We start from the raw sequence: 57,671 nt of genomic DNA, 5'->3' as shown, positions 1-57,671 counted from the left end.
AATTCTATCCCAGAAGTTTTAATATGGGAGTGCGGCGAGACGTCTATCAAGCCTTGGATGGTTTCTCTAAGATGCGTTTCGGCGAGGACATTGATTTCAGTATCCGCATCTTCAAGGCAGGATATACGTGCCGCCTGTTTCCCGGAGCATGGGTATATCACAAACGTCGGACGGACTTGAAGAAGTTCTTCAAACAAGTACATAACTCCGGCATTGCCCGTATCAATCTGTATAAAAAATATCCTGAATCGTTGAAGATAGTCCACTTGTTGCCGGCAGCATTCACATTGGGCTTGGTTATACTGTTGTCAGGTGTGCCTTTCTGCTTGTACAGTCTGATGCCTATCGTTGCCTATGCTCTGTTGGTCTGTGCGGATTCTACCATCCGAAATCGAAGTCTGCGCATCGGTATCTATTCCATTGCCGCTTCTTTTGTCCAACTTGTTGGCTATGGGACGGGCTTTTGGCTGGCTTGGTGGAATTGTTGCGTATTGGGAAGAGGAGAGTTTGAGGCTTTTAAGAGGAGCTTCTATAAATAGTCACAACAAAGGCGGCGGAGATAATAAGCATACGGTATGAATAAGCTGAATATCAATCAGTGGGCAGAAGAGGATCGCCCGCGGGAGAAAATGATGCAGAAAGGGGCGGAGGCTCTGAGTGACGCCGAACTGCTTGCCATACTTATCGGATCGGGCAATACGGAAGAGAGTGCCGTAGCTCTGATGCAGCGGGTACTTGCTGCCTGTGGCAATGACCTTAACCGGTTGAGTAAATGGGAAGTACATGACTTTTCCCGTTTCAAGGGTTTGGGGCTTGCCAAAAGCATCACCGTAATGGCAGCCCTTGAATTGGGTAAACGGCGTAAATTACAGGAGTGTTCCGAACGCGCCCTCATCTGTTCATCGGCAGATGTCTATGAGCTGTTCCATCCTTTGCTATGCGACCTTGCCACCGAGGAGTTTTGGGTATTGCTTCTGAATCAGACTTCCAAAGTGATAGACAAGGTGCGCATCAGTCGCGGAGGTATCGATCAAACGACTGCCGACGTACGAACCATCCTACGCGAAGCTTTGTTGCGGCGTGCCACACAGATTATCCTCATTCATAATCACCCTTCGGGCAGTACACGCCCCAGCATAGACGATAAACGCCTGACGGAACAAGTGAAAAAAGGCGCGCAGACCATGAACATACATCTGGCCGACCATGTAGTTGTTACGGATGGTCGCTATTACAGCTTCAGTGATGAGGGAATGTTGTAACCTCCGGCTTCTTTCAGCAGGGCTGCCTCTGACTTGTTATTGCTTTTACCTTTACCGTATCTAATGATACCTGAGTTCAGGACAAGAAGCAGGTCGATAACCTTACACGGATACTTGTGTTTTAAAGTAAAATTCCATTGGTTATCAGATGTTTACTTTTGCCCTGTCAGACACAAGTGTCTGACGGCTCAAACACCTGTGTCTGCCACGTCAGGAACTTGTGTCTGTCGGCTTGGACACTTGCGTCTGTCATGACAAAGGCTTGCAGCTGTCAAACAGAGAGGGCGCTTGACGTAAAAGGCTCTCTTCTCTTCTGCCTAACCATTGTAAACCGGTGCATTCAAGAAATATCTGACCGATAGGATGCAGCCCCTCATCTTTAAAAGAAGGAACCGCCTGTCCCGAATTCAGGTCTAATGATGTGTTATTAACCTTGTCGTAATCTCAGGCATTTGAAAAGCAGACCTGAAATCAACCTCTCAAACCTTTGCCGGGCGTCACGCTTTCAATTCCTTTTGTAGCCACACTTTCATCACCGGATCCGGGATGATAACGTGACGCTTCTCAATCTCTATAAGTTCTTTTTTAATCAATGCCCTCTTTACGGTACTGACATTTGCCGACGAACCAAGTTGATATTTCTGCAAAACCTCTTGTGTGGTAAACTCGCTATGGACGCCATCAATAATGGCCTTTAAGAAATTCATCTGATAAGTCGTAAGGCTCTCGGTCTGTTTTTCAAACAACGGTGTGTTTTGGTCAATAATATCCTGATATGCCATCTTGAAGTCCTGCTCTGTGGCCACTTTGTCCGTGTGCACCCATACCAACCATGCCAACTGCTGCACATACGAAGAATGGTTGTCCACTCTTTGACATATTTTTTCGGCCAATTCTTTTGAGATTTGTTTACCTGTAGCAGCAAAACGGCCACAGATGTAATCAATCCAATCTGAAGTTCCGATTTTGGGCAAATAAATAGCGTCGCCGAATTTATAAAACGGAAGGCTTCTTTTTTCAAAAAGCTCATTCATCAAGTGCTTCTTACTGCCGAACAAACAATAAGATACTGACTTTTGTAGTTGCCATACAGAACGTAACCGCTTCTGAAAAGTCTTCGAATCCTTGAATTCGGCAATCTGTTGGAATTCATCGATGCATACAACAATCTTACAACTTTTTTTTTGCGCTATCTTTTCGGGGAGTTGCAGAATCTCATCAATATCGTCGCTTTTGGGATTCATCTCAAGTGAAATGGAGAAATCCGTCATCGGATCAGTGCCTATTGATATTTTGGGGCTGATACGCGAAAGGAATAACTTGACATTTTCAAGCCACTCATCCAGCTTGGAAGATGTTTGTTTAAGAACGGCGGTCGCAAATGCGTCATAGAAATCTCTGTCGCTGCGACACGGGAATATATCAAGATACACAACCTTCAATTTGTCGGATTGTGCCAAGCGGCACGCTTTCTGCACTAAAGAAGTCTTACCCCAACGACGGGGAGAAATCAGCACCGTATTTATGCCGTGTTGAAAATTCAATAATAGACGTTCCGTTTCTTTCTTCCGATCGGTAAAATTATCGCCCGATGTTGCAATACCGAATATAAAAGGCTTATTCTCCATAAATCTTCAGATATTATTCTGATGTAAAGGTAAACAATATTTTTATTAGTAACAATGTTATTACTAATAAATTTGTTACAATGTGAATCTTAAAGACTGTCTTGGTCTTAGAATACTTTAGATTTGCACAATCATAATTATTTAGTATAAATCTTACTGTTGCGGTTTATATGTGTGCTTCGAAGCGCTTGATGAAAGTGTGGGCGAATGAGAAACCTACCAATGTCTGAGCGACAGTATCATTAAAAAACTTACCCAAGTCTGCGTTTGGGTGACGTAGACTTGGGTAAGATAAAGTGGATATGTTGACGTATCCTAAACGTATCGTCTGTTATTTTTTAGGCATCACGATTGTGATTGCACCCTCTGCATCGCCAAACGAACCGACTCCTGGTACGTAATAATTTGGAGAAAGGGTAACTATACCGTTTGCATACGTATTTGGCAACCCTCCCATTCTACCTTTGATAGGAGTTTTTCCTTGATAGTTGTATCCAATAGCAAATTCTTCGAAAGAAACTTTCTCTCCGTCTATAGTAAATATGAGGAAAGATGCCGGATTACTTCCTGTTTCTCCCAAAAGTTCAAAACCTTTATCATACGGTTTTACTACGCGGTAACGCTCGTAACCATCAGCTTTCTCGATGCTAACGTCGTAACCATGTGCTTTCGCATCTTCGAATGTCCATTGATCGGTGAATTGTCCTGTACCGAATACGCTCCAACTGAATGCGGCTTGCACTTTAATAGAAGCCTTGCTGGTGCATCCTGGTGTAGCGCCTGTTTCAGGGAATGCTATTGTAAAAGTTTCACTTTCACCTCCTTTAAGTTTACCGATTCCGATGTTTAGTGTTGCCGTATTCTGTCCGGCATCGAAATGTACGGTCTCACTCACTTCGCATTGAACTGCTGTTGAAGTTAGTTTGATGTCAGCGGCTTGTGCCACATTACCGCGATAAACTGTCAGGGTAGCATTCGGTTCTGCGTTCGACAAGGTGTATGCATATGCATTGGTAAGAAAAGTAACCGCTGCCTTATCACCTACGTTGTATATAGCTCCTTCATTGTCTGTGTCGCAGGAGGAGATGCATAACGGCAACAATGCCACGAGGACTATGATATATCTATTGATTGTTTTCATATCTTTATTGATAAATAGGTGTAATTACATTTTATCGTTTTTCTTCTTACGGTCTATCTCCCGTAGGATTCTGATCTTTCTTCTCGTCCATATTTTTATTACCATCGAATTCGGACTGTGGAATAGTCAATACCCATGCGTATGATTCAGAATCCTGAGTCTCCGTCTTTTCTATCAAAGCTGCCTTTGGCCATCCCATGGCTTCTGTACGCTTGAATCCTTGACGCAAACGACGAATATCATAAATGCGACCGTATTCTCCCCAAAGTTCAATTCGACGTTGTTTGATGATTTCTTCCAACAATGAATTGGTTTTTTCACTGGTCAATTTGCCCATTTCTGTTCCTGTCTTTTCGCATTTGTAATCAGCATCTCTGGTCTTAATCAGGCTTACCAGTGTTTCTTGTGCACTGGCATTGTCGCCAAGGCGGCATTCAGCTTCGGCTTTCATCAGATACATTTCTTCGACACGCATCCAAATATAATCTCCCATCCAATCTTTGGGATTGCCTTTGAACTTGAATTTCTCTTGTTGATAAGCAGCTGCCTTTTCGTCCGGATTCCACCATGCGCGGCGAATATCTTTAATGCTCATTTCTGCATAAAGTGCGCTATTTATCACCTTACGGGCACGCGCGCCGTATTTTCCGGCGGATGCGTCCATGTGTGTAAAGAAGCTTGCCCATTGACTACTTTGATCGGCTATAATTTCTGCTCCCCACATCACATTGCTCAAGCTTTGATCGTTCATGCCTTTCAAGATATCTTCAGGCTTTTGGATGTTGGCTTCGGTAGCCTCGATAGCGGTCGTAGCTGCAGTTTTCATTTTGTCCCATTTTTCCATAGTCATGGCAATACGGGCTTGCAGACCTAATGCCACTGCGTAGTCGATGTGACTGATATGTATTCGCTCTGTTCCTTTCAGCAACTCAACAGCCTTATCAATATCTGCTTCGATTTGTTCATACACTTTTGCTACAGTAGAACGAGGCTGTCCTTCTGTTTCGGGCAGAGTAGGCTCTGTATAGATTGGTAAGCCGGGATCTTGTTCGTGACCTTTATAAGTGCGTGCAAAGTTTTGGACCAGCATGAAGTATGAAAAAGCCCGTATGGCGTAAGCTTGCCCCATCACATTTTTGATTTTAGCGGATTCTCCTTGCATTGTAGATTCTGCGGCCAAAATGTAGTTGGCATTGGAAACTAATGTGTAATACGCATTCCATACGTCGTAAGAACGCCATGACTTGGACGTATAACGCGATTTTACATTATATATGCAGTCGTACCAGAACCAACCGCTGCCCTGAGCTTTCATTATATGATCCTCACCCATTACGTCTGCCATCAGTACGTGGTGGATGTACGAAGAAGCCTGATGGGTATTACCTCCTACAGACCAGCCAGTACTATACATGGCACGATAAATACCGTTTAAAGGAACCATCGCTTTATCGGCTGAACTCAGCAGCTCACTTCCTGACATTTGGGTGGAAGGAGCTGTATCAAGCATGTCATCGCTGCATGCGGTAAACATACAGCCTACCACTACAAGCGTCAATAAATAAATATATACTTTTTTCATTTTCTGATTTTTTTGAGATGTTAGAATTTGAACTCTACTCCGATAGAATAAGTCTTATTGGGAGTATAACTGTAATCCGTTCCTCCGGTAAAGTTATACTGCGGATCCATACCATCCAGATATGAGAACAACGCTAAGTTGTCTACCGAACCGTAAATGCGTGCCGACTGGAAACCCACTTTCTTCAGCCATGCCGAGGGGAATGTGTAGCCCACCGTCACATTCTTGATACTCAAATATGAAGCATTAACCAAAAAGCGATTAGTAGTAGTGTATCTGCCTCCGATTTCCATTCTCGGAACATCGGTGATATCACCAGGCTTTTGCCAGCGGCGCAAAGCGTGCTTGTTCCAGGTGTCGCCTGCATACATGGCGTTCATGGAACCTGCATACAAACCGTCATATACCTTACCACCAATGGAATAGGTGGCCAGCACGCTGACATCAAAACCGTCGAAGAGTTTCCATTCGGAAGAAATGCTACCATATAAGTCAGGGATACGGCTGCCTTGATAGTACTTGCTGTTGGCTGCTTTGGAATAATCGGAAGTGATGTATTCACCTTCGATTGAACCGTCATCGTTCATTTTTTCGTATGCATAGTAAAGTTGCGTACCGGTAGCCGGGTCTACACCTGCCGATTTAGCCATGTAGAATGTGCGCAAGGGCATTCCTTCTTTAATGATATAGATTCCGGAGATGATTTGAGGAGACTCGGCGGTGAGTTTCAGAACTTTGTTTTTAACGGCCGAACCCATAACCTTCATATTCCAACGGAAGTTGCGTACATCTATCAATGTACCGTCTATACTTGCTTCCCAACCATGGTTGCGCATGTCACCCACGTTTGCATTATAACTGTCGAAACCGGTAGAGGTTGCTTTCGGGTAACTTAATAACATATCGCTGGTCTTGCGGTTGAAGTACTCAATGCTGGCGTTCAAACGACCGTCGAAGAGAGAGGCTTCTACACCAACGTTGAAGTTACCGCTCTTTTCCCAACTGACTTTTTTCGTTTCCAGTGAAGCAATCATAGCACCTGCCTGATTGGCATTCGAGTAATTCAGGCTGTACAAGCTTTGCCATGCATAGAGAGTTGACAAAGCATCATTTCCCTGCTCTCCATAACTCATGCGAAATGAAAGGTTTTTCAGCCATTCCACATCTTTCAACCAAGCTTCTTCTGAGGCTCTCCAAGTAGCTCCTAATGACCAGAATGATCCCCAGCGGTTGTCCTTATGGAAACGTGAAGAACCGTCGGTACGCAGTGAAGCGGAGAGATAGTAACGTCCTTCGTAATCGTAGTTCAAACGTCCCAGCCAAGAGTCGATGCGGTAGTTGTTTGTATATGAGTCTGCTGATTTTAATGTGGCACCCGGACGCAACTCCAGAATGCCGGAAATCAAGTTGGCTTTTGCTCCTTCCAGATATTGATAGTTGTAAGCATAGAACTCATGACCGCCTAAAAGGTCAATGTTATGCTTACCGAAAGAGCGTTTCCAGTTCAGCAACTGGTTGAAAGTATAGCTTTGCATGCGTGAACTGGTTTTGTAGAGCAAACCGGAACCTTTTTGGTTACCGTGCAGCATGTTCATATAGCTGGTTGAATTTACGGCGCGATAGTCTGCACCAAATGTCATCAGCAACTTCAAGCCTTTCAACCATCCGGTATTGTCTTCGTCCGAACCGATAATCATGTTTGTACGTATGCTGGCATTGTCTGCCACGCTGAAAGCTTTGTCGTCCAGTAAGCTGCCCAATGGGTTGAAGTCGGGATTCTTCGGGCGTCCGTTTTCACCGTAATCCAAAGTTGGTTCGCCATTTGCTCCTGTCACGAGTGCACCTTTGTCATCTCTCAGGTAGGTGGGGTAAATAGGAGCGATGAACTGTGCAGAATACCACACATTAGAAGTCGATGTTCCGTCATAATCAAGGAAATTCTGTGTTGAATTGCTTAGAGCAGTATTCAATCCGGCTTTGAACCATGATGTAATTTGCGATTCCACATTAACTCTTGCATTATAGCGCTCGAAACTGGTTTGTTTCAAGATACCGTCTTCATTCAAATAGCCCAAGGAGAACATGTACTTCAACTTATCCGTACCACCGTTGAGAGAGAACTGGTGTTCGTGACGCAATGCTCCTTCGCGTTGTACGGCATCCATCCATTTGTCATCATAGGCAGAAATTGCGTCAGCTTTCACTTGTCCTGTGGTTGGGTCGATAAGCGTTTTCCATGTATAATTCTTAAACGGATTATACAACTCTGCATTTTCATTTCCACCGAGTAGTTCACCTATGTCATTGATAGCGAGTTGAGTTGCTTCGGCAGGCTCCTTACCATTATTATATGTATAAGAGTTTTTCAGCGCTTCAAACGTCAATTGTACAAAGTCTTTTTGTCCCACCATGTCATACGGCTTTAAGGCACGATACGACCATCCAACGGAACTTCTCCATGAAACGGAGGCTTTACCTTCCTTACCTCTCTTGGTTGTCACAACGACTACGCCATTGGCGCCACGGGCACCATAAAGGGCAGAGGCCGAAGCGTCTTTCAAGATGGTCATGGATTCAATATCCGAGGGGTTGATGGAGCTGATGTTACCATCGAAAGGCACACCGTCTACCACATACAACGGAGTTTGAGAAGCGTTGATAGAACCGTAACCGCGAATTACGACACTGGCGCCCGAACCGGGCTGTCCCGAACCGGAAGTTGTTATCACTCCGGTACTTTGTCCTTCCAGCGATTTGGTGACGTTAGTTACCGGACGTGTTTCCAGCTGCTTTCCGTCGATTGTGGATGCTGCCCCGGTAAACGACGATTTCTTCGCCGTACCGTAGGCCACAACCATAACCTCTTCCAGCAACTCGGACTCCGGTTTCATCAAAACTCTCATGTTCGGTTTAATAGCCACTTCCTGTGTTTTCATACCAATGAATGAAATCTGCAAAGTCTTTGCGGAACTTGGTACGTTTGGTAACGTAAAATCACCATCCACACCGGTAATGGTACCGATTTGCGTACCTTTCACCAATACAGAGGCTCCAATAACCGGCTGCCCGTCTTCTTCAGAAACTACAACTCCTGTAACTTTCTGGGTTTGGGCAGTTACCAAGCCTATCCCTACAAAAAGACAGGCCAATAACAGCATTAATTTTCTTTTCATAAATTCTCTCTTAAAGTTTAACTTTTCATTAAATGTTTCTATACTCTAACAAAATGCAAATATATTAATAAAACTGAAACAAACAACTATTTTATTGAAAAAACCTTGCAACCCTGTCTTTTTGTTAATCCGATATGCCTTTTTATGCTTTTAAGCATACTTTTTGCCTTTAAAAAATCCAAAAACAGGAATACTGCCTATCATAATGCATCTCTCCGTTTGGCGCAAGATTCCATTTTATATACACTTTTTATAAAAACAGGGTTAAAAAGGAGGTTGGCGGTTTGTGAAATCTGCTTCATGCACTGATAATTCGATTTCACAGTCCAAGTGATAGGAATTCCGAATAGCCGATATCTTTCCCATAAATACCCTAAAGTTTCACCCATCCTATGTGAGGAGGATGAAACTCATAGTTTCAGCACGTCACATAAAATAGGAAAGGAGTCCCCGATGGCACGTTTGTTGAACAAAATACCGGATAATTGCAATACAAATTCTAAAAACCTGAAGAGATGAATAAGATTACTTACCGTTTAGTGTACAACAGGAAGAAGTGCCTGAATAGGCAAGGGACGGCCTTGGTGCAAGTGGAAGCTTATCTGAAAAACAAGAAAAAGTACTTCTCTACCGGAGTTTATCTGAAACCAGAGCAGTGGGACACCGCCAGATGTGTAGTGAAAAAGCACCCGAATGCGGATGCACTGAATCGCTGGATACAGCAGTATGCAACAGAGATAGAAAAGAAAGAACTGGATATGTGGCGGCAAGGAAAGCGCATTTCTCTGGAGTCGTTGAAAGACGGCTTGAGCGGCAACAGCGATCCCTCGTCTTTTCTGCATTTCTTCAAACAAGAAGTAGAAAATTCCACATTGAAGAAGAGCAGCAAGAGTAACCACCTCTCTACGCTTGCACTACTGGGGGAGTTTAAAAAGGACCTCTGCTTTGCCGACCTGACTTTCGAGTTTATCACCTCGTTCGAATGCTTCCTGCGCTCCAAAGGCTACCATATCAACACGATAGCCAAGCACATGAAACACCTGAAGCGACAAGTCAATATAGCAATCAACAAGGATTATATGAAAATGAGGGAGTATCCTTTCAGAAAATATAAGATTAAAACCGTGGCCAACAAACACACCCACCTCACTCCGGAAGAGCTGGAGCGGCTGGAGTACCTGCCCCTTATGGGGAAAGCCGCCAAGTACAGGAAAACGCTGGATGCGTTTCTCTTTTGCTGCTATACGGGGATACGATTTTCCGATTTCATCAATCTGTCTTCGGATAACATAGTAGAAATATATCGGGAAACATGGCTGGTTTATAGAACTGTCAAAACCGATACGGAAGTCAGGCTTCCCCTTTTTCTTCTTTTCGACGGGAAAGCGCTCGGAATATTAGATAAATACAAGGATGCCCCGGATTGTTTCTACCAGCTGAAAAACAATTCCAACGTGAACAAGGAGTTGATTATGCTTGCACGCTTGGCTAATTTAGGAAAAAGAATATCTTTTCATACTGCCCGACATACCAACGCCACCTTATTAATATATAAAGGTGTAAACATCACTACGGTGCAGAAGCTGCTCGGCCATAAGAACCTAAAAACCACCCAGGTTTATGCGGATGTGATGGATATGACCATCGTACAGGATTTGAAAAAGAACTCGGAACATCCGATTAATGAACCGGGTAGATGCACTCACGACAAATAGCCTCATGACAATTGTCGGCTGTCGGTTGGCTTACAAAGTGTTACATCTGAAAGTCGGTAGAGGGTGGGTAGATAAAATGTGTTGCCGGGGCACAACCGTGTTCTGTGGAGCCATGCTCGATAAATGTTCCGGATGAAAATCGAACAGGCTCTTCTCGTTTTCTTAAGGCAGACAAGCAGATTGCCGTATATGACATAGTACCGCAAAGACTTTGCAGATTTCATTCATTGGTATGCAGACACAGGAGGTGGCTATAAAACCGAATGTGAGAGTGGCACTCAAAAGTAATGCGGAAACGTTGGACGAGGTCGTTGTAGTGGCTTACGGTACTCAAAAGAAAGAATCGGTAGTAGGTGCTCAAGCATCTGTCAATGCCAAGCAATTGGAAAAACGTCCTATCACCAATGTGTCCAATGCCTTGGGCGGCTTAGCATCGGGTGTACAAGCTGTAACTTCTACCGGACAACCGGGCTCGGGAAGCTCGATTCTTATTCGTGGATTTGGCTCAATGAACGCTTCCTCGGCACCTCTTTATGTAGTGGACGGTTCTATCTATAATGGTTCTCTTTCGGACCTGTCACCGCAGGATATCCAAAATGTCAGCATCTTGAAAGATGCGGCTTCCACATCTCTCTACGGTTCGAGTGCGGGTAACGGAGTAGTGCTGATTACCACGAAAAGCGGAGCCGGAGCCAAAGACGGAAAACCCAAGTTCGATTTAACCATAAATCAAGGATTTACCCGCAGGGGACAAGATGATTACAAAAAAGTAGGGACGATGGATTACTATCCCATCAGATGGCAACAGTGGTATAATGCTTTCAAATATGGGCGTAATCTTGATGATGCCACTGCGGGTTCGAATGCTGCTTACTATGTTTGGAATGACTTGAAGTATAACCCTTATGCCGGTATTACTTCCGTTTATGAAGAGAATCCTACAACCGGAGATTTGACTGTGACAAATTCTCCTCAAACCGGAACATTTACTTTTCCTGCCATCGTCATGCCCGACGGAACCTTGAATCCGGAAGTCAACGGATTGTTATATGGAGACGACCTTGATTGGGAAAAAGCATTGTTCCGTACCGGGTATCGCAGCGAATATACGTTGAGCGGAGGATTGAACACCGATAAAATGCAAAGTTTCATGTCCATCGGATATTTAAGTGAAGACGGTTATAGAAAGCATACCACATTCGAGCGTTTCTCCGCGCGCGCCAATGTGTCTTACACTGTCAATAAATGGATAGGAACAGGTGCCAATGTAGCTTTCTCGCGTACGCATAATGAAGCCCCCAAGCGGGCGACTGGAGCTTATAGTTCCAACTCTTTCGCTTTTTTACGTGGAATAGCTCCCATCTATCCCATTCATGTACACAATGCTGATGGCTCATACGCGTTGGATGATAAAGGGGAAAGGATTTATGACCATAACGCATTGCGTCCATACAACGCCAGATTCAACCCGGTGGAGGAAGGCTTATTGGATCATTCCACATTCGACAGAGATGCCATTACGAGCCGTCTGTTTGCGGAAGTGACTTTTATCCCTGATTTAAAATTACGTGGCAATTTAGCCTACGATTTGAGTCGGGCATTATCCAAAACACGCTTCAACAACAAAATGGGAGATCAGCCGGCCGGTCTCTTAATTATGGCAGACAATCGCTACTCTACAATAACATTCAACCAATTGCTCACGTATAAGAAGAGCTTTGGAAACCACAATTTTGACCTCTTATTGGGACATGAAAGTTATTGGTTAAAAGTGCAGACCACCGGTATGGAGAAAAAAGGCATGAGTATCTTAGGAATTGACGAGATGAACAATTTATCTACGCCGGTAAGCATGGAATCTCAGACAGACACATATACAAAAGAAGGGTATTTCACCCGTCTGAACTATGATTACGATACCCGTTACAACTTCTCCATCTCTTATCGCCGTGACGGTACATCGCGATTGGATCCTGACCACAGATGGGGTAACTTCTGGTCAGTGGGTGCCGGTTGGAACATTGCCCGCGAATCTTTTATCGAGGCTGATTGGCTGAACACGCTGAAAGTCCGTGCTTCTATCGGGCAAACCGGTAACGATGCCATCGGGTCTTATTACGCTTACAAAACCCTTTATGGTTTAGGTAACAATAATGGTGACAAGGCCGGCGTACGCTTTGCTCGTTTAGGTAATCGGAACCTACAGTGGGAGACACAAACCAGTTATGACTTCGCCATCGAGTACAGACTTTTCGATAAGATTAGCGGGACGGTGGAATTCTTCAACAAAGAATCCAAAGACCTGTTGTTCTCCTATCCGCTACCTCTGTCCAGCGGAATCTCTTCCATGGAACGGAACATCGGTAAAGTGCGCAATTATGGTATTGAATTTGACATAAAAGCGAATCTGATATCACAAAACGATTTGAAATGGGATGTCACATTAAATGGTACATGGCTGAGAAATAAAATTGTACGTCTGCCGGATGAGAACAGAGAGAAAGGCATTGAAAACGACTATACAAAGTATGAAGAAGGACGTAGCATCTACGACTTCTATCTGAACGAATGGATTGGAGTTGACCCGGAAGACGGTTTGGCAATGTATCGTTTGGACAATGTACGCTATCCCAATAATGCCGATCCTAATAAGGAAGGCTTCGTGGGAGTAGGAAAAGAAGGCGAAGCTGCCACTTGGACGAAAGACGGACGTTTTGCGAAAAAACATTTTGCAGGCAGTGCCATTCCAAAACTTTACGGAGGTTTCGGAACCGGACTTGAATGGAAAGGATTCGATTTAGACCTCGCTTTTGCTTATCAACTGGGAGGGAAGACCTATGATGGAGCTTATCAAGGCTTGATGGGACGAAACTTGCAGGGTGGTCGTGCTATGCATGCCGATATGTACACGGCTTGGAAGAAACCGGGCGACGTGACCGATGTTCCCCGTTTGGATGCCGAAGGTGGTGGAAACTATGACGCCCTGACTTCCGATCGTTTCTTGATTTCCAGTGACGCTTTATTGCTGAAGTCTATTGCAGTTGGTTATACCTTGCCCAAGAAGTGGGCCAAAAAAGTAGGACTTGAAGGCGTACGCATCAGCGTGGCAGGCGAGAATCTCTTCCTATGGTCGGCCCGTCAAGGTCTGAACCCGATGATGAACTATAGCGGAGTGACAGGCGCTGCTTTCTATGAATATGCCAAAACTTTGACTTCAAGCATCAATATTAAATTCTAATTCTAAAAAATGACTTATATGAGAAAGTTTAAAAAAATATGCGCGGCATTCTTTGTCGGACTGCTGGCTACCGGATGTGCGGGAGACTACCTGGACAACGAGCCATCTAACTCCATAAGCCGGGATAAAGCTGTAGAAAACACAGAAGGACTGAGGTACATTCTGGAAGGGGTGCACAATATGATTTATTCATATAATTTCAGTAATCAAGTATTCACCCTCGGCCAACCGGGTCTGAATGCTAGCTTGGACTTACTTGGAGATGACATGATCAACACTAAACCGGCCTACCACATGAGTGTTTATCGCTGGGAAGACCATACAAGTCCTGACGGAGAAATCAATCTCTATGCTTGGGACTATTTCTATACTATCATCCAGCATCTGAACGAGATTATCGGAGCGGTAGATAACGTGAAGAATGCTGCGGCAACGGAAGTGGCTACCTTGAAAGGGGAAGCTTATAGCTTGCGCGCATGGGCTTACTTCAATTTGGTTCAACTTTACGGCAAACGCTATGTAAAAGGCGAAGCCAATGACAATTTGGGAGTTATTATTCGTAAAGAAGTGTCATACGATGCTCGCCCGCGCTCTACCGTGGCTGAAGTATATAAACTTATTGATGAAGACATTAAGACCGGTCTTGAGAATTTAGAAAAGGCTCCTGACTTGGAACGCAAAAACGTGATTCGTTATTCTACGGCATGTGGCATTGCCGCACGTATCGCCTTGGCAAAGTCGGAATGGGCAGATGCCGAGAAATATGCAGATTTGGCAATTAAGCATTCAGGCGCCACTCTACAACAAGGTGGTGCGCTTTGTGACGGCTTCTGCGATTTGAGTGCCTCCGAATGGATGTGGGGCTATTATCAAGGCAGTGACCAGGATTTTTTCTACGCAAGCTATTTCTGTGCGTATTCTTACAACTTTAACGGGCATAATAAAGGTTTCAAACATGCGGTAAACCGTACCTTGTATGACAAGATGGGCAAAAACGATGCACGTCGCGGCTGGTGGGTATGTTTGGATCAAGGAGATAAGATTCCTAAAGATGCCAGCGCCTCTTACTTTGAGGGAGGAATGAGTAAGCCCAATTGGGAAGTTACCGGGCAACAAATCAAATATCGCGCCAAAGGAGCTGAAGATACGCATGGAGATTTGCTGATTATGCGGCTGGGAGAAATGTACTACATCAAAGCGGAAGCACAAGCCAGACAGGGTTCCGGCAGAGAAGCCGATGCCCGTGCCACTCTATTGGAAATCATGAGTACACGCGATCCGGAATATAAGACGGAGGCTGTGGGCGATGAACTGATGGATGAGATTTTCCGTAACAAACGAATTGATTTATGGATGGAAGGGCAACGTTTCTTTGATATGAAACGCTTGGGCATTATTCCCGATCGCTTGAATAGCGCAAATATTCAAATACACTTAAAAGGCAATGCCCAAAAGACTGCTATCACTCGTAACTCAGGTACCAATGCCAAGAAAATAGCCAAGTCTGTAGATGATAAATATTGGGAGTTTGCCATTCCGTATACGGAAATACGTGGTAATGATCAATGTGTACAAAATCCTTTATAAAGGTATGTCATAAGATTATCGTAAATCATTAATCTAAAAAAGGATAGACCTCACCAAACGCTTTTGAAAAGCCATTTGGTGAGGTCTCTTTTTCGGCAAATAATGAAACTCGTACCCCGCATCGTACTCTGTCAGAATGCCGATCAAGTGGTCTTTGTAGAATATGTTGGCTTGTCTCATTGATTATTCGTTTTTGACGTAGTAACCATTTCATAATTGAAGAACTCGAGAAGCTGATTCACCTTATCGAGGCGTAGCGTTTCCTTTCCTTGTTCAAGGTCGCGAACGAAGCGCAATCCTACACTCGACTTCAACGAGAGTTCTTCTTGTGTCAGGTTATACTGCTTTCGCAACATTTTGACTGTAGTAGAGAGACTGTTCATAATCATCCGGATTTATACCTTTTCGGGTTCGAAGTTCATACAAATATTCAATATTATACCATAAGGGGTATAAATCATTGCTTTCCGGTGCGATTATATCAGATAAGGTGCAATTTTGTGATAGCAGACCCGAAAGAAGCCATCATGGCTCTGACAAGTACGGCATAGCCCTTCTTCCTCTCCGTAACGTTTGCGCAGGTATATGGCGCAAACGTCCTCTGATAGCATCGCATCTCCGCTGAACAGAAAGATACTCAGCAAACCGCTATCAACAAAGTAGTGTTTCTTCACCGTATCTTTCTCCACAAACTTCGTCGTATAATTTTCCAACGAGAACAACATGCGCAGGTATCTGCCTCAAAAACAGGACCGGTATGATTTCTTGCTTTTTGAAGAATGACAGTTTTTTGCTTTTTCTATGAGTTCTGCTGTGAGGCGGTCTGCAAATTTCGAGTACTTGCTGTCTATCAAATTTTGCGCCAATGCCGGTAGTTCCGGTGAACTTTTATTTACAAGAAAGGGAATAATATGTCAGTTTCTTAATTGGGGAAAGTAAAAATGTTATTCATTAATATATCCAATGTTTCGGACAAAGCTTCATCTGTTGTCACCGGGCGTGTTTTCCGGTTAAATGGCGGGCATATGGCCGAATTAAAGAATGACATTGCTTGAAGATTGTGTGAAAATCCTTATATTTGTGGCCATTAAAATTGGAATATATATAATATAAGGTATAGTAAATGAAAGAATTTGTAATTTCCGAGGTGCAGGCCGAAACAGCGGTATTGGTGGGTCTTATCACAAAGACGCAAGACGAGCGCAAGACCAACGAATATCTTGACGAGCTGGCATTCTTGGCTGAGACAGCCGGGGCGGAAGTGGTGAAAAGATTTACCCAAAAGCTGGAGCAGGCTCATTCGGTGACCTATGTGGGCACGGGCAAGCTGGCCGAGATAAAAGAATATATCAAGAACGAAGAAGAGGCCGAACGTGAGGTTGGAATGGTAATCTTCGATGATGAACTTTCTGCCAAACAGATACGAAATATTGAAGCGGAACTGAAGATTAAGATATTGGATAGAACTTCCCTTATTCTCGACATTTTTGCCATGCGCGCACAGACAGCCAATGCTAAAACACAGGTGGAACTGGCGCAGTACAAATACATGCTTCCCCGCCTGCAACGCTTGTGGACACACCTGGAACGTCAGGGAGGCGGCTCTGGTGCCGGAGGCGGCAAGGGGTCTGTGGGGCTTCGCGGACCGGGTGAGACGCAGTTGGAAATGGACCGCCGCATCATCCTTAACCGTATGTCTTTGCTGAAAGAACGTTTGGCCGAGATTGACAAACAAAAATCTACGCAGCGCAAAAACCGCGGACGGCTGATTCGTGTGGCGTTGGTGGGATACACCAACGTAGGCAAGTCGACGCTGATGACGTTGCTCTCGAAAAGCGAGGTGTTTGCTGAGAATAAGCTGTTTGCCACGCTGGACACTACGGTGCGCAAGGTGATTATCGAAAACCTGCCGTTCCTGCTTTCCGATACGGTGGGTTTTATCCGCAAGTTGCCCACTGATTTGGTGGATTCCTTCAAGTCCACCCTCGACGAGGTGCGCGAAGCCGATTTGCTGCTGCATATCGTTGATATTTCCCATCCCGATTTTGAAGAACAGATAGAAGTTGTGAACAAGACATTGGCCGACATCGGCGCCGCCGGAAAGCCCATGGTACTTGTGTTCAATAAAATAGACGCTTACACCTACGTGGAGAAAGCGACTGACGACCTTACCCCCAAAACAAAAGAAAACTTAACACTCGAAGAACTGATGAAGACGTGGATGGCGAAGATGGAGGATAGTTGCCTCTTTATCTCCGCCCGTGAAAAAATCAACATGGAGGAACTGAAAAGTGTGGTTTACGGACGTGTGAAAGAACTGCATGTGCAGAAGTACCCCTACAACGATTTTCTTTATCAGGTCTACGGAGACGAAGAATAATCCTTGGAAAGTTGAAAAGAAGCTTTCCTTTTTCATTAAATCCGTATGAGTTATAGAAAATTGACCGAAGCCGAAGTGCTTCGTTTGAAAAGCCAGTCGTGTCTGGCTGATGATTGGGAAAAAGTGACCGTTGCCGAAGAGTTTGCAACGGAGTTCGTGCACCATACCCGTTTCTCGGGAGAGGTGCGTTTAGGAGTGTTCCGGTCGGAATTTACTTTGCCGGGAGGAATAAAGAAGCATTCCGGCCTGCGGCATGTGACGTTGCATAACGTTACCGTGGGAGATAATTGTTGCATTGAGAATATCCAGAACTACATTGCCAATTACGAGATAGGCCACGATACTTTTATCGAGAATGTGGATATTATCCTTGTGGACGGAGTATCGAAGTTCGGCAACGGGGTGGAAGTCTCCGTCCTGAACGAGACGGGAGGGCGCGAGGTGCTTATCAGTGACAAGCTGTCGGCGCATCAGGCTTACATCATGGCTCTTTATCGCCATCGTCCGGAACTGATAGCACGGATGAAAGAAATCACAGACTTCTATTCCAATAAGCACGCTTCTGCCGTGGGGAGCATAGGCAGCCATGTGATGATATTGAACACCGGCTCCATCAAGAATGTCCGTGTGGGCGACTATTGCCGCATTTGCGGAACATGCCGCTTGTATAACGGGAGCATCAACAGCAATGAAGTGGCGCCGGTGCACATCGGGCACGGGGTGATTTGCGATGACTTCATCATCTCTTCCGGTTCGCATGTTGATGATGGGGCGATGCTGAGTCGCTGTTTCATTGGGCAAGCATGCCGGCTGGGACATAATTATTCCGCTTCGGACTCACTGTTCTTCAGTAATTGTCAGGGAGAAAACGGTGAGGCATGTTCTATTTTTGCCGGGCCGTTCACGGTTACTCATCATAAGTCCACGTTGCTGATTGCCGGTATGTTCTCGTTCATGAATGCCGGTTCGGGATCCAACCAGAGCAACCACATGTATAAGCTGGGGCCTATTCATCAGGGAACGTTGGAACGTGGCGCGAAGACCACATCGGATTCGTATATCTTGTGGCCGGCAAGGGTAGGGGCATTCTCCCTGGTCATGGGGCGCCACGTCAACCATTCTGATACTTCGAATCTGCCTTTCTCCTATCTGATAGAACAGAACAATACGACCTATCTTGTGCCGGGTGTCAACCTGCGTAGCGTGGGCACTATCCGTGACGCACAGAAATGGCCGAAGCGTGACGGACGCACTGACACCAACAAACTGGATTACATTAACTACAATCTCCTCAGTCCCTACACCGTACAGAAGATGTTCAAGGGACGGGAAACGTTGCTCAACCTGCGCCATGCCAGTGGAGAGCTTTCCGATATCTATTCTTTTCATAGTGCAAAAATCCGTAACTCTGCCCTGCATAAGGGACTGAAGTTCTACGAGATTGCCATTCATAAGTTTCTTGGAAATTCAGTCATCAAGCGTCTGGAAGGGACTGGCTTTCAAAGCAACGAAGAGATACGTGCCCGCTTGAAGCCCGATACGCTTGTGGGGAGCGGCGAGTGGGTGGACATCTCCGGGCTGATTGCTCCGAAAAGCGAGATAGACGCTTTGATAGACGGCATTGAGTCGGGAGCGGTGAACCGGCTGAAGTATATCAACGCCGAGTTTGAAAAGATGCATACCAACTATTATACGTATGAGTGGACGTGGGCATACGAAAAGCTGGAAGAATTTTACGGTATTCATCCGGAGCAGATGACGGCGGAAGATATTGTCCGCATTGTAGAAAAGTGGAAGGAAGCCGTGGTCGGTCTGGACCGTATGGTTTACGAAGACGCCAAGAAAGAATTCTCGCTGGCTTCGATGACTGGATTTGGTGCTGACGGCTCGCGCCTTGAAAAGGAACTCGACTTTGAGCAGGTGCGTGGTGACTTTGAAAGCAATCCTTTCGTTACGGCCGTACTGAAGCATATCGAGGTGAAAACGGCATTGGGCGACGAACTGATAGGACGGATGAAAAAGGTGATGTAGGCAAATGCGCCTCTTCTCTCTGAGTGCAGAATATCATTATTTACTCTGATTAAAGAAATATTTCAATAATAGTTCTTACCTTTGCTTTGTGAAAGTAGGCGACATTCGAGGCATGACATACATGAGATTGCTCCCGTTTGGTTCGCACTACTTTTGTGCAGCGATTAACTAACTTAAAAATAAACGAGTAATTATGGCAACACCTCCGTTCAAGTATCAGCCCATGTTCGAGAAAGGGAAAGATACTACCGAGTATTATCTGCTTACGAAAGATTATGTTTCAGTAAGCGAGTTTGAAGGAAAGCCCATCCTGAAGATTGAGAAAGAAGGTCTGACGGCTATGGCAAACGCGGCTTTCCGTGATGTGTCGTTCATGTTGCGCCGTTCGCACAACGAGCAAGTGGCCAAGATTTTGAGCGACCCCGAAGCGAGCGATAATGATAAATATGTGGCATTGACCTTCTTGCGCAATGCCGAAGTAGCGTCTAAAGGCGTGCTCCCTTTCTGCCAGGATACGGGTACTGCCATTATCCATGGCGAAAAAGGACAGCAGGTGTGGACGGGCTATTGCGATGAAGAGGCTCTCTCTTTGGGTGTTTACAAGACCTATACGGAAGAAAACCTCCGCTATTCCCAGAATGCACCGCTCACCATGTATGAGGAAGTGAACACGAAGTGCAACCTTCCGGCACAGATTGATATCGAAGCCACGGAAGGCATGGAGTATGAGTTCCTTTGCGTGACCAAAGGCGGCGGCTCTGCCAACAAGACGTACCTCTATCAAGAGACAAAGGCTATTCTGAATCCTGAGACGCTCGTTCCCTTCCTCATTTCGAAGATAAAGACGCTGGGCACTGCGGCCTGTCCTCCTTATCACATTGCATTCGTCATCGGCGGTACGTCTGCCGAGAAGAATCTGCTGACGGTGAAGTTGGCTTCTACCCGTTTCTACGACAATCTGCCTACTACGGGCAATGAATTCGGCCGTGCTTTCCGCGATGTAGAGCTGGAAAAAGAAGTGTTGGCAGAGGCTCATAAGATAGGACTCGGCGCACAGTTCGGCGGTAAATACATGGCCCACGACGTACGCATCATCCGTTTGCCGCGTCACGGTGCTTCTTGCCCCGTGGGATTGGGTGTTTCCTGCTCTGCCGACCGTAACATCAAGTGTAAAATCAATAAAGAAGGTATCTGGATCGAGAAGTTGGACAGTAATCCGGGCGAACTGATTCCGGCAGAACTCCGTCAGGCAGGAGAGGGCGATGTGGTGAAGATTGACCTGAACCGTCCGATGGCCGAGATATTGAAAGAACTGACCAAGTATCCGGTATCTACCCGCCTGTCGCTGAACGGAACCATCATCGTGGGCCGCGACATTGCGCATGCCAAACTGAAAGAACGTTTGGATAAGGGCGAAGACCTTCCGCAATACATCAAGGATCATCCTATCTACTATGCAGGTCCTGCCAAAACTCCTCAAGGCATGGCTTGCGGTTCCATGGGCCCGACTACGGCCGGCCGTATGGACTCTTACGTAGAGTTGTTCCAAAGCCACGGCGGCAGCATGATCATGCTTGCCAAGGGTAATCGCAGTCAGCAGGTGACGGATGCTTGCCAGAAGTATGGCGGCTTCTACCTCGGCTCTATCGGTGGTCCTGCTGCTATCTTGGCGCAGAACAACATCAAGAGCATTGAATGTGTGGAATATCCCGAGCTGGGCATGGAGGCTATCTGGAAGATTGAAGTGGAAAACTTCCCGGCATTTATTCTGGTAGATGATAAGGGGAATGACTTCTTCAAACAGTTGAAGCCTTGGAATTGCAGCAAGTAACCCTGTCATTATAACAGGCTTTTCCATATGTTGTTACCTCCCCCGCCGAACGACAGGTCGGGGGAGGTCGACTTAGAAAGTTTGTCTCTTTTCACTTCCGTCATCGTGCTCCCACACTTTATGGGTTGCAAGCCCACACTTGGCGGGTCGTAATCCCACACTTTGGCAGGTATAAGCTCACACTTTAAGGAAGCTTTTCCCACACCTTAAGGAAGCTCTTCCCACACTTTGGGGAAGGAGTCCCCACACTTAAGGGACAGCCTCCTTATTTCTTGTTCAGTGTCTTTTTCCACTTCTCATATTTTTTCAGCACTTTTTGCCCACCATCGTTAAACCAACTGTAACCGTTGCGCCGTTCGTAACCTATCTCGGAGATGTCGAAGCGCTTCACGCCGTCGCGGTCGCAGAAGAAAGGACGATTATCTTCCAGCGTGTAGAAGCGTGCCCAGAGCGCAGGGCAGTCGGCATCACCCGGTGAGCAGGGAACCATGCGATAGTCTTTCTTACCTTGGCTGTTGATGAAGTCCTCTCTCTTTATGCCGACGATTTTGCTCTCTTTGAGCCAGTCTACGGCAGTTTCTACGGCGGTGATGATTTCCTTGGAGGGTTGGGGGATGGACATCAGCAGCAGGATGATGTCGTCCGATTCGGCACCGCTCAATGAAGGCAATTCGTAGGCACGGGCTTTGGCCGGAGCCAGCGTGTGTTCATCGTGCTGGGCGCACCATACGGTGAGTTTCCCGTTGCGACGGACTTGTGTTTTCAGGATGCACTCCACTCCTTTATTGAAGGCTGCGCGGGCTTGCCGGCACAGGCTGTCAGTGACGAAAGTATAAGGCGCCTGCTTTTCGTAGACTTCGCGCAGCAGCTTCATCACGTTTATCATTGCATTGTCGTTGTAGGTGATGTGGGTATAGTAACCTTTGGAGCGCGGCCAGAATTGCGGGAAACCTCCATTGGCATACTGTGACTTCAGGATGTAGCGTATGCCCTCGATGGCCGCATCTCTGTATTTTTCTATCTGCGTGGCCAGATAAGTGCGTGAAAGATAGCGTATCTCCGTGCTGGTGGCACTGTTGTCTATCGTGCTTTCGTTTACGTCGTCTTTGGCATGGAGCACATCCTCCAGCTCTTTCGGTGATAATTCGGCAGGCATGTAGACGTTCTTCGGCCATCCGCCGGTGGTATGCTGATATAGCAATACATTGTCGGCAATGCGTATGGCCTCAGCGGTCTTGAAGAAGTCATCGTCCAGTTTAGCTGCCATCCTTACCCAACTTTTGTAAGGCTGTTTATCTTTGTAGGTCGTTGCGGTTTCTTGCGCTTCCGCTCCGACCATGCCGGCGAGAAAGGCGCAATACAGAATAATTCGTTTCATGATCTTTCCTTTCTTTATAAGAGATTCTTAGTCGAATACAAAAATAAGGAGAAACAAGAAGCCGAAGGGGGAATAATTGGCTTTATAGGGGGAAATTTAGGTAGGCATCGGCTTTTCCGGTTGAATAAGAGGGTGGAGAGGCCGGCACTTAATAGGCAGCCCTGTACTTTCCTTCTTCTTTGTCTTCCAGCATGTTCAGGTAAGAGGCATAGCGTGATTCGCTGATCAGATGCTCTTCCACGGCTTTTCGAACGGCACATCCCGGTTCGTGGCGATGGGTACAGTTGCCATAGCGGCAACCGGCGGAAGTCTTGAATATCTCCGGGAAATAGTGCCCTATTTCTTCTTCCTCCATATCGAAAGTGCCGAATCCTTTGATGCCCGGAGTGTCGATGAGGTATCCGTTTCCCGGCACCGGAAACATTTCGGAGAAGGTAGTGGTGTGCATCCCCTTGTTGTGATACGAGGATATCTCGCCGGTCTTGATGTCCAAGTCGGGCAGGAGGGCATTGATGAGCGTAGACTTGCCCACACCGGAGTGTCCGGAGAAAAGCGTTACACGCTTTTTGAGTTCCTCTTTAAGGAGGTCGACGCCTGTGCCCTCTCGGGCCGACACCTTGAAACAGCGATAGCCGATGGTGGTGTAGAGGTTGATAAGTGCGTCCATATAGTGAAGCTCTTCTTCATTATAGGCATCTGTTTTGTTGAAGATGAGCCGCACCGGCACACGGTAGGCCTCGGCCGAGGCCAGAAAACGGTCGATGAAAGTGGTGGAGGTCTCCGGATAGTTCACAGTCACTATCAGCATGCACTGGTCGAGATTGGCTGCGAGGATATGCGATTGCTTGGAGAGGTTGGATGCCCGGCGGATGATGTAATTCTTCCGGTCTTCTATTTCGCTTATAAAGGCCGTGCCTTCTTGATTCAGGATGATCTGCACACGGTCGCCCACAGCCACGGGATTGGTGCTGCGTATGCCTTTCAGGCGGAAGTTGCCTTTGATCTTACACTCCACATCCTTGCCGTCGTCGGTGTGTACCAAGTACCAGCTTCCGGTGTTTCTGATTACAAGTCCTTTCAAATTAGCTCAGAGTTGAAAGTGGAAAGGCGAGAAAGAAAATAGATTTCCGCTTCCGCCTTTCCACCTGTTTTTTATACTGTCATTATTTCCTTGTCTTTGGCTGCCAGCATATCGTCCATCTGCTTGATGTACTTATCATGAATCTTTTGCAGCTTTTCCTCACCGCCTTTCTGGGCATCTTCTGCCAGACCTTCTTTCACGGACTTTTTCAAGGCGTCGATGGCGTCGCGACGGGCGTTGCGCACACTCACTTTGGCTGTTTCGCCTTCGCCTTTGCATTGCTTGGCCAGTTGTTTACGGCGTTCCTCGGTCAGTGGCGGAATGCCGATGCGGATAATCTCGCCGTTGTTTTCGGGCATGATGCCGAGGTTGGAGTCGATGATGGCTTTTTCGATGGGGCGGAACATGCTTTTGTCCCAAGGCTTGATGGCGATGCTGCGTGCATCGGGAGTAGTCACGGCCGCCACGTTGTTGATGGGCACCATACTGCCGTAAGAATCTACACGGATGCCGTCCAGCAAACGGGTATCAGCTTTGCCTGCGCGGATGTGTACCAGTGCTTCTTCCAGATACATCACTGCCATATCCATTTTCTCTTGCGCTTCGTCTAAGATTTCTTTTACGTCTCTCATATTGTTTCTGTTTTGAGGTTGCTTTGGTTTGAAACTGTGCAAATATAATTAATTTCGGGTTTAATTATGTACCAGTGTGCCTATTTCTTCGCCTTGCATCACTTTCTTCAGGTTGCCCACGGTGTCCATGTCGAATACGATGATGGGGAGATTGTTCTCCTTGCACATGCAGGTGGCGGTGAGGTCCATCACTTTGAGTCCGCGCCTCAGCACTTCGTCGTAGGTGATGTCGTGGAATTTGGTGGCGGTGGGGTCTTTTTCCGGATCGGAGGTATAGATACCGTCCACGCGTGTTCCTTTCAGCATCACGTCGGCTTCTATCTCGATGCCTCGCAAACTGGAACCTGTGTCGGTAGTGAAGAACGGGTTGCCCGTTCCGGCCGACATGATGACCACTTCGCCGGCTTCCATACATTCAATGGCTTTCCATTTATTGTAGAACTCGCCGACAGGCTCCATGCGCACGGCGGTGAGCACACGGGCCTTCACGCCGGCAGCCACCAGCGCAGAACTTAGTGCAAGGCTGTTGATGACGGTTGCCAGCATTCCCATCTGGTCGCCTTTCACACGGTCGAAGCCCTTGTTGGCACCGCTCAGCCCCCGGAAGATATTTCCGCCGCCGATAACGATGCCTATCTGTATGCCCATTCCATGTATTTCCTTGATTTGCGCTGCATATTCGGCAAGGCGTTTCTCGTCGATGCCGTACTGCTTTTCTCCCATCAGGCTTTCACCGCTGAGTTTCAGCAAGATTCTTTTGTATGTTGCCATAATTCTTTAAATTTGTTTCTCTGTTTCGGCAAAGATAATGCAAACAGAGTGCATAAAAAATGAACTTGTCCCTTTTTTTATCTTCCACTGCAATTAAATTTTGATATGGAAGGGAGAGATTTTATAACCATTGGTTATGAGAGCTTAATGAAAAATCACTATTTTAAGGTATTGTATCGGTGCTGATACATTACGAAATTTGCATCCGAGAATAAAGGTATATTACTCTCATATCAAAAAAAACTGTATAACCGAATTCTATATGAGGCATTTAGAATACATCATCATATTATCATTCAACGAAGCGAGCCGCCCGAAAAGAGCGGCTCGCTTCGTTTTTTTTGAACAAAACGAAAACTTGTTCTTTTTTAAAAACATCAATTAAGTATGAACATCGAAAAAATCAACTGCTGGTTTGCCCGGAGAGGCAAATGGATTGTGAAAAGACGCCGGCTCGTCTTGGGGCTGTTTGTTTTGCTGTTAGGCATAAGTTTCGCCGGTTTGCGTTACCTCAACATCAGTTCTTCGTGGAACGATTATTTTCTCGAAGACGACCCGATGCTTGTGAAAACCGATGAGTTTAAAGAGATATTCGGAAATGACAATTTTGTGGCTGTCCTCACACGGTGCGACAATACGTTTACGAAAGCGAACCTTGAACTCATCCGCGAGTTGTCCAACGAACTGCTCGACAGCCTTTCGTACGCCGACAAGATAACTTCCATCACAGACATAGAGTTTATGGTGGGTAGCGAGGATGGAATGACTATTGAGCAGATTGTGCCCGAAACGATTCCGTCCGACGAAGACGGATTGGCCGAAATCCGGCGGAAAGCCTTTCAGAAGCCATACATTGCCGATCGGCTCGTTTCGCAAGATGGCAGGCTGACATGGATTTTCCTTAAACTGAGACCCTTTCCTGAGGATTCGGTATGGAATAAAGGCAAAGGTTCCGTTTCTCCCGAAATGCTTACGGGCAGAGAATTGGAGCGCATTATAACCAAAGAACGGTATGCCCGCATACACCCTAAAGGAACCGGGCTACCCTATGTTACCTTTGCTAAAATGGAGTGGGTGGGTAAGGAGATGCCTCGCGTGATGGGGCTTGCCACACTGTTCTCTATCGTGGTGCTACTGCTTGTCACACGCTCTTTCAGAGGGGTGGTGGTACCGCCGCTTACCGCCGTAGGTGCCATTGTCATGGCTTATGGCATTTTAGGATATTTCCGGCTCACCATCGATAGTGGCATGATGCTGATTCCCATGCTGCTGACTTTTGCTGTGGCTGTGGCCTATAACATTCACGTATACTCTTTCTTTAAACGGCGGTTCCTGACGCATGGGCAGCGGTGTTTGGCGGTGGAGGAAACCATAGGCGAGATGGGGTGGCCGGTGCTCTTCAGCGCACTCACTACATTTGCGGCACTGCTGTCGTTTCTTGCCATTCCCATGCAGCCAATGCGTTTCATCGGCATAGCGGCCTCTCTCTGCGTACTGTTTTCTTTCTTCATCACCATTACGATAATGCCCGCTTTGCTGAGCTTCGGACGGGACGGCAAGCCGAATGAGAAACTGCAAGAGGCTGGCGGGCGATGGATGGATTGCAGATTAGAGGCTTTCGGTGCCGGAGTTTTGCGCCGAGGCACGCTCATTTTGTGGGTGGCAGGTCTGCTGATGGCCGTTCTCATCTATCAACTCATGAAAATAGAAACGGCATTCGATATTGAGCGCACCATGGGACGGAGAGTAGCATACGTGAGGAACCTGCTTGAGATAAGTGAGAGCGAACTTGGTTCGATATATACCTACGATGTGATGATAGAGTTTCCTGAAGACGGGATGAGCAAATCTCCTGCTGCGCTTGTCAGGCTCGATTCGTTAGCGCAACATGCCTCACGCTATCCGCTCACCAAGCGCACTTCTTCGGTGCTGAACATCCTCAAAGACCTGAATCAGACACTGCACGATGGTGATGCGGCTTTTTATACTGTTCCCGACAATGCGGACGAGGTGGCGCAACTGTTGCTGCTCTATGAAAATGCAGGCGGCAGCGAGGGGGAGTATTGGGTGGACTACGAATATCGCCGCCTGCGCCTGATGGTGGAGCTGAACGATTATAATTCCGGTGAGGCCGAGCGCGAGCTGGAGGATATCGTTGCATGCGCCCGGAGGCTTTATCCCGAAGCTACGGTGACCACAGTGGGCAGCATCCCGCAGTTCACGGTGATGATGCAATACGTGGCGCGTGGACAGCTATACTCGTTTGTGATAGCCCTGCTCATCATCGGAGTGCTGATGATGATTGTCTTCGGCAGTGTGCGCATAGGGCTGATAGGCTTGATTCCCAATATTACTCCGGCAATTGTGGTGGGAGGACTGATGGGCTGGATGGACTATCCGCTTGATATGATGACAGCTACCATCATGCCCATGATTTTAGGATTGGCGGTGGACGACACCATCCATTTCATCAACCACGGGCATTTGGAATTCGACAGACAGCGCAACTACCGCTCGTCCATTCTGCGGTCGTTCCGTATCGTGGGCACGCCGTTGGTGCTTACCAGCGTCATTATCACAGTGAACTTTGCCATCTATACCACTTCCGAGAGTGTATCATTCATGCACATGGGGATACTTTCGGTTGCAGGTATTCTTTCGGCGCTCGTGGCCGATTTGTGTATTACGCCGGTGCTGTTCCACAAGTTCAGGATTTTCGGAAAAGAAGTGAATTCCATAGAAAATAATCAATGAAAAAACAGATGAGAAACATGAAACGTACACTTTCTACTCTTGCGATGACGGCTCTGTTCGGCATCGCTTCATTTGCGCAGACGGGCAGGGAGATAGCCCGGAAAGTTAAGGACCGTCCCGACGGAAATACTCGTCGTTCGGAGTTAGTGATGAAACTTATCAACAAGCGTGGCAGCGTTCGCGAGCGCAGACTCGTCTCCTATTCCATTGATGTGGGCAAGGAGAAGGAAGACCGCAAAGGACTTATGTTCTTCCTCTACCCCGGTGACGTGAAGGGGACAGGTTTTCTCACGTGGGATTATGACGCTCCTGACAAGGATGATGACAAGTGGCTTTATCTTCCGGCTATGAAAAAGACCCGGCGCATCAGCGGTTCGTCCGCCAAGCAAGACTACTTCATGGGCAGCGACTTTACGTATGACGATATGGGGCGTCGCAGCGTGGATGAAGATACGCACCAATTGCTGGGAGAGGAAACGCTGGAAGGGCATAAATGCTGGAAGCTGGAATCTGTATCTAAGGATAGCCGTGATATTTTTTCCAAGAAAATCTCATGGATACGGAAAGATTGTCTGATTCCCGTGAAGGTAGAGTATTACGACAAGATGGGCAAGCTGCATCGGCGGCTTGAAATGTCGGACATCGCTCAAGTGCAGGGCTATTGGGTGGCATTGAAGATGCACATGGCTAACGTGCAGACCGGCCACCAGACAACTATTGAGATTATCAGTCCGAAATACGACCTCCCGATGGAAGAGTCTGGGTTTAACGTAACCACACTGGAAAAAGGCAGCTTATGATGAAAGACAGGAAAAAACTCATTACAGGCTTGTACCTGCCTGTTCTGTTCCTCTGCTCCATACATGGGGCGTGGTGTCAGGAAGGGGGTGGGGCTTCGTGGAGACTCAAAGGGTTTGTCGACACCTATCATGCCCTGCGTACGGACAACCCGAACGATTTCATGGCTTCTCGCACCCGTATGCGTGGCGAGATAGAGAAGACGTTTGGCGCGTCATCGCTTTTTGTCTCGCTCAATGCCACTTACAATGCTCTGCTGAAGGAACGCACCGGATTTGAACTGCGCGAAGCCTATCTCGACCATCGGAAGGAACATTGGGGTTTCCGTTTTGGAAGGCAGATAGTTATCTGGGGAGCGGCAGACGGGGTGCGCATCACCGATTTGCTCTCGCCAATGGACATGAGCGAATTTCTGGCACAAGACTATGACGATATCCGCATGCCGGTGAATGCCCTCCGCTTTTTTGTCTTCAACGAGAAGATGAAGTTGGAGCTGGTGGCCGTTCCCACTTTTCAGGGCTATATGTTGCCGACCGATGAGAGGAATCCGTGGAGTATTCTGCCGAAAAACGCCGTGCATCCTATGGTGTGGGATGATGCCGGTGGCACACCGGCCTTCAAACTGTCGAATGTGGAGTATGGAGGGCGGCTTTCCTTTACTTTGCCGGGTATTGATTTTTCATTGGCAGGGTTGCATACGTGGAATAAGATGCCGGTGCTGATGTATGGGCAGTCGGCGGCAGGAACCGTCGTCTCGCCCCGATACTATCGGATGGGTTTTGTGGGAGGTGATGTGGCAAAACCGCTCGGACAGTTTGTATTGCGTGGCGAAGCCGCTTTCAACATCGGCAAGCATTTCAGCTATCGGCCGCAGGCTGCACACACCTCCCAAAAAGGTTTTAACTCCATAAATTGGTTGGCGGGAATCGACTGGTATGCACCCGGTGAATGGATGGTGATGGTACAGTTTTCGAGTGAGAGCATTTTCAAGTACGAAGAGCAAATGGCCCAGCCTCGTCACAATTCACTTCTGACGGTCAATGTATCGAAGAAGCTGTTGGGCAGTACGCTTCAGCTCTCCGACTTTACCTATTTCGACTTGAACCACAAAGGATGGTTCAGCCGCTTTTCCGCCGATTATGCCCTCAACGACCTCATCCGTCTTTCTGCCGGCTTTGATTGGTTTGGCGGCGATGAGGGTATGTTTGGTCTGTACAAGCGCAACTCGGAAGTGTGGGTCAAGGCAAAATATAGCTTTTAGCAGTGTTTTGTTTCGTGCATTTTCGCTCGATTGACGTAGAAAAAACATGACAATAGACAGTTTGTGTGTCTCTTTTAGAAGAAGAGTGTTTATTGGCTTGATTTTCAGTGGATAGCACTCTTCTTTTTCCTTTTCTTCGAGATGGCGTATGTTCGGTACCGAGGAACACGTCGTTCCACACCGAGGAACACCCTCTTCCTCACCGAGGAACGAGGCTTTCGGCACCGAGATACGATTTGCGCCTGTCGTATCCATGTATAATATTTTACAAATGAGCGTTCCGGCGGAGGCTGCCTATATGGGAAAAACTCAATTTCAGAAAAAAGAGCCATATCATTACTCAAGAAATAGAGTGTGATAGGGCTTTTTATTATTTATCTGTTACAACCCGTAACTTTTCTAATGACTTATATTAGACGCATCCTCGTCCGGCTTTATCTCCTTTTGCTTTAGAAAGTAATAGATTGTGAATGCTCCATCAACTGGCCAATTATTTAACCAGAATTTTGCCTTAGCTGTCCGAAATATTTTGCGTAATCAGGAATCCTGCTTCAGCGTATATTCGCCCGCATTTGCCGTAACTGCGGCTTGCAGTTCTTCCAATGTTTTTTCATCGCCTGCAAACTCTACGGTGGCTGTGGGAGGGTCGAGGCTCACGGAAGCCTTTACACCGTCTATACCGTTCAACGCTTTTTCTACGCGCATGCGGCAGTGATGGCACATCATGCCTTCCACCTTGAAGGTCTTCTTCAGAGCTTCTTCCGCACTTGGTTTACTTGCTTGCGGTTCTCCGGTCGGTGCAACTTGGGCTTCTGAGCCCTCTACCGCCGTTTCTTTCGTTTGTATTTTCTTTCTTTTCAGTCGCAAGCTGTTGCTCACCACGCTGACACTGCTGAAGGCCATGGCAGCGCCGGCTATCATCGGATTTAGCAGGAAGCCGTTGATGGGATAGAGCAGACCTGCCGCAACGGGTACACCTATTATATTATATATAAATGCCCAAAACAAGTTCTGGCGAATGGTGCGCACGGTGAGCTTTGACAATTTGAACGCTTCCGATATCTTGGTCAGGTCGGAAGAGATGATGGTCATACCCGCCACATTCATGGCAATGTCGCTTCCGCCTCCCATAGCGATGCTCAAGTCGGCTTGAGCAAGGGCGGCACTGTCGTTGATACCATCGCCCGCCATAGCTACTTTCCGACCCTCTTTTTGCAGTTGGGCAATGAAAGCAGCCTTGTCCTGCGGCAGTACCCCGGCCTTGTAATGGACTATTCCGGCTTTGCGTGCAATCTCACGGGCGGTTGCTTCGTTGTCTCCCGTCAGCATGTACACCTCAATGCCGTCAGAGCGCAGTTGGCCGACGGCCCGGACGGAAGTCTCCTTTATCCGGTCTGTGATTCCGGCCACGGCCAATGCTTCTTTTTCATCGGCAAACCCAATCACGGTCTGGGCGTCTGCTGTCAGGCGGGCTGCCTCGTCGGATAAATCCCGGCTGACGGCAATCCGCTTCTCTTCCAGCCATTTCAGGTTGCCGGCATAGTAGGTGCGGCCTTGCACTTCTCCCTTGACACCTTTGCCCGTGACACTTTCAAAGTGCTCGATGTCGGTAGGAACCGTCCCTTTGAAGTGTTGCACTACGGCTTCCGCAAGCGGGTGCTCAGACAGACGCTCCAAACCATGGAAGATACTTGCCGCTTCTCCGGCGTCTGTGCTCCAAGTCAAAGAACTGACCATCGGGCGGCCTTCGGTCACAGTGCCGGTTTTGTCCAAAACAACGGTATCTATCTGCCGGGCGGTTTCCAAGCTTTCTGCATCCTTTATCAGTATGCCACTTTCTGCCCCCTTGCCTATTCCTACCATGATGGCGGTAGGAGTGGCCAGTCCCAAAGCACACGGGCAGGCAATGATGAGCACTGTGACGAGTGCCAGCAGGCCATGTGTAAAGCCATTTTCGATGTCGAATATCATCCATACGCCGAACGAGAATAAGGCAATGCCGATGATGACGGGCACGAATATGCCCGCTATCTTGTCTGCCAATTGCTGCACCGGTGCTCTGCTTCCTTGGGCTTCTTGCACCATATGGATGATTTTGGCGAGCAACGTATCTGTTCCCACCTTCTCCGCCCGGAACAAGAAGCTACCCGTCCGGTTGATGGTGCCGGCAAATACTTTGGCGTCTTTCTGTTTGGCCACCGCTATGGGTTCGCCGCTCAGCATACTCTCATCCACATACGAAGTCCCCTCCGTCACGATGCCGTCTACGGCAATGCGCTCACCCGGCCTCACCTGAACGATGTCGCCGGGATGTATCTGTTCGATAAGAATCTCCTTTTGTTCGCCCGACGGAGAGACGGTGATTACCGTCTTTGGTTGCAGTCCCATCAGTTTCTTGATGGCGGATGACGTGTTGCCTTTGGCTTTCTCTTCGAGCAGCCGTCCCAGCAGAATGAAGGCGATGATGACACTTGCCGCCTCGAAGTAGACATGCGGGTGAATGCCCCTTGCCATCCAGAAGTCGGGAAAAAGCATGTTGAAGAGACTGAACAGATAGGCTATGCCGGTGCTGTTGGCAACCAACGTGTCCATATTGGCGTTGCCATGCTTCAGCTGCCTCCATGCACTGACGAAGAATCCTCTGCCCAGCCAGAAGACGACGGGGGTAGAGAACGCCCACATCAGGAGGTTGGCGTATGGCATGTCCATGAAGAACATGCCTACGACCACGACGGGAAAGGAAAGCGCAATGGCCCAAACGGTGCGGAACTTCAATGCGGCATATCTTTTGTCATGGGCTTGTTCGACTTCTTCGAGCGTATGCTTGTCTTGCCTAATCAGCAGGTCATATCCGGCATCCTGCACGGCCTTCTGCAAGGCTTCGGGCGAACATTGCGCACTGTCGTACTCCACGGTCGCCATTCCCGAAGCGTAGTTCACGGTGGCTTTGCTGACGCCGGGTTGATGATTCAGTGTCTTGTCTACCCGTGCGGCGCATGAAGCGCAACTCATGCCTTGCACGGGAAAGGTCTTTTGTACAATCATACTCTTATTCATGTTACCTTATCTTTAGCTCTTAACAAAGATAACGTTTTTTTCATGGATAATGTTCTCTTGACAAAATCACAATAAATAGGTATTGTCGGGAAGTGAAAACTTTCCTTTCTTTGTTTCCGGAAAACATTCAGTTTCACAGCGTAACCATGCAAATTCCTAAGGACGATATTCGGGAGAACATTCTGTCGGCAGCAGAGAAGAAATTTCAGGAGAAAGGTTTCCTGAAAACATCCATGCGCGATATCGCAGAGGAGGCACAGGTAGGTTTGAGTAACATCTATAATTATTTCAAAGGGAAGGATGAAATATTCTGCATGGTGGTGCGCCCCGTGACACGGGCGTTGGAAAGTATGCTGCACGAACATCATGGCCGGCAGGGAGTCGATATACTCGATAAATCCGAGACTTATTTCCGTTATATGGTAGAAGAATATATAGGGCTGATATGCAGATATCGCTCTTTGTTGGTATTGTTGTTTTTCCGCTCACAAGGCTCTTCTATGGAGAATTTCAAAGAAGAGTTTACTGATAAATCCACATTGTTGGTAAAAGATTATTTTGGGGATATGAAGCGGAAACATGCGGAGCTGGATATTGATATAACGGATTTTTCTATTCATCTGCATACTGTTTGGATGTTTACAATGCTCGAAGAACTGATTAGACATAAGGTCGGTCCGGAAGAAACGGAAAAAATAGTAGCAGAATACATCACATTTGAATGGACAGGTTGGAGAGGGCTTATGAAAATATAAGCTCTCTTTTTTTTTTGAATGTTTTGAGCAATTGTTCGCTTTTGGACACGTTGATTTAAATATAAGTAAAATGAATACACTAAAAAAACTGCAACATTACATGGGTAAGCGTAAAATACTTTTGCCCATATCTGTGCTCTTGTCCGCACTCAGTGCGTTGGCAGGACTTTTGCCTTTTATTCTTGTTTGGCTTATTGTCAAGGAATTGTTGGTTGCGGGCGGCATGTCTGTCTCGGCCAATGTCATTGCCTATGCTTGGTGGGCGGCAGGGGTGGCCGTAGCCGGTGTTTTCCTCTACTTTGCGGCACTGATGGCTTCGCACCTTGCCGCTTTCCGTGTGGAGGCCAATCTGCGCCGTGAAGCCCTGCGGCGGATAACAGCCATGCCTTTGGGATTCTTTGACTGCAACACGAGCGGGCGTATTCGCAAGATAATAGATGATAATGCAAGTGTCACCCACAGCTTTCTGGCGCATCAACTGCCCGATTTGGCGGGTACTTTTCTGGTCCCGTTGGTAACGGCCGTACTGATTTTCTGGTTCAATTGGCAACTCGGATTGGCTTGCATCATACCTGTTGTTATTGCCTTGCTGATGATGGGGTATATGATGGGAACTAAAGGTCGTAGGTTCATGCAATCCTATATGAGTTCGCTCGAAGAGATGAATGCCGAAGCGGTGGAGTATGTGCGCGGTATTCCGGTGGTGAAGGTTTTTCAGCAGACCATCTATTCTTTCAAGAATTTCTATCGGAGCATCGAGAATTACAATAAGATGGTCTTTGGTTATACCATGATGTGGGAGAAACCTATGTCGTTCTATACAATTATCATCAACGGGTTTGTTTTCTTTCTTGTCCCGTTGGCCATTCTCCTCATAGGGCGTTCGGGTGGCTATGCGGAAGTGCTGCTTGATTTCTTTCTGTTTGTACTGATTACTCCGGTTTTCTCCCAGAACATCATGAGAAGCATGTACCTCAATCAGGCATTGGGACAGGCAAGCGAGGCCATCGACAGGTTGGACAAGTTGCTTTCTTATGATAGCTTGCCGGTTTCGTCTTCGCCCAAGCAGTTGAAGGGATATGATATCTGTTTCAAGGAAGTGTCGTTTTCTTATCCCGGCGCAACGCAAAAGGCTGTCGACAAGGTGAGTTTTACTATTCCCCAAGGCAAGACGGTTGCTTTGGTCGGCGCTTCGGGAGGCGGTAAAACCACTATCGCCCGTCTGGTTCCCCGTTTTTGGGATGTCGATGAGGGAGAGGTGACGATAGGTGGCGCGGATGTCAGGGACATTGAACCGGAGGTACTGATGAAGCATGTTTCTTTCGTCTTCCAGAACACAAGACTTTTCAAGACTACGCTTTTAGATAATATCAGGTATGCCAATCCGCAAGCATCGTCTGACGAGGTACAACGTGCCGTTGATATGGCACAATGCCGTGAAATCATCGACCGGCAACCGTTGGGACTGGACACTAAAATAGGCGTGGAAGGGACCTATCTTTCCGGTGGCGAACAGCAACGCATTGTGTTGGCACGCGCCATTCTCAAGAATGCTCCCATTGTTGTGCTGGATGAAGCTACCGCTTTTGCCGACCCGGAAAATGAGTACTTGATACAACAAGCCATCAAGCAACTGATGTGCGGTAAGACCGTGCTGATGATTGCCCATCGCCTGACGAGCATCATCGATGCCGATAATATTCTTGTCATAGACAAGGGGCGGATAGCCGAACAAGGCACACATGCCGAACTGATAAGAAAACAAGGAATATATAACCGTATGTGGAATGAATACCGGCAATCGGTTTGCTGGACAATAGGAAAGGAGGCTACTCATGCTTGATACAATTCAAAAGCGTTTTGCTCTTTCGAAAAAAGGTGCGGAGGATTTCTGTAAAGGGATATTTTTTACTGTTTTGCTGGATATTGCTTTGATGCTGCCGGCAGTGTTTGTTTTCTTCTTTCTGGATGATTATTTGCGTCCGGCACTTAATCCGGAAGTGTCGGCGGTTCGTGGATTTCTTTATTATGCTTTGCTCGGCATCTGCTTTATGATGTTGATGTACGGCTTTGCCGTTTTGCAATATCGCAACACCTATACTACGGTATATGAGGAAAGTGCCAATCGGCGTATTTCTCTTGCCGAGAAGTTGCGCATATTGCCGCTTGCCTTCTTTGGAGAGAAGAATCTTTCCGACCTTACCGCTACCATCATGGATGATTGTACCGATTTGGAACATACTTTTTCGCATGCCGTTCCTCAGTTGTTTGCTTCTGTCATCAGCATTTCGCTGATTGCCGTCGGCATGGCATTCTACAATTGGCAACTGACTTTGGCATTGTTCTGGGTGGTGCCGATTGCATTTGCGGTTATTTTGCTGGCAAAGAGAGAGATGCGTAAGGGTAACGAAAGTCTTTATCTGAATAAGCGTCATGTCAGCGAACATATACAGGAGGGGTTGGAGACCATCCAGGAAATCAAGTCTTACAACCGGGAGGAGGATTATTTGGAGGAACTGGATAAGAAAATCACTGTTTATGAAAATGTACTTACCCGCAACGAACTGTTGATGGGAGTTTTGGTGAATGGTGCGCAAAGCTTTCTGAAGTTAGGACTGGCAAGTGTTATCATTGTGGGAGCGCATCTTTTGAGTACCGGCGTGCTGGACTTTTTTGCTTATCTCATATTCATGGTTATAGGCTCGCGCATTTATGCGCCCGTCAATGAGGTGATGAACAACTTGGCGGCCTTGTTTTATTTGGATATCCGCATCGACCGTATGAATGAAATGGAGGCGCTGCCTGTGCAGAAAGGAATAACGGATTTTCATCCCCGGAACTATGATATCGAATTCAATCAGGTGGATTTTGCCTATGAAACGGGGAAAGAGGTTTTGAGAAACGTCTCTTTTACTGCGCGTCAGGGAGAGATAACAGCATTGGTCGGTCCTTCGGGCAGTGGAAAGAGTACGGCTGCCAAGTTGGCGGCTCGTTTTTGGGATATACAGTCCGGACGTATCACGTTGGGCGGACAAGATATCGGTTTGGTAGATCCGGAAGCATTGTTGAAGAATTACTCCGTTGTTTTTCAAGATGTAGTGTTGTTCAATGCCTCTATCAAAGATAATATCCGTATAGGGCGGCGTGACGCTACGGATGAGGAAGTGATGCGCGTTGCCCGTTTGGCACGTTGCGACGAGTTTATCGACAGGATGCCTCAGGGGTATGAAACAGTTATCGGCGAGAACGGTGAAACGCTTTCCGGTGGAGAGCGCCAGCGCATCTCCATAGCCCGTGCTTTGCTGAAGGATGCTCCGATTGTATTGCTGGATGAGGCTACCGCTTCGCTCGATGTAGAGAATGAAACGCGCATACAGGCCGGCATCTCCGAGTTGGTGTGCGACAAAACGGTGCTTATCATCGCTCATCGCATGCGTACCATTGCCAATGCCGACAAAATTGTTGTTCTGGAAAACGGGAGGGTGGTTGAAACCGGTACTCCCGATGATTTGCAGAGACGTGACGGCCTGTTTGCCAAGATGCTGAAGAATACCTGCCTCGAAGCTGACTTCTTAACCTGAGTTAGGGATAAGAAGCAGGTCGGTAACCTCACCCGTAGACTTGTGTCTTTCGTTTTAAAACTCATTGGCTATCAGGTGTTTATCTCTACCTTGTCAGACGCTTGTGTCTGACGGCTCAAACACTTGTGTCTGTCACGTCAAACACAAGTGTCTGTCGGCTTGAACACTTGCGTCTGTCACGGCAAAGGCTTGCAGCTGTCAAAACAGGAGGAGGGCAGTCGGCCTGAAAGGTTCTCTTCTGCCTAATCTCGCTGTAAACCGGTGCGTTCAAGGAATATCTTTCCGACAGGATGAAGCCCCTCATCTTTAGCAAAAGCAACCGCCTATGCCGAACTCAGGCTCTTAGGGTAGTGAAGAGGCAAAGGCTTTCCTGACCACTCTCCGGCTCAATCCCGTTTGCACTGCTCCCCTCATGAAAAGGTAGACGAGGAAAGCCAGCCATAGTGCATGGTTGCCCAATGCGGGACGGAATGTGTAGTATAAGACAAAGAAACTGATGGCGGCCGTTGCCATAGATAGCAGCATGCCGCGTGTTGCGGTGGCACCGATGAAGATGCCGTCCCAGATGAAAGCGGCAATGCCTGCAACGGGTATGGCAAGCGCCCAATAAAAGTAGGTGCCGGCGGCAGCTATCACTTCTTTGTCATCTGTCAACAGTCCGAGGAAGGCACTGCCGCCCGTTGCATAAACAGCCGTGAAAAGTGCCGCCATTGCTGCGCCCCAGCCGAATAAGAGCCGTGTCGTATTTGCAAATCCTTTTCGGTTGCGTGCGCCTATATACCGGCCGCTCAATGCTTCGCCGGCATAGGCAAATCCGTCCATCACATACGAAAACAAGGTGAAGAGTTGCATCAGCAGCGTATTTACTGCCAGAATGATTTCTCCTTGCGAGGCTCCTGCCGAGGTGAAAAACAGTGTGACTGCAACCAAGCAGAGTGTGCGCAAGAAAATGTCACGGTTCACCCGTAGGAAACGGAGCATCGCTTTTTTCTCCCAAATCGTTTCTCCTCTGCTGCTTCCGGTCGTTTGCAATCTGCCGTTCGGTATTCTAAGAAATTTCCTCAACCTGCCGTAATGTCGCATCCATAAAATAAGCGCCATCAGGAATCCGGCATATTGGGCGATGAGTGTCCCCAATGCCACTCCCTCTACCTTCATGCCGCACAGATAGACCAGGCAGAGGCTGGCAATGATGTTGACAATATTCTGTGTGATGGCTATGTACATGGGGATGCGTGAGTTCTGCATGCCGATGAACCAACCGGTAAGGGCATATAATCCCAACATGGCCGGCGCACCCCAGATGCAGATGTGGAAATAGATTGTTGCGAGGCTCTTGACTTCGTCCGTGGGATGGATCAGCAAGAACGCCAGTTGCCTGATGGGGACTTGCAGCGTAATGATGCAAAACGCCACTGCCAGTCCCACACCCATTGAACGCAACAATAGGCGTACGATTTCAGGTAAGTCTCGTTTGCCGTATGCTTGCGAGGTCATGCCGCCGGTACCCATGCGCAGGAATCCGAAAATCCAGTAGATTATATTGAAAAGCATTCCGCCCACGGCAATGGCGCCGATGTAGGCCGGTGAGCCTAAGTGACCCACGATGCCCACATCGATTAAACCGAGCAACGGAACGGTGATGTTCGATACGATGGAGGGTAGTGCTATTTGCAGAATTTGTTTGTTTTCGTAACTCATCGGGGCGTTTACTTAAGCGATGCTGGCAAATGTACGCAGAAAAAGGCGATCTGGACCAATAAGATTAACTATTTTTCTACTTTCCCCTATTGAAGATTAGGCCGCTAATTCGTATTTTTGTCATTGAACTTCAATGAGATATATCGGACTTTTAAACTATTTGGAAATGAAAACCCTGACCTTACTGTTCTCTTTCTTTTTTCTTCTTCCGCTGTCGCTCCCGGCACAGTCGGTCAATACGTTGTTGCAGAAAGTCTCCGAGGCTCTTTCTGCCGGTAAAGATGAGTATGCGGTGAGCCTGTTCCGCCAAGCGGCAGATGCCGGTACCGACCAGACGGAGATGTTCTATTGGACCAACGTTGACAAGAACAGTGCGGTCGTTTCACGTTTGGCCAATGAATTGGCGGTGCACTACAAAGAAGAGCGGAACTACGACAAGGCTTTCCTTTTTTATAGGGAGTTCTTGCAGCGCCATCCCGAAGACGTGCCTGCGCTGGTGGCTTGTGCCGAGATGGAGTTGATGAGAGGCAGGGAAAAAGAAGCCTCGAAGCTCTACGAGAAGGTGCTGACCTTGGACGGCGATAATCTGCAAGCCAATATCTATTTAGGCAACTACTATTATCTGCAAGCCGAGAAGGATCGAAAGAAGCTGGATGATGACTACAAAAAGCTCTCTTCTCCTACACGAATGCAGTATGCCCGCTACCGTAACGGCCTGTCCGATCTGTTCATTAATAATTATACCAAAGCCAAAAACTACCTGCAAAGAGTACTCCAACTATTTCCCTCCATGGAAGCCGGCAATACGCTGGAAAGGATAAAGAAGATAGAGGCGGAAATCAAATAAGATTCCTCCCTGTCCTTTATTATGACTGCACAACACAGGACGCTTCCTATATCACATATTGTACCTCTTTGAACAGATACTGCCGTTCCTGCCCGCTTTCATCTTCCAGAATAAGGCGTCCGTCTTGCTCTACGCGGAGCAGGCGGGCAAGGAATTTACCGTTGCCATCTTCATAAGGATGAAGTCCTCGACGGCGGTATAGGGAGCGGGCATAGCGGGCGGCAATCTCGGACGAATAGGCGTCGGGATCTTCCATTCGCAGGCTGTTGTAATAGATTTCTACTCGTCGGAGGATGTGAGCCATGATGCTACTCCGGTCGTGGTCTTGACCCGTGATTTGTTTCAATGATACGGGGTTGGGGGCATCGCTACGGAAAAGCTCCTGATTGATATTGATTCCGATGCCGGAGATGGAACGGGCGATGTTATGCCCTGCAAGGTCGTTCTCTATCAATATGCCACAGATTTTCTTGTCTTTCCAATAGATGTCGTTCGGCCATTTGATGGTGATCTCGTCCGACCATCTGCTGAGTTCTTCCTTGATGGCGAGAGAAACGATTTGCGAGAGGATGAACTGTCGGCGGGCTTCCAAAAATGTGGGATACAATACGAAGCTGAAAAGTAAATTCTTGCCTTCTTCGGCTTCCCATGTATTGCCACGCTGACCTTTTCCGGCGGTTTGAAACTCGGCAACAACGGTCGTGAATTCCGCAATTGCTTCCTGCCGCTCGTTGCAGAGCCGGCTGAGGTGCTGGTTGGTGGAGTCTGTTTCGTCCAAAGCAACCAACGGGAACGGGAATGTGTCAGGGCATGGTCTCATATTCGGTACGCATTTTTTTGGTGAACTTCTTCAATACTTCTTCGTAAGAGTGATCTATCAGGTGCTTCACCAGCTTATCATCAACGTCTCCGTCCAAAAAGATTTGGTTCCAGTACTTCTTGTTGAAGTGATAAGCTGCTTCGATGGCAGAATGGTGTTCGCGTAGTTCGAGGGCGTATTCGGGGTCGCATTTCAGGCAGACTTTGTTGGCACTCTCCAAGTCGATGAGTGCGAACATCTTGTCCATGACTTTCATGACGAGCGCGTATTCATCGAACGGCATGCATTCGGTGACCGCTTTTTTTCTCAGGCAATATTCGCGAACACTTTCTATATCCATGCTATATATGCATTAATGATCCATCGTTTCTCACTCTTCTCCTATCCGAACATCGGCGGATAGAAAGCATCCTTGATGTGCTCTATTCGGAATGCTCCGGGTTGGCCTACGGCGGTAATGATGTCGAATCGAACGGCAGCATCTATGCCAAAGTGCTTGATATAGGCATCAGCGGCTACAACGATGCGGCGTATCTTCTGCCAATTCACGGCATCCTGTGGCTCAATATAGTCCGTATTTCTACGGGTCTTCACTTCTACGACGATCAGTTCATCGTCTTTGGTAGCTACAATGTCCAGCTCCAGATGGTTCTTCCTCCAGTTGCGGTGGAGGATGCCGTAACCGTGTTTCTTCAGATATTCGGCTACGGCATCTTCGCCGGCTGCACCAAGCAGATTGTGCTTGGCCATTAGTCTTCCTCGTATTTCTTCAGCATGGCGTTATAGCCCGGGCGGTATATGGCGGGGGCTTTGATTTCCTGAACTTTCAAAGCCTTGCCTGTGCTGCGTGTGCTGGTGCTCTTCATCGGACTCTTTCCGGTGATCAACTCAATGGCCTTGGCATACAGAGGTTCATCGTCTGTGCCGTAATCCGGATATATTTTGATTTGAACCGTCTCGTTCATATCCCAGTCCGGCTTGAAGCCTTTTTCGTAGTCTCCGAATCCTTTGGCGTTGTAGCTTTGGAATGTGATGGGGACTACTTCATAGATGTTTCCTTCAACAGCAAAGTTCTCCACTTCCATACCTACATTTTTGCCTGTGGTGGTTTTGCCTATCAATATAACTTCCAAATCGATTCCTTTCAGGCTGTTGATTACCAGTTCACTCGATGAAGCTGTGCCTTCTCCCACGAGGCAGTATACTTTTTTCAGACCGAGGCCACCCTTCGTCAGCTTTTCATCCAGATTGGGATAGAGGTCGGGGTATGTGAACGGCTCATCCTTGCGCTTGTTGCCGCGCTTTTCCATTCTTTCTTTATTGAAGCGCAAACTTGAGAAGACTTTTCCTTCGGAAGTTTCGGCTGCAATACAGCTTGCTATCAGGTTGGCGGAGATGGTGTGTCCGCCACCGTTGTAGCGTAAGTCCAGAATCAGATCGGTGACGTTGTGGGTCTTGAACTTCTTGAAAACGTCGAACAGCTCTTGGTCGAAAGCCGCTTCGAACTCCGAATAGACTAAATAGCCTATCTTGTGCCCGTCTATCTCTGTCACTTTGCTTGTGATTACGGGGTTCAGGTATATTGCGTCCGAAGTCAGACTGATATTCTTGGCCTCTTCCCACTTTTTGTTTACAACCTCTATTTCCGTCAGGGTGAGGGATGAGATTGCATCTGGTGACCGCAGTGCATAATATTTTTTTCCCCAATTGCTTTCGCTTAGCCTTTCATTGTTTATCTTGCCGATTATAGTTCCTCGCTTTAGGCCTGCGGCCGTAGCGGGTGAGTCGGGATATACGCCCCGTATGGCGAAGCAAACAGAGTCATTGCCTATGAGAAAAGGAGTGATGCCTGTGATGCCGAAGCTATAGCTGAGTTCTTTTTCCACCAGCTTGGCACGGGTCTTGGTGATGGGATTTTTCTTTTGGATATAAGAGAAGAGGCTATAGTAGGTGTTCCCATCGTTTCCGGTATATGGCTTCTTATCTAAGGTGTTGGTTTTCATGGCCTCCAGAGTCCCATAGAAAAAGTCCTCATAATTCTTTGTATAGTCAAGGGGCATTGTCTTGTACTCATCATTCCACAGATAGTTTTTTCTTAGATACTCGGCCACCTTTGTGTTGACCTTCATGTCTTCTGTTTCTTCCTGAGGAACTTCGCCGGCTTTTTGTGTCACTTGGAAGCTGACAGCCTTGTCATATCCCTCCACGGTGATGAGTATCTCGGAAGTCCGATCGGTTGTGGTGCCGGATTTTGTTAAAAGCTGCAGGGTGCTTTTTCCTGCGTTCCCCGATTTGTTAAGAATTTCACACCAGATGGAGTTGGTGCCTGCTCTCCATTTGGCGGCAGCATTAAAAGTCACGGTCAGCGTTTCGTTGGGAGTGATTTCCACGGGCACTCCCTCTTGCCAGCTCTGGTTGGTTATGGCCGGTTGAACAACTTTGTCCTTGTCTTTTTCACATGAGCTAAGGCTGATTGCAGCTACTGCGAGCAAACAGAAAATGAAATAATGTATCTGTTTCATTCTTCTAAGTTATTTTAAAGATTCCCAAAAATACGTTTTTTCTTCTTCTTGCAAAAATAAACAAAGGAAAAAACTGTTGCGTACAGCGAAAATATCGGCTGAAGTGCCCGAAAAGTGCCGATCTGCCGCTCGTTTTAGTCCGTACTGAAGGCATCTCCCACGAATAGTCTCCCGTATTCATTGCCGTTTCGCATGCGTTGTTTCTCTTTCGTTTAGATTCTCCGTTGTTTTGCTGAACTGGTTTTCTGTTTTAGGAAGTGTGACAGAATGTGCGGTGTGGATGCGAAGTGCGGATGAGCGAAGGTGGATGTATAGCGAAAAGCTGTTCGGTATATACTCCAAAGCTGTTCGATGCACGGAGAAAAGTTGTACGATTCGTGTATGCATCTCTGTTTGCGGTGCACGGATATAAAAACGCAGTGTGCGAACGGGTAAACGCACGCTGCGGATAAGCATCCGCAACCTATGGACAAAGAGTGTGGGAGCAGGTGTGCAACGTACCGAAAAAAGTCGGAAAATTGCCATGAAAAGAGGCTTAGGCCGTGCCCTTAAGGCTTTGGGTGTAAAAAACATGCAGGTTCGTTTTGTTTTTACGGAAGTAAAAGTAATTTTGCAGAAGATATGAGAAAGAGAGATAAAACGTGTGCAAAAGCAACACCCGAAGAACCGAAACGCGAACAGCGCATGGTGTGCCTGATGAGCGAAGAAGAACAGCGCATCGTGGACCGTTATCTTGAAAGGTATAAGATAACGAACAAGTCGCGCTGGTTGCGCGAGACCATCCTTATGTTTATCCATAAAAATATGGAAGAGGACTATCCGACCTTATTCGGCGAACATGATATGAGGAGATGACGAAGCCGCTTTTTCCCGTATCAGAACCTTGTCAGAACCGCATTTATTCCGTATATGTTCCGTATTTATTCCTTGTTTGTTCCTTGTCTATAGAGACGAAGGACATACGAAGATGGTAAAAAGATGATACGAACATGATACGAAGACGATAAGAACATAACAAGAACATGACAAGAACATGATAAAAACATGATAAGAAGATGGTATGAAGTTGATACGGAGCGATAAATAATGACAAACCGATGGAATAAATCAGATACTCTCGTGGACGATACGCATTATATGAAGCAAGCGCTTCTCGAAGCGCAAAAGGCCGGTGAACGGGGCGAAGTTCCCGTAGGTGCGGTGGTGGTGTGCAAAGAACGTATCATAGCCCGTGCGCATAACCTGACGGAAACTTTGACCGACGTCACGGCCCATGCCGAGATGCAGGCCATCACTGCTGCGGCTGCAACGCTTGGTGGGAAATACCTGAATGAATGTACGCTTTATGTCACAGTGGAACCTTGTGTGATGTGCGCCGGTGCCATCGCTTGGGCACAGATGGGGCGTCTGGTGTTTGGCGCCGAAGATGAGAAGCGGGGATATCGGCGCTATGCTCCACAGGCATTGCATCCTAAAACAATAGTGGTAAAGGGGATACTTGCAGAAGAGTCTGCCGCATTGATGAAAGAGTTTTTTGCCGCCAAGCGTCGCTAATTTCTACTTTCTTCTGAAAAGTTTGCTATTTTATCCTAAAAAATCATACCTTTACACCGCATTTGGTTCATCCGTTTATCCGGGTTTATTCTAAACTATCGACCCCGCAACCGGATGATTAAAAGGGAATCGGGTGAAAATCCCGAACTGTCCTGCAGCTGTAAGTCGCATTTTCGGGCAAACATGACGTCACTGAGATTCTTGGGAAGACGTTTGCCATCGGGCGACAAGTCAGAAGACCTGCCTTTTGCATTGTCATTCAAAGCACCCTCGGGATGGGCTAAGATTGAAAATGTCAAGAAGGAAACTCATATTCAGCAGACGCTTGCTGCCGGTATTTGTGTTGTGCGCATTTGCCAAGTGTATGATGGCGCAGCATGTCGGAGATTCGGATAGGCCGAGCCGCCTCGACAGTGTTCAGCATTTGTCGGAGGTTGTCATCACGGCACAGCAGTCTCGCCACACCATAATTCCCGTACAACAACTTTCTGGCAAGGAACTTCAACGACTGAGCGTTCACAGCGTGGCCGACGCCATGCGTTACTTCGCAGGTGTACAAATCAAGGACTATGGCGGTATCGGCGGACTGAAAACCGTCAACGTGCGTTCTTTAGGCACCAACCATACGGGAGTTTTCTATGATGGCGTACAACTGGGCAATGCGCAGAACGGTCAGATAGATTTAGGCCGCTTTTCACTCGATAATATGGAGGCTCTGCAACTCTACAACGGGCAAAAGTCCACCATTCTGCAACCCGCCAGAGATTTCGCATCGGCATCGGCCGTCTATCTGCAGACACGCAAGCCCGAATTTGCCGGGAAAGACAAGAAAGATAACCTCAATATTGCACTCAAAGCCGGGTCGTTTGACACCTATAACCCTTCTGTCCTGTGGGAACATAAGCTTTCCGACAACCTCAGCTCCCAGCTCAGCACCGAGTATATGACTACTTCGGGACGCTACCGTTTCCGCTATGCCAAAAAGAACGGATACGATACCACCGAGGTACGCCATAACGGCGATGTGCGTGCTTTTCGTATGGAGACAGCTTTGTTCGGCCGGATTCCCCGCGGCGAGTGGCGTGCCAAGGTTTATTTCTACAACAGCGAACGCGGCTTCCCCGGTGCCGCCGTGCGTGAAGAACCCGGCAAGTTCCGCCATCAAGACCGTCAATGGGACACCTCGGTGTTCGGACAAGGTTCGCTGCGCCGCCAATTCACCGACCGTTATACACTGCTTGCAAATGTCAAAGTGGCTTACGATTACCTGCACTATCTCAGCGACCCGCGGCTGGATGTGACCACGATGTACACCGACAACCATTATCGCCAGACCGAAGCCTACTTCTCGGCCTCGCACCTCTATGATGTATGCGAATGGTGGTCGGTCTCCCTCTCCAACGACATACAGTACAACCATCTTAATGCAGACCTCGTGAACTTTGTCTATCCTACACGGTGGACGTTTCTATCCGCCCTGTCTGCAAGTCTGCATTGGGACAGGCTCTCCGCACAATTCTCGCTGCTCCATACTTATGCCGCCGACCATACCCGCAAGAGCGGCGGGGCGGCCGGCGATAAAAGCAAGCTGACTCCCACCGTGGCATTCAGCTACAAGCCATTCGTCACCTCGACCGACCAACTTGCACTTCGCGCTTTCTACAAACGCATATTCCGCATGCCCACGTTCAACGACCTCTATTATACCTTCATCGGCAACAAGGATTTGAAGCCCGAATACACCACGCAGTACGACGTCGGGCTTACATACGGCAAGTCCCGGCCCGGCCGCATCCTCAAAAGGATAGAGTTGCAAGCCGACGGCTACTACAACGAAGTGGAGGATAAAATCGTGGCTATGCCCACCAGCAACCAGTTCCGCTGGACAATGATGAACTTCGGCTTGTGCCATATTTGGGGACTTGATGCCTCGGTAAAGGCAGACTGGCGCTTGGGAAAGGCCGATGTGTCTTCTCACGTCACATACACTTACAACAAGGCGATGGACCATACGGACAAGAAAAGCCGCTTCTACGGCGGACAATTGCCCTACATCCCGTGGCATTCCTTTTCGGCCATCATCACCGCCGCCTACCGCCAATGGACGGCCAATTACAGCTTCATCTACACCGGCGAGCGCTACGAGGCGAGCGCCAACATTCCGGAGAATTACACCAAGCCGTGGTATACCAGCGACCTGTCGCTGTCGTGCAGTTTCCCTTTCCGCAGGTGGGTGTTACGAGTTACGGCCGAAGTCAATAATATCTTCAATCAGCAATACGAAGTGGTGCAGTGCTATCCCATGCCGGGTACCAACTTCAAGATAAAACTGAACGTCATCATATAAAAAAGGAGGAAATATGGAGAAACTCTTAAGGTATTTTCTGTTTTGCTTTGCACTCAGCCTGTCAGTATCTGCCTGCCGCAGCGACGACGAGAACATCATCCCTCATCAGGAGGAGCAGGTGGAGCCCTCGCCGGAGGATCTAAGCACCGACATTAAAGGGTTCTTCCTGCTCAACGAGGGGAACATGGGATCGAACAAGTGCACCCTCGACTACTACGACGCCTTGACGGGCAAGTACATCCGCAATATTTATGCGCAAGCCAATCCGGGTGTGGTGCAAGAGTTGGGCGACGTGGGCAACGACATACAGATTTACGACGGCAAGATATGGGCGGTCATCAACTGCTCTCACTTCGTGGAGGTGATGAACCAGACCGATGCGCGGCACATCACTCAAATCTCCATTCCCAACTGCCGCTACATCACCTTTTCCGGCCGTTATGCTTATGTCAGTTCTTACGCCGGCCCCGTGCAGTTAGACCCCAATGCCCGCTTAGGATACGTGGCCAAGATAGACATCGACCGCCTGGCTGTTGTAGATACTTGCAACGTGGGGTATCAACCCGATGAACTGGTGGTTTACGACGGCCGGCTCTACGTGGCCAACTCGGGCGGTTACCGCTTCCCCAACTACGACCGAACGGTGTCTGTCATCGACTTGCAGACTTTCCGCGTCGTCAACACCATCGATGTGGCCATCAACCTTCATCGGTTAGAGGTAGACCGGCAGGGCTATATCTGGGTTTCATCGCGAGGCGACTACTATGGTGTACATTCCAAGACCTACGTCATCGACCCGCGTACCGATACCGTTTGCGATGCTCTCGACGTGGCGAACACCGAAATGACCCTGTCGGGCGACTCCCTCTATATCTACGGAACGGAATGGAGCTACGTCACCAATTCGTGGACTTTCAGCTATGCCATTATCGATACCCGAAGCCGGGATATCGTCACCCGCCGCTTTATCACGGACAATACGGAACGAAGAATCAAGATGCCCTACGGCATAGCTGTCAACCCCGATACGCACGAGTTCTATATCACCGATGCCGGCAATTACGTATCTCCGGGAGACCTTTATTGCTTTACTCCCGACGGGTGTAAGAAATGGAGTGTCCGCACGGGCGACATACCTGCACACTTCGCCTTTACAAAGAAGAAACTTCATTATTAATCACAATTATATTACTCATTTAAACATTTTAGCACGTATGAAGAAGTTAATGAATTTAGGCTGTGCAATGTGCATTATTGCTTTCGCATTCACAGCGTGTAGCAAGGATGATCCGGAGCCTTTAAGCATCGGTTTGGCGGCACAGTATGAAACGCCCAACTGCAAGGTACTGGAGATTAAGCCGACGATTGCCAACGGCACGGCCGCCAAGTACAAATGGAGCTGTGGAGACTCTATCTACAGCACGGATGACGTCTTTACCTTTATCACAGCGGAAGTGGGAAAGAAAGACTTCGTGCTCACCGTGACCGATGCCGAAGAGAAGGTTTACACCGCCAATTTCGCCATTAATGTGACGGACGGTGGATATAAGAATATACAGACATCCGTTATAGAATACGACCCGACACCGTATGAGTTTATCAATACTTACGTGATTAAGAATAGGAACAAGGCCACGGTGATGAAGGAACTGAACGATATGCTGAAAGCCGGTAAGAAATTCAAGGATATCGACATCGATAACGGTTATCGTTTGGGGCTTCCGATAGGGAGCATGGGCGGTTCTGCCGTACTGGGCTTCGACCACACGATTGTCAATGTGCCCGGCGAGGATGATTTCAAAATGGAAGCATCGCCGGATGTCTGTATGTCGGGCGTGGTATATGTGGCTTATGACAAGAACAAGAACGGAAAGCCCGACGAGGACGAGTGGTATGAACTGAAAGGCGACAGCTATGGTAATGAAAAGGTCGAAACCCTCAATGCTTTCGTCACCTATTCATCCGTGGATTATAATCAGGACTGGAACGGGTTTGAGATCCATTATAAGGATGACTTAGACGAACAACACTTAATGGCAGGGGAGGCTTGTTTTCCCGGTTACGACGATCAGGGTAATTTCATGAAAGAATCCGGATGGAGAGAACCGCCGTTCACGATTAATTATAAAAGAGTTATGGTCAATGAAGATAGAAAGGGATATATATGCACTTTTAAGAATGCATTCAATATAGAAAATGCGGTGGACCAAAAAGGGAATAGCGTGAATTTACCGGGTATTGACTTTATCAAGATTGTTGTCGGAGGTATTCTTTGCAATGAAGGTACTCTTCCCGGTATAGCTGTTAGGGATATATATGACTGTCATTTAACCAAATGACTTTTTATTAACAATTTTAAATTTTATTTTTTATGAAAACAAAAATTTTTGTGCTGGGTGTCATGGCTTTGACCTTTGCAGGTTGCCAAAACACCGAACGGGAAAACGATTTGTCAGTCGTTAACCAACGTACGGAAGAAGTAGAGGCCTTGGTCGATCGGCCTTTAGTTATGGAAGCCCCTGTCAAGGGTGCCGATTCTTATGCGTGGTTCCGGAACGGAAAGTTGGTTTCTACGGATTCCGAGTACACTTTCCAAGAAGAGAAATCGGGAACGTACAATGTGGTGTTGGAAACCACTACGCGCGGGGTGCAGAGCAAGGTGACCTATGCGGTGTCAAACGAGATTACCTTGAGTTCGGAACTGAATCAGTTCGTGCTGAATTCCGGTAACGGCATTCAGCCGGAAGGGCAGACGGGCTACTATTGGAATCAGACTTATACCAATACGAAGTTCCACGAGACTCCTCATTTTACTTTCTCGCACACGGGTACTAATTCCGGCTATGGATATTGGGACGGGTTCACCGTTTCCAATGTGTACGACAGTTCTAACTTCGGTACGTATACGACGGATACCATCCATTCGGGTTCCGTCAATTGGATTGCCCACCAATGGGGATGTATGGACAGGAATAACAGCAATACCAACTTCATGTTGGGCTATTGGGGATATTACGGTAAGGATATTCAGAATTTCCCTATCGACCCTGAAAACATTCCTTATCCTACCGCTTTCACCGAAACCGGCTTCTCGAACTGGATTAAGTTAGGGGATGGCAATACCAACTATACCGTAAAACGTATAAAAATCACTAACAGTCCGTGGGCTTACTACGGTTGCAAGGAAGGCGACGGATTCGCTACGCCGTTCAACAGTCCTTCCGATTATCTCCGCTTATTGGTTTTCCCCGTCTATGCATCGGGCGTTATCGGAAGTCCCAAGATTATTGAGCTTGCAGGATTCAATAGCCAAGGATTTTGGGGAACTAATTCTTGGACTCTTTCCGAATATTTAGGTTTCCATAATGTCAGATACCTGCTCTTCCAGATGCGTTCGTCCGATTCGGGGCAGTACGGCATGAATACCGCAGCGTATTTCTGTCTGAACAATATTGTGATGCAATAGAATGTTAGGCATAAAAAATATGTTGAACAACGGTTATAAACAGACTAAGTTCCTAATGCCGCTTGTTGCGGCATTAGGCTTGTCCGTCTTTTCTTCGTGCAGCCCGGACGAGGATATGAGCCCGATTGTCATAGAGAAGTCGGAGTCGGCGAAATTCTATGCAAAGAGTGAATTCACGACAAAAGAAGCGGTGGACGGCAAACGCGTGTGGAGAGTGGAGAGCGCGCCCGAGGCGGCCAACTATATCTTGCAGGATACGACGGAAAGCACGGTGTGCTTCATCCCCATCACCGCAGGAGACTATAAGCTGTCTTTGAATGCGATGAAAGACGGACGGGAGTATAAGGAACTGTACACCGTAAGTGTGGAGGCTCCTGAAAAAGAACCGTCGCCTTACATCGCAAAGATTTTCGACATTCTCCCCGCTCCGGGGCAGTTCACCAACCAACTGCCGTTGTATCGGCCCGATGGCGAGGAATGGGCGAGATGGACCGACTACATGAAATGGACGGAGCGCAGCTTGGTGGGAAAGGCGAAGGGCGAGCTTATCAGCTTGGGTGGATTCGGCGGCTACATCATCTTCGGATTCGACCATACCATCTTGAATGTGGCCGGGTTGCGCGATTTCCGTGTGGATGGCAACGCCTTCTTCGCCGCCGCCAACCCTAACCCAAACGCACCGAAGAAAGGTGGCAGTTGCGAACCCGGCATCATCGAGGTGGCCTATGACAAGAACAAGAACGGCAAACCCGATGACGAGTGGTACGAGATTGCGGGCAGCGAATACAATAACCCCAAGGCCATCCGCAACTACGAAATCACTTATTACCGTCCCGAAACGGAAGAAAAAGACGCTGACTACGACCCTGAAAAGACGTTTATCACCATCAAGAAGTACATCCGCTGGGAAGACAATCAGGGCCATAGCGGCTATTTGGAAAAGAACACGTGGCACAACCAGTCCTACTATCCCGGCTGGGTGAAAGAGGACAAGCTGACCTTCCGCGGCACGCGCCTGCCCGATAACGCCGTGGAAGAGAGCGGCGAGGGAAAGTATTGGGTGCAGTATTGCTTCGACTATGGATATGTGGACAACCTGCCCAACGGCATGGCCGACAATGCTGTGGACATCGACTGGGCGGTGGACAAGGACGGCAAGAAGGTGCATCTGCCGGGCATCGACTTCGTGCGCGTTTATTGCGCCATGCGGCAAGAGTGCGGATGGCTGGGCGAGACTTCCACCGAGATACAGGGAGCCACCGACCTTCATCTGAGCGGCAAGCGCATCACTACCCGTCCCTGAACGGGCTGCTGTTTTTAAGATTTTGTTCTCATGAATGCCCGGCATTATTTTTATCCGGGCGCAATATATATAATAAGGTTTAAAAGGAGATGCGCCAACCGCCTCCGCAAAGGCGTGCACTCCCTCTCTCTGGAGAGGTGTGCAACGCCCCTGCGGAGGGGCCGGCGCATTTTACGTGGAGAAGCCGGCGGTCCCGCCATAGTGAGGCGGCCAACGTCACCATAGTGAGGCGACCAACGTCACTATAGTGAGGCGACCAACGTCACCATAGCGAGGCAGCCGACGTCACTATAGTGAGGCGACCAACGTCACTATAGTGAGGCGACCGACGTCACCGCAGTGAGACAACCGACGTCACCGCAGTGAGACGACCGACGTCACCATAGTGAGGCAACCGACGTCACCGCAGTGAGGCGACCGACGTCACCGCAGTGAGGCCGCCGGGCTCGCCGTAGCGGGATTTCAGGGGTCTGATTGATGTGATGCGAAAAGCCTTTGAGGAGTATCCGCAGTCTCTTAGAGTTCTTTCAAGCATTCTTTTGTATCGTGAAATCATGTCGGCCCATACGGAGGATATGGCTATTCTTCGATTTCCTCAAAGTCTACGTATTCGCCTTCATCTTTGGAGAAAAGTTTCTTGTGTCTCGGGCGCGAGTCTTCTTCCTCGGATTGTGCCTCTTCTTGACGGGCGTCGTTTGCCTGTCGGTTGCCGTAACCGGAATGACTGCCGGCGTGGTAATTCTTTCCTTTATTTTGATAAGTGCCGTATGCGGAAGATGAACGCCGCCCGCCCAATCCTAATATGCTTCGTATCACGCTTCCGATAATGCTAAGCCCGATAAGTACGATAGCTATAACGATGATAAAGAGAAAAACTAAAAAGTGAAGCATGGATTAATGTTTTTTACTGTACCAAAGATTTGTTTATCTACTTTTCTTCGTAACAAGTGACAACAGTATATACCAGACAATAATGACAGAAAAACTGCAAACTCCCATAAAGAGGAGAAGAGGAATGCAGGCAATGAGGAAGACGAAGCTGACTTTGTTGTCTTTCCATGACAAATTCTTGAACTTCAAAGAGAACATCGGAATTTCCGAAACCAGCAGCCAAGAAAATAGGCCGACCAGCAACAATAAACAGATGGGATACAAGCTATCGCTTGTCAGCCAACTATGGCCGCCTGCTGCCAGCGATGCCCAGAATAAAGCATTGGCGGGTACGGGAAGCCCGACAAAGGAGCTTGTCTGACGGGTGTCATTGTTGAATTTGGCCAGTCGCAATGCCGAGAATACGGCCGGCAGGAATGCAAGGTAAGGAAAGTAGCTTGCCATGCTTGCCATTGCTTCGGGATAGTTCATTTCTTTGAATAAAGAAAACACAATCAGGGAAGGGGCAACTCCGAAACTTATGTCGTCCGCCAAAGAATCCAAGTCTTTTCCGATGGCAGAGTGTGCATTCAGCACGCGTGCCATCATGCCGTCGAAGAAATCGAATGCGGCACTGAGGATGATGAAACCGAGTGCCGCTTCATATCGGGCCTCGAATGCCATGACGCATGCAATGCACCCGGAGAATAGGTTCAGGCAGGTCAGGGTATTGGGAATGTGACGGGTGATGCGGTTTGCCATTACGGTTTTTATTATTTAAGTTTGGCTATCACGGTCTGATTGCCGGTAGTCAGTTGTCCCAGTTTTACGAATACTTCAGTGCCCAACGGCAGGAATACATCCACGCGCGAACCGAATTTGATGAAACCCATGTGCTCGTCGATGTAGCACTCTTCGCCCGGTTCGGCATACGTAACAATGCGGCGTGCCATGGCTCCCGCTATCTGGCGTGCCATAACCTCCACACCTTCAGGTGTCTCTATCACCACGGTAGAACGTTCGTTGTCGGTGCTGGCTTTGGGTAGCCATGCTTTCATGAACTTGCCGTTTTGATGCCACACTTTTTTTACGGTGCCGTCTACCGGATACCAGTTGGCATGTACATTGACAAGGCTCATAAATATGGATACCATGATGCGGCGATCATGAAAATATTCGTTTTCTTCTACCTCTTCCACCACTACGACTTTACCATCGGCAGGGGCTACAACCACTTTCTCTGTCTCTTTTCCGAACAAGCGGATGGGGCAACGGAAAAAGTTTACCAATATTCCATATACGATGAGGCTGATAACTGCCACTGCGTAGAAAGGGATCTTGCATTCCAATCCGAAGTAAAGGGCTGCATTGACTGCTAATATTAAAGTCAGGCTGCCTGCCAATGTATGTGTGCCTTCACGGTGTATGCGTATCTTTTTTAATCTTTTTAGTCGGCTCATGTATATCGTTTTTACTGTTTTGATTGAAATTGCTTGCAAAAATAGGTTTATTTTGAAAATATAACAAGGATTTAAACGGAGAAATGAGGATGTTGATAACTTTTTGGGGAATATTTTTGTCAGGTGTGGCAGAGGTTGTAATTTTAGGCTCTCAACAGAAAGGAAAGATATGCAAGATTTTGTTCATTTACATGTGCACACTCAATATTCTCTTTTAGATGGCCAGGCCAGCGTCAGTCGTTTGGTGGATAAGGCCATGAAAGACGGTATGAAGGGAATTGCCGTAACCGATCACGGAAATATGTTCGGCATTAAGGAATTTATCAATTATGTCAACAAGAAGAATAGTGGTCCCAAAGGGGAAATAAAAGACCTCAAAAAACAGATTGCCGGCATTGAAAGCGGGAATGTTGCATGTGACGACAAGGAGGCGGAGCTTGCTCGTTGCCGTGCCGGAATTGCCGAGGCCGAAAGCAGACTTTTCAAGCCTATCGTAGGTTGTGAGATGTATGTGGCTCGCCGCACTATGGACAAAAAGGAAGGGAAGCAAGACCAAAGCGGTTATCACTTGGTGGTATTGGCAAAGAACGAAAAAGGCTATCATAACCTGATAAAGCTCGTTTCGCATGCTTGGACGAGGGGGTATTACATGCGTCCGCGCACAGACCGTAGCGAGTTGGAAAAATATCACGAAGGACTGATTATCAGTACAGCCTGTCTTGGTGGAGAGGTGCCTAAAAATATAACCAACGACCGGATAGAGGAAGCCGAAGAAGCCATACGGTGGTATAAAAATATATTTGGCGATGATTATTATCTGGAACTCCAACGGCATAAAGCCACTGTTCCGCGTGCCAACCATGAAGCTTATCCGTTGCAACAGAAGGTCAATGCCAAAATTCTGGAACTTGCCAAGAAATATGATGTAAAGGTTATTTGTACCAACGACGTACATTTTGTAGACGAAGAAAATGCAGAGGCGCACGACCGCTTGATTTGCTTGAGTACGGGTAAGGATTTGGACGATCCCACCCGCATGCTTTATACCAAGCAAGAGTGGATGAAGACAAAGGCTGAGATGAACGCTTTGTTTGCCGATGTGCCTGAGGCTTTGTCCAATACGTTGGAGATCTTGGACAAGGTGGAGTATTACTCTATCGACCATGCGCCTATCATGCCCACTTTTGCCATCCCGGAGGAGTTCGGGACAGAGGAGGAGTATCGGCGGAAATATACGGAGCAAGATTTATTCGAAGAGTTTACCCGGGATGAAAACGGGAAGACGGTATTGAATGAGGAAAAAGCCAATGCCAAGATTCAGCAGCTGGGCGGTTACGATAAATTGTATCGTATCAAGCTGGAAGCCGACTATTTGGCGAAGTTGGCATTTGACGGTGCAAAGAAGTTGTATGGCGACCCTTTGTCGGACGAGGTGAAAGAGCGTCTTATTTTTGAGTTATATATCATGAAGACGATGGGTTTTCCGGGATACTTCTTGATTGTGCAGGACTTTATCAATGCTGCCCGTACGCAGTTGGGCGTTTCTGTGGGACCGGGACGTGGTTCTGCAGCCGGTTCGGCCGTGGCGTATTGCTTGGGGATTACGAAAATCGACCCGATTCAGTACGACTTGCTGTTCGAGCGTTTCCTGAACCCCGACCGCATCTCTCTACCGGATATCGATGTGGACTTTGATGATGACGGGCGTGGCGAGGTGCTTCGGTGGGTGACGGAGAAATATGGGCAAGAGAAAGTGGCTCATATCATTACGTACGGCACGATGGCTACCAAAATGGCCATCAAGGATGTGGCTCGTGTTCAGAAATTGCCTTTGAGCGAGTCGGATAGATTGTGCAAGCTTGTGCCGGACAAAATTCCCGATAAGAAACTTAATCTGCAGAATGCCATTGCGTATGTGCCCGAATTGCAGGCTGCCGAAGCATCGCCCGACCCGTTGGTGCGCGATACGATGAAGTATGCCAAGATGCTGGAAGGCAACGTGCGTGGTACGGGTGTACATGCTTGCGGCACTATTATTTGCCGCGATGATATCACGGATTGGGTGCCTGTGAGCACGGCAGACGATAAGGAGACAGGCGAGAAGATGCTTGTTACACAATACGAGGGTTCGGTCATTGAAGATACGGGGTTGATCAAGATGGACTTTCTGGGATTGAAAACTCTGTCCATCATTAAAGAGGCCGTTGCCAATGTTCGTTTGCATCGCGGGTTGGAAATAGATATAGATAAGGTCTCCATCAACGACCCTGCTACTTATAAGCTCTATTGCGACGGGCGAACCATTGGTACGTTCCAGTTTGAGTCGGCCGGCATGCAGAAGTATCTGCGCGAGTTGCAACCCGGTACGTTTGAAGACTTGATTGCCATGAATGCCCTTTATCGTCCGGGGCCGATGGATTATATTCCGGACTTTATCGACCGTAAGTGGGGACGCAAGCCCATTGAGTACGATATTCCGATCATGGAGAAATACTTGAAAGATACGTATGGCATTACGGTTTATCAGGAGCAGGTCATGCTACTGTCTCGTTTGTTGGCCGATTTTACCCGTGGTGAATCCGATGCTTTGCGTAAGGCTATGGGTAAGAAATTGCGCGACAAGTTGGATCATATGAAGCCTAAATTCGTATCGGGTGGACAGAAGAACGGACACGACCCGCAAGTGCTTGAGAAAATTTGGGGGGATTGGGAGAAATTCGCTTCTTATGCTTTCAACAAGTCGCATGCCACATGTTATTCATGGGTGGCTTATCAGACTGCTTATCTGAAAGCAAACTATCCGGCAGAATATATGGCTGCTGTCATGAGCCGAAGCTTGTCGAACATAACCGATATCACCAAGTTGATGGATGAGTGCAAAGCTATGGGCATCAATACGCTGGGGCCGGATGTGAACGAAAGTAACTTGAAGTTTACGGTCAACAACGAGGGGAATATCCGTTTCGGTCTTGGTGCCGTGAAAGGAGTGGGCGAGGCAGCCGTGCAGAGTATCATGGAAGAACGTGAGAAAAACGGACCTTATAAAGGAATCTTTGATTTTGTACAGCGTGTCAATCTGAACGCTTGTAATAAGAAAAACATCGAATGCCTGGCCTTGGCGGGAGGTTTTGACAGTTTCTCGGAA

42 protein-coding genes, 1 pseudogene and 1 riboswitch (2 of these 44 running past the window's edge) are annotated in these 57,671 nt (G+C 47.7%); of the genes and pseudogenes, 23 read left to right on the top strand and 20 right to left on the bottom strand.

The genetic code is table 11. The features are described from left to right. Both C3V43_RS07320 and radC read left to right on the top strand, forming a co-directional pair. Positions 1 to 539 carry the 3' portion of a glycosyltransferase family 2 protein gene (locus tag C3V43_RS07320; protein ID WP_106069238.1) on the top strand. It extends 451 nt beyond the left edge of the window, so the window shows 539 of its 990 coding nt (coding positions 452-990); its start codon lies off the left edge, out of view; its stop codon occupies positions 537 to 539. A gap of 36 nt (positions 540 to 575) precedes the next feature. Further along, positions 576 to 1,262, top strand: coding sequence for a RadC family protein (gene radC / locus C3V43_RS07315; RefSeq protein ID WP_106069237.1), 687 nt, complete (start codon positions 576 to 578; stop codon positions 1,260 to 1,262). Positions 1,263 to 1,759: 497 nt separating this feature from the next. Here radC and C3V43_RS07310 read toward each other — a convergent pair whose 3' ends face one another. From C3V43_RS07310 to C3V43_RS07295, 4 genes are all read right to left on the bottom strand, one after another. Next, positions 1,760 to 2,890, bottom strand: a complete 1,131-nt coding sequence (locus C3V43_RS07310; RefSeq protein WP_106069236.1) for an AAA family ATPase — start codon at positions 2,888 to 2,890, stop codon at positions 1,760 to 1,762. A gap of 331 nt (positions 2,891 to 3,221) precedes the next feature. Continuing rightward, the gene (locus C3V43_RS07305) at positions 3,222 to 4,031 is read right to left on the bottom strand and encodes a hypothetical protein (protein WP_106069235.1); all 810 of its coding nucleotides are present in this window, start codon (positions 4,029 to 4,031) and stop codon (positions 3,222 to 3,224) included. Positions 4,032 to 4,077: 46 nt separating this feature from the next. Further along, positions 4,078 to 5,613, bottom strand: coding sequence for a RagB/SusD family nutrient uptake outer membrane protein (locus tag C3V43_RS07300; RefSeq protein ID WP_106069234.1), 1,536 nt, complete (start codon positions 5,611 to 5,613; stop codon positions 4,078 to 4,080). Positions 5,614 to 5,633: 20 nt separating this feature from the next. Next, a complete protein-coding gene (locus C3V43_RS07295) occupies positions 5,634 to 8,786 on the bottom strand; it encodes a SusC/RagA family TonB-linked outer membrane protein (RefSeq protein ID WP_106069233.1) in 3,153 nt (1,050 codons plus the stop codon). A gap of 515 nt (positions 8,787 to 9,301) precedes the next feature. Between C3V43_RS07295 and C3V43_RS07290 the strand changes: the two genes are divergently transcribed. The 3 genes from C3V43_RS07290 to C3V43_RS07280 all read left to right on the top strand — a co-directional run bounded on the left by C3V43_RS07290 (position 9,302) and on the right by C3V43_RS07280 (position 15,326). Then, positions 9,302 to 10,501 (top strand): site-specific integrase, encoded by a 1,200-nt coding sequence (locus tag C3V43_RS07290; protein ID WP_106069232.1) that lies wholly within the window; start codon positions 9,302 to 9,304, stop codon positions 10,499 to 10,501. A gap of 232 nt (positions 10,502 to 10,733) precedes the next feature. Then, positions 10,734 to 13,739: a SusC/RagA family TonB-linked outer membrane protein gene (locus C3V43_RS07285; protein ID WP_106069231.1), complete on the top strand. Its 3,006-nt coding sequence runs from the start codon at positions 10,734 to 10,736 to the stop codon at positions 13,737 to 13,739. An 18-nt stretch (positions 13,740 to 13,757) separates the two neighbouring features. Then, positions 13,758 to 15,326: a RagB/SusD family nutrient uptake outer membrane protein gene (locus tag C3V43_RS07280; protein WP_106041631.1), complete on the top strand. Its 1,569-nt coding sequence runs from the start codon at positions 13,758 to 13,760 to the stop codon at positions 15,324 to 15,326. A gap of 90 nt (positions 15,327 to 15,416) precedes the next feature. Here the strand turns inward: C3V43_RS07280 and C3V43_RS14910 are convergent. The 3 genes and pseudogenes from C3V43_RS14910 to C3V43_RS07265 form a co-directional block, all read right to left on the bottom strand. Further along, positions 15,417 to 15,506 (bottom strand): annotated as a pseudogene (locus C3V43_RS14910) (HipA N-terminal domain-containing protein); the annotation flags it as partial. Further along, positions 15,503 to 15,709, bottom strand: coding sequence for a helix-turn-helix transcriptional regulator (locus C3V43_RS07270; protein WP_106043328.1), 207 nt, complete (start codon positions 15,707 to 15,709; stop codon positions 15,503 to 15,505). The gene C3V43_RS07270 and the pseudogene C3V43_RS14910, both read right to left, overlap by 4 nt. Positions 15,710 to 15,802: 93 nt before the next feature. Next, a complete protein-coding gene (locus C3V43_RS07265; RefSeq protein ID WP_129588297.1) occupies positions 15,803 to 16,015 on the bottom strand; it encodes a hypothetical protein in 213 nt (70 codons plus the stop codon). Positions 16,016 to 16,449: 434 nt separating this feature from the next. Between C3V43_RS07265 and hflX the strand changes: the two genes are divergently transcribed. The 3 genes from hflX (at position 16,450) to C3V43_RS07250 (ending at position 21,568) form a co-directional block, all read left to right on the top strand. Beyond that, on the top strand, positions 16,450 to 17,706 hold the full coding sequence (hflX, locus tag C3V43_RS07260) for a GTPase HflX (RefSeq protein WP_106069230.1): 1,257 nt from the start codon (positions 16,450 to 16,452) through the stop codon (positions 17,704 to 17,706). Between the two features lie 45 nt (positions 17,707 to 17,751). Further along, positions 17,752 to 19,737, top strand: a complete 1,986-nt coding sequence (locus C3V43_RS07255) for a DUF4954 family protein (protein WP_164996224.1) — start codon at positions 17,752 to 17,754, stop codon at positions 19,735 to 19,737. Between the two features lie 193 nt (positions 19,738 to 19,930). After that, the gene (locus C3V43_RS07250; protein WP_106069228.1) at positions 19,931 to 21,568 is read left to right on the top strand and encodes a fumarate hydratase; all 1,638 of its coding nucleotides are present in this window, start codon (positions 19,931 to 19,933) and stop codon (positions 21,566 to 21,568) included. 265 nt (positions 21,569 to 21,833) lie between these two features. On the opposite strand, the gene pelA is transcribed toward C3V43_RS07250, so the two are convergent. From pelA to pyrH, 4 genes are all read right to left on the bottom strand, one after another. Beyond that, on the bottom strand, positions 21,834 to 22,946 hold the full coding sequence (gene pelA, locus C3V43_RS07245) for a pectate lyase (RefSeq protein ID WP_106069227.1): 1,113 nt from the start codon (positions 22,944 to 22,946) through the stop codon (positions 21,834 to 21,836). A 148-nt stretch (positions 22,947 to 23,094) separates the two neighbouring features. Beyond that, positions 23,095 to 24,027: a ribosome small subunit-dependent GTPase A gene (gene rsgA / locus C3V43_RS07240; RefSeq protein ID WP_106069226.1), complete on the bottom strand. Its 933-nt coding sequence runs from the start codon at positions 24,025 to 24,027 to the stop codon at positions 23,095 to 23,097. Between the two features lie 71 nt (positions 24,028 to 24,098). After that, positions 24,099 to 24,659, bottom strand: a complete 561-nt coding sequence (gene frr / locus C3V43_RS07235) for a ribosome recycling factor (protein ID WP_106069225.1) — start codon at positions 24,657 to 24,659, stop codon at positions 24,099 to 24,101. A 60-nt stretch (positions 24,660 to 24,719) separates the two neighbouring features. After that, complete coding sequence (gene pyrH / locus C3V43_RS07230; RefSeq protein WP_106069224.1) at positions 24,720 to 25,430, bottom strand: UMP kinase; 711 nt, start codon at positions 25,428 to 25,430, stop codon at positions 24,720 to 24,722. Positions 25,431 to 25,817: 387 nt separating this feature from the next. Here pyrH and C3V43_RS07225 point away from each other — a divergent pair, with 387 nt between their 5' ends. From C3V43_RS07225 to C3V43_RS07215, 3 genes are read left to right on the top strand one after another with little or no spacing between them, the layout of a single operon-like run. Next, the gene (locus C3V43_RS07225; protein WP_106069223.1) at positions 25,818 to 28,184 is read left to right on the top strand and encodes an efflux RND transporter permease subunit; all 2,367 of its coding nucleotides are present in this window, start codon (positions 25,818 to 25,820) and stop codon (positions 28,182 to 28,184) included. 17 nt (positions 28,185 to 28,201) lie between these two features. Next, on the top strand, positions 28,202 to 28,984 hold the full coding sequence (locus C3V43_RS07220) for an outer membrane lipoprotein-sorting protein (RefSeq protein ID WP_106070502.1): 783 nt from the start codon (positions 28,202 to 28,204) through the stop codon (positions 28,982 to 28,984). Further along, positions 28,981 to 30,243 carry a DUF1302 family protein gene (locus tag C3V43_RS07215; protein ID WP_394336156.1) on the top strand — a complete coding sequence of 421 codons (1,263 nt, stop codon included), beginning with the start codon at positions 28,981 to 28,983 and terminating at the stop codon, positions 30,241 to 30,243. Before C3V43_RS07220 ends, C3V43_RS07215 begins: the two co-directional genes overlap by 4 nt. A 537-nt stretch (positions 30,244 to 30,780) precedes the next feature. Here the strand turns inward: C3V43_RS07215 and C3V43_RS07205 are convergent. After that, a complete protein-coding gene (locus C3V43_RS07205; protein WP_106069221.1) occupies positions 30,781 to 33,300 on the bottom strand; it encodes a heavy metal translocating P-type ATPase in 2,520 nt (839 codons plus the stop codon). Between the two features lie 146 nt (positions 33,301 to 33,446). On the opposite strand from C3V43_RS07205, the gene C3V43_RS07200 reads away from it, so the two are divergent. From C3V43_RS07200 to C3V43_RS07190, 3 genes are all read left to right on the top strand, one after another. Beyond that, positions 33,447 to 34,055, top strand: a complete 609-nt coding sequence (locus tag C3V43_RS07200; RefSeq protein WP_106069220.1) for a TetR/AcrR family transcriptional regulator — start codon at positions 33,447 to 33,449, stop codon at positions 34,053 to 34,055. Between the two features lie 70 nt (positions 34,056 to 34,125). After that, on the top strand, positions 34,126 to 35,898 hold the full coding sequence (locus C3V43_RS07195) for an ABC transporter ATP-binding protein (protein ID WP_106069219.1): 1,773 nt from the start codon (positions 34,126 to 34,128) through the stop codon (positions 35,896 to 35,898). Continuing rightward, positions 35,891 to 37,636 carry an ABC transporter ATP-binding protein gene (locus C3V43_RS07190; RefSeq protein ID WP_106069218.1) on the top strand — a complete coding sequence of 582 codons (1,746 nt, stop codon included), beginning with the start codon at positions 35,891 to 35,893 and terminating at the stop codon, positions 37,634 to 37,636. Before C3V43_RS07195 ends, C3V43_RS07190 begins: the two co-directional genes overlap by 8 nt. Before the next feature lie 342 nt (positions 37,637 to 37,978). Here C3V43_RS07190 and C3V43_RS07185 read toward each other — a convergent pair whose 3' ends face one another. After that, complete coding sequence (locus C3V43_RS07185; protein WP_106069217.1) at positions 37,979 to 39,337, bottom strand: MATE family efflux transporter; 1,359 nt, start codon at positions 39,335 to 39,337, stop codon at positions 37,979 to 37,981. A 166-nt stretch (positions 39,338 to 39,503) separates the two neighbouring features. Here C3V43_RS07185 and C3V43_RS07180 point away from each other — a divergent pair, with 166 nt between their 5' ends. Beyond that, positions 39,504 to 40,184 carry a tetratricopeptide repeat protein gene (locus tag C3V43_RS07180; protein ID WP_174704384.1) on the top strand — a complete coding sequence of 227 codons (681 nt, stop codon included), beginning with the start codon at positions 39,504 to 39,506 and terminating at the stop codon, positions 40,182 to 40,184. A gap of 46 nt (positions 40,185 to 40,230) precedes the next feature. Here C3V43_RS07180 and C3V43_RS07175 read toward each other — a convergent pair whose 3' ends face one another. Genes C3V43_RS07175 through C3V43_RS07160 form a run of 4 tightly spaced genes read right to left on the bottom strand, consistent with a single transcriptional unit; the run spans position 40,231 to position 43,526 of the window. Beyond that, positions 40,231 to 41,004 carry a biotin--[acetyl-CoA-carboxylase] ligase gene (locus tag C3V43_RS07175; RefSeq protein ID WP_106069215.1) on the bottom strand — a complete coding sequence of 258 codons (774 nt, stop codon included), beginning with the start codon at positions 41,002 to 41,004 and terminating at the stop codon, positions 40,231 to 40,233. Further along, complete coding sequence (locus tag C3V43_RS07170) at positions 40,988 to 41,344, bottom strand: MmcQ/YjbR family DNA-binding protein (protein WP_106069214.1); 357 nt, start codon at positions 41,342 to 41,344, stop codon at positions 40,988 to 40,990. Before C3V43_RS07170 ends, C3V43_RS07175 begins: the two co-directional genes overlap by 17 nt. A 41-nt stretch (positions 41,345 to 41,385) precedes the next feature. After that, on the bottom strand, positions 41,386 to 41,754 hold the full coding sequence (locus C3V43_RS07165; protein ID WP_106069213.1) for a YraN family protein: 369 nt from the start codon (positions 41,752 to 41,754) through the stop codon (positions 41,386 to 41,388). After that, positions 41,754 to 43,526, bottom strand: coding sequence for a S41 family peptidase (locus tag C3V43_RS07160; protein ID WP_106069212.1), 1,773 nt, complete (start codon positions 43,524 to 43,526; stop codon positions 41,754 to 41,756). Before C3V43_RS07160 ends, C3V43_RS07165 begins: the two co-directional genes overlap by 1 nt. 621 nt (positions 43,527 to 44,147) lie before the next feature. Between C3V43_RS07160 and C3V43_RS07150 the strand changes: the two genes are divergently transcribed. From C3V43_RS07150 to C3V43_RS07120, 7 genes are all read left to right on the top strand, one after another. After that, a complete protein-coding gene (locus C3V43_RS07150) occupies positions 44,148 to 44,381 on the top strand; it encodes a hypothetical protein (protein WP_106069210.1) in 234 nt (77 codons plus the stop codon). A 282-nt stretch (positions 44,382 to 44,663) separates the two neighbouring features. Next, positions 44,664 to 45,080 (top strand): nucleoside deaminase, encoded by a 417-nt coding sequence (locus tag C3V43_RS07145; protein WP_235655889.1) that lies wholly within the window; start codon positions 44,664 to 44,666, stop codon positions 45,078 to 45,080. A 51-nt stretch (positions 45,081 to 45,131) separates the two neighbouring features. Then, positions 45,132 to 45,342, top strand: a riboswitch (cobalamin riboswitch). A 105-nt stretch (positions 45,343 to 45,447) separates the two neighbouring features. Continuing rightward, positions 45,448 to 47,427 carry a TonB-dependent receptor plug domain-containing protein gene (locus C3V43_RS07140; protein WP_106070500.1) on the top strand — a complete coding sequence of 660 codons (1,980 nt, stop codon included), beginning with the start codon at positions 45,448 to 45,450 and terminating at the stop codon, positions 47,425 to 47,427. Between the two features lie 13 nt (positions 47,428 to 47,440). Further along, positions 47,441 to 48,604: a YncE family protein gene (locus C3V43_RS07135; protein ID WP_106041681.1), complete on the top strand. Its 1,164-nt coding sequence runs from the start codon at positions 47,441 to 47,443 to the stop codon at positions 48,602 to 48,604. A 37-nt stretch (positions 48,605 to 48,641) separates the two neighbouring features. Further along, positions 48,642 to 49,766, top strand: a complete 1,125-nt coding sequence (locus tag C3V43_RS07130; protein WP_129588736.1) for a PKD-like domain-containing protein — start codon at positions 48,642 to 48,644, stop codon at positions 49,764 to 49,766. 32 nt (positions 49,767 to 49,798) lie between these two features. Further along, positions 49,799 to 50,893: a DUF4465 domain-containing protein gene (locus C3V43_RS07125; protein ID WP_106069207.1), complete on the top strand. Its 1,095-nt coding sequence runs from the start codon at positions 49,799 to 49,801 to the stop codon at positions 50,891 to 50,893. 19 nt (positions 50,894 to 50,912) lie between these two features. Further along, positions 50,913 to 52,196 (top strand): cell surface protein, encoded by a 1,284-nt coding sequence (locus C3V43_RS07120; RefSeq protein ID WP_106070499.1) that lies wholly within the window; start codon positions 50,913 to 50,915, stop codon positions 52,194 to 52,196. Between the two features lie 579 nt (positions 52,197 to 52,775). On the opposite strand, the gene C3V43_RS07115 is transcribed toward C3V43_RS07120, so the two are convergent. Genes C3V43_RS07115 through C3V43_RS07105 form a run of 3 tightly spaced genes read right to left on the bottom strand, consistent with a single transcriptional unit; the run spans position 52,776 to position 54,526 of the window. Beyond that, entirely contained in the window at positions 52,776 to 53,087 is a 312-nt protein-coding gene (locus tag C3V43_RS07115) for a DUF4834 family protein (RefSeq protein ID WP_106069206.1), read from the bottom strand. Positions 53,088 to 53,120: 33 nt separating this feature from the next. Continuing rightward, positions 53,121 to 53,828 carry a CDP-diacylglycerol--serine O-phosphatidyltransferase gene (gene pssA / locus C3V43_RS07110; RefSeq protein WP_106069205.1) on the bottom strand — a complete coding sequence of 236 codons (708 nt, stop codon included), beginning with the start codon at positions 53,826 to 53,828 and terminating at the stop codon, positions 53,121 to 53,123. An 11-nt stretch (positions 53,829 to 53,839) separates the two neighbouring features. Further along, on the bottom strand, positions 53,840 to 54,526 hold the full coding sequence (locus C3V43_RS07105) for a phosphatidylserine decarboxylase family protein (protein WP_106069204.1): 687 nt from the start codon (positions 54,524 to 54,526) through the stop codon (positions 53,840 to 53,842). Positions 54,527 to 54,695: 169 nt separating this feature from the next. Between C3V43_RS07105 and dnaE the strand changes: the two genes are divergently transcribed. Then, on the top strand, positions 54,696 to 57,671 hold the 5' portion of the coding sequence (dnaE, locus tag C3V43_RS07100) for a DNA polymerase III subunit alpha (protein ID WP_106069203.1). The gene runs 822 nt beyond the window's last position; the window shows 2,976 of its 3,798 coding nt (coding positions 1-2,976); its start codon is at positions 54,696 to 54,698; the stop codon falls past the right edge of the window.

The organism is Prevotella heparinolytica, assembly GCF_002998535.1.
Classification (GTDB): Bacteria; Bacteroidota; Bacteroidia; order Bacteroidales; family Bacteroidaceae; genus Bacteroides; species Bacteroides heparinolyticus.
Note: the sequence above shows the minus strand (reverse complement) of the source record. Positions and strands in the feature narration are given on the sequence as shown.

What these genes read in the sequence shown, in the direction of transcription:
- radC (WP_106069237.1), top strand. Translation starts at nt 576, where the DNA reads ATGAATAAGCTGAATATCAATCAGTGGGCAGAAGAGGATCGCCCGCGG.
- C3V43_RS07310 (WP_106069236.1), bottom strand. Translation starts at nt 2,890, where the DNA reads ATGGAGAATAAGCCTTTTATATTCGGTATTGCAACATCGGGCGATAAT.
- C3V43_RS07305 (WP_106069235.1), bottom strand. Translation starts at nt 4,031, where the DNA reads ATGAAAACAATCAATAGATATATCATAGTCCTCGTGGCATTGTTGCCG.
- C3V43_RS07300 (WP_106069234.1), bottom strand. Translation starts at nt 5,613, where the DNA reads ATGAAAAAAGTATATATTTATTTATTGACGCTTGTAGTGGTAGGCTGT.
- C3V43_RS07295 (WP_106069233.1), bottom strand. Translation starts at nt 8,786, where the DNA reads ATGAAAAGAAAATTAATGCTGTTATTGGCCTGTCTTTTTGTAGGGATA.
- C3V43_RS07290 (WP_106069232.1), top strand. Translation starts at nt 9,302, where the DNA reads ATGAATAAGATTACTTACCGTTTAGTGTACAACAGGAAGAAGTGCCTG.
- C3V43_RS07285 (WP_106069231.1), top strand. Translation starts at nt 10,734, where the DNA reads ATGCAGACACAGGAGGTGGCTATAAAACCGAATGTGAGAGTGGCACTC.
- C3V43_RS07280 (WP_106041631.1), top strand. Translation starts at nt 13,758, where the DNA reads ATGAGAAAGTTTAAAAAAATATGCGCGGCATTCTTTGTCGGACTGCTG.
- C3V43_RS07270 (WP_106043328.1), bottom strand. Translation starts at nt 15,709, where the DNA reads ATGAACAGTCTCTCTACTACAGTCAAAATGTTGCGAAAGCAGTATAAC.
- hflX (WP_106069230.1), top strand. Translation starts at nt 16,450, where the DNA reads ATGAAAGAATTTGTAATTTCCGAGGTGCAGGCCGAAACAGCGGTATTG.
- C3V43_RS07255 (WP_164996224.1), top strand. Translation starts at nt 17,752, where the DNA reads ATGAGTTATAGAAAATTGACCGAAGCCGAAGTGCTTCGTTTGAAAAGC.
- C3V43_RS07250 (WP_106069228.1), top strand. Translation starts at nt 19,931, where the DNA reads ATGGCAACACCTCCGTTCAAGTATCAGCCCATGTTCGAGAAAGGGAAA.
- pelA (WP_106069227.1), bottom strand. Translation starts at nt 22,946, where the DNA reads ATGAAACGAATTATTCTGTATTGCGCCTTTCTCGCCGGCATGGTCGGA.
- frr (WP_106069225.1), bottom strand. Translation starts at nt 24,659, where the DNA reads ATGAGAGACGTAAAAGAAATCTTAGACGAAGCGCAAGAGAAAATGGAT.
- pyrH (WP_106069224.1), bottom strand. Translation starts at nt 25,430, where the DNA reads ATGGCAACATACAAAAGAATCTTGCTGAAACTCAGCGGTGAAAGCCTG.
- C3V43_RS07225 (WP_106069223.1), top strand. Translation starts at nt 25,818, where the DNA reads ATGAACATCGAAAAAATCAACTGCTGGTTTGCCCGGAGAGGCAAATGG.
- C3V43_RS07220 (WP_106070502.1), top strand. Translation starts at nt 28,202, where the DNA reads ATGAAACGTACACTTTCTACTCTTGCGATGACGGCTCTGTTCGGCATC.
- C3V43_RS07215 (WP_394336156.1), top strand. Translation starts at nt 28,981, where the DNA reads ATGATGAAAGACAGGAAAAAACTCATTACAGGCTTGTACCTGCCTGTT.
- C3V43_RS07205 (WP_106069221.1), bottom strand. Translation starts at nt 33,300, where the DNA reads ATGAATAAGAGTATGATTGTACAAAAGACCTTTCCCGTGCAAGGCATG.
- C3V43_RS07200 (WP_106069220.1), top strand. Translation starts at nt 33,447, where the DNA reads ATGCAAATTCCTAAGGACGATATTCGGGAGAACATTCTGTCGGCAGCA.
- C3V43_RS07195 (WP_106069219.1), top strand. Translation starts at nt 34,126, where the DNA reads ATGAATACACTAAAAAAACTGCAACATTACATGGGTAAGCGTAAAATA.
- C3V43_RS07190 (WP_106069218.1), top strand. Translation starts at nt 35,891, where the DNA reads ATGCTTGATACAATTCAAAAGCGTTTTGCTCTTTCGAAAAAAGGTGCG.
- C3V43_RS07185 (WP_106069217.1), bottom strand. Translation starts at nt 39,337, where the DNA reads ATGAGTTACGAAAACAAACAAATTCTGCAAATAGCACTACCCTCCATC.
- C3V43_RS07180 (WP_174704384.1), top strand. Translation starts at nt 39,504, where the DNA reads ATGAAAACCCTGACCTTACTGTTCTCTTTCTTTTTTCTTCTTCCGCTG.
- C3V43_RS07175 (WP_106069215.1), bottom strand. Translation starts at nt 41,004, where the DNA reads ATGAGACCATGCCCTGACACATTCCCGTTCCCGTTGGTTGCTTTGGAC.
- C3V43_RS07170 (WP_106069214.1), bottom strand. Translation starts at nt 41,344, where the DNA reads ATGGATATAGAAAGTGTTCGCGAATATTGCCTGAGAAAAAAAGCGGTC.
- C3V43_RS07165 (WP_106069213.1), bottom strand. Translation starts at nt 41,754, where the DNA reads ATGGCCAAGCACAATCTGCTTGGTGCAGCCGGCGAAGATGCCGTAGCC.
- C3V43_RS07160 (WP_106069212.1), bottom strand. Translation starts at nt 43,526, where the DNA reads ATGAAACAGATACATTATTTCATTTTCTGTTTGCTCGCAGTAGCTGCA.
- C3V43_RS07150 (WP_106069210.1), top strand. Translation starts at nt 44,148, where the DNA reads ATGAGAAAGAGAGATAAAACGTGTGCAAAAGCAACACCCGAAGAACCG.
- C3V43_RS07145 (WP_235655889.1), top strand. Translation starts at nt 44,664, where the DNA reads ATGAAGCAAGCGCTTCTCGAAGCGCAAAAGGCCGGTGAACGGGGCGAA.
- C3V43_RS07140 (WP_106070500.1), top strand. Translation starts at nt 45,448, where the DNA reads ATGGCGCAGCATGTCGGAGATTCGGATAGGCCGAGCCGCCTCGACAGT.
- C3V43_RS07135 (WP_106041681.1), top strand. Translation starts at nt 47,441, where the DNA reads ATGGAGAAACTCTTAAGGTATTTTCTGTTTTGCTTTGCACTCAGCCTG.
- C3V43_RS07130 (WP_129588736.1), top strand. Translation starts at nt 48,642, where the DNA reads ATGAAGAAGTTAATGAATTTAGGCTGTGCAATGTGCATTATTGCTTTC.
- C3V43_RS07125 (WP_106069207.1), top strand. Translation starts at nt 49,799, where the DNA reads ATGAAAACAAAAATTTTTGTGCTGGGTGTCATGGCTTTGACCTTTGCA.
- C3V43_RS07120 (WP_106070499.1), top strand. Translation starts at nt 50,913, where the DNA reads ATGTTGAACAACGGTTATAAACAGACTAAGTTCCTAATGCCGCTTGTT.
- C3V43_RS07115 (WP_106069206.1), bottom strand. Translation starts at nt 53,087, where the DNA reads ATGCTTCACTTTTTAGTTTTTCTCTTTATCATCGTTATAGCTATCGTA.
- pssA (WP_106069205.1), bottom strand. Translation starts at nt 53,828, where the DNA reads ATGGCAAACCGCATCACCCGTCACATTCCCAATACCCTGACCTGCCTG.
- C3V43_RS07105 (WP_106069204.1), bottom strand. Translation starts at nt 54,526, where the DNA reads ATGAGCCGACTAAAAAGATTAAAAAAGATACGCATACACCGTGAAGGC.